Origin of the sequence: Pseudomonas sp. dw_358 (assembly GCF_018449655.1) — a bacterium.
Lineage (GTDB): Bacteria > Pseudomonadota > Gammaproteobacteria > Pseudomonadales > Pseudomonadaceae > Aquipseudomonas.
This window is the reverse complement of the sequence record NZ_JAAVUX010000001.1, coordinates 56193-113863: the sequence shown is the minus strand read 5'-3', so window position 1 is coordinate 113863 and position 57671 is coordinate 56193. Positions and strand designations below refer to the sequence as shown.

Below are 57671 nucleotides of genomic sequence, written 5' to 3'. Positions count from 1 at the left end.
GTTGCCAAGGTCAGCCATTTCCTGGCATCTCATAACGGCTGGATCACCGAGGCCAGTCATCACTCCGATGATCAGAGCGGCTGGTTCTTCATGCGCCATGAAATACGCGCCGACTCGCTACCGTTTGGCATCGAGGCCTTGCGCGAGGCCTTTGCGCCGATCGCCGACGAGTTCGCCATGGTCTGGCGCATCACCGACACCGACCTGAAAAAGCGCGTGGTATTGATGGCCAGCCGCGAGTCCCACTGCCTGGCCGACCTGCTGCACCGTTGGCACAGCGATGAGCTGGACTGTGACATCCCGTGCGTGATTTCCAACCACAATGACCTGCGCAGCATGGTCGAGTGGCATGGCATCCCTTTTTATCACGTGCCCGTGGACCCCGCCGACAAGCAACCGGCGTTTTCCGAAGTGTCGCGCCTGGTCGCCGAGCATCAGGCCGACGTGGTGGTGCTCGCGCGCTACATGCAGATCTTGCCGCCGCAACTGTGCCAGGCCTATGCGCAGAAGGTCATCAACATTCACCACAGCTTCCTGCCCTCTTTTGTCGGCGCCAAGCCCTACCATCAGGCTTCCATGCGCGGCGTAAAGCTTATTGGTGCCACCTGTCACTACGTCACCGAAGAGTTGGATGCCGGGCCTATCATCGAACAGGACGTGGTGCGTGTGACCCACAGAGACAGCATCGAAGATATGGTGCGTTTCGGCCGTGACGTCGAGAAGATGGTACTGGCCCGTGGCTTGCGCTATCACTTGGAAGACCGCGTTCTGGTGCACGGTAACAAGACTGTGGTGTTCTGACGGCCGAGGAGGGCGAGCGATGAGCGATCCGCTGGACAAGGCGACTTCCAGGCCGCCGCCCACTCTGGGGGAGGGTTGCCTCAGTCGCTATGACCCTGAGGCCATGGATGAAGAAGACGGCACCGAGTTCCCCGGTGCCGCCGAGCTGTGGCAAGAGTTGCATCCGCAGGATGAGTCCTCTGCCACAGAGGGGGAAGCATCAGATCCGGAAACTCCCCACCAACTGCTTCAGCCGGGTCGCTTGCTGCTCCAGGTCGGCACAGGCCCGCAGGGTTGACTGCAGGTTTTCCATGCCTTCCTGGTTCAGTGTATTGATCTCGCTGATGTCCATGTTGATGGCATCGACCACGGCGGTCTGTTCCTCGGTGGCGGTGGCCACCGACTGGTTCATGCCGTCGATCTCGCCAATGCGCTGGGTCACGCTGCTCAAGCGTTCGCCGGCCTGATTGGCAATGCCCATGCTGTCCTGACTGTGCCGTTGGCTTTCACCCATGGTGCTCACCGAGGCGCGCGCGCCGACCTGCAATTCTTCGATCATGCCCTGCACCTGTTGGGCCGATTCCTGAGTGCGGTGGGCGAGGTTGCGCACTTCGTCCGCCACCACCGCAAAGCCGCGACCGGCTTCACCGGCACGGGCCGCTTCGATGGCGGCGTTGAGTGCCAGCAGGTTGGTTTGCTGGGAAATGCTGGTGATCACCTCGAGGATCTGGCCGATGTTCACCGTTTTGCTGTTCAGTGTCTCGATATGCCCGCTGGACGTGCTGATCAGGTCCGACAGGCGATTCATGGCCTGGATGCTCTGATCCACCACCTGCTGGCCCTCCTCGGCCAGCTGTCGTGCGTCGCTGGCCTGTTGCGAGGCCAGCGCCGCATTGTGGGCAATTTCCTGGGCGGCCGCGCCCAATTCGTTGATGGCGGCTGCGACACTGTTGGTGCGGTTGGCCTGTTCGTCGGAGTTGATCATCGACGAATTGGAGGCGCTCACCACCCGCAAGGCCACTTCGTTGACCCGCTCGGTGGCCGAGGCTACCTCTCGGATCGACCCATGGATCCGCTCGACGAAGCGGTTGAATGCGGTGCCCAGTACGCCGAACTCGTCCTGGCTGTGAATGGTCAGCCGGCGCGTCAGGTCGCCTTCTCCTTCGGCGATGTTTTCCATGGCTCGGGTCATGGTCTGCAGGGGTTGGATCAGCACACGGATCAACATGCCCAGCAGCGCAATGATGAAGATCACCGCGACAACGGTAGCGATGATTGCCGACTTCCGGAATTCGCTGAGCATCGCATAGGCTTTGTCCTTATCTACCGAGATGCCGACGTACCAGTTCACCGAGGGCAGGCCCTTGATCTGGGCGAAAGTCACCAGTCGGGTCTTGCCGTCCGTTTCCACTTCACTGAGGCTGCTGTCCAGGCGAGGCGTATCGTGGGGGTAAAGGTCAGCAAGGGTCTTCATCACCAGTTTGCCATCAGGATGCACCAGCACCTTGCCGTCGGCGCTGACCAGGAACGCATAGCCCATGCCACCGAAGTCCAGGGAGTTGATGATCTGCACCACGCGCTCCAGCGACAAGTCGCCCCCCACCACACCCAGGGCCTGGCCCGCTTTGTCGGCAGCCGATACCACGGTGATAATCAACTTGCCGGACGCTGCGTCCACATAGGGTTCGGTCAGCGCGGGCCCCGAGGTCGCTCTGGCTGCCTGATACCATGGGCGCGTGCGGGCATCGTAGCCGGCCGGCATCTGCTCGCTGGGGCGCATGGTGAACCCGCCTTCGGCAGTGCCCAGGTAGGTATAAAGGAAGCTGGATGTCAGCGCTTTCTGTTCCAGCAATTGGGCGACATTGGACGGCTCCGGGTTCAAGCCGATGTTCTGCGCCAGGTTTTGCACCAACAGTATCCGGCCATCGAACCAACTGCTGATATTGTTGGCGGTGGTGGTGCCCATTTCATGCAGATAGTTCTCCAGATCCTGGCGGATGGCATTACGCTGGAGGTAATCGTTGTAGCTGGTGAACAGTGCGAAAGCCACGGCCACAATCAAGGCAGCGGCGATGAGAATCTTGTGACTGAAGCGCAGGGTTTTGTTCATGTGCGAGGTCCGGAGGTTTAAGGCAATTGCGAAAACGAGCTGAAAAGTCCTTTCTTCCCTGGGAGGTCGTTCGATCGGTTTTCTTGTTGTTCTGGGTTTTCTGACCAGTGCTATCGGCGGGCAGGGAAAAATCTCAAGTGCTGGAGAGATAAATGTCTGATATCAAACAGCAACCATCGCGCCTGATTGTCGGGGCGAGCACTGACGGACAACCCCTGGGTCAGGAGTTGCGCCTTGGCAACCGGCACGGTTTGATCGCCGGCGCCACGGGCACCGGCAAGACCGTGACCTTGCAGCGTCTGGCCGAAGCATTCAGTGAGGCGGGCGTGGCGGTGTTCGCGGCGGACATCAAGGGTGATCTGTGTGGTCTGGGCGCGGCGGGAGAGCCCACGGGGGCTATCGCCGAAAGAATTGCCAGCATCCCGTGGCTCGATCATCGACCTCAGGCTTGCCCCATACGCCTGTGGGACGTGCACGGGCAGTCCGGGCACCCGCTGCGCACGACCCTCAGCGAGATGGGCCCGTTATTGCTGGGCAGCTTGCTGGAATTGACCGACAGCCAGCAGGCCGCGCTCTATGCCGCCTTCAAGGTGGCTGATCGTGAAGGCCTGCTGTTGCTCGATCTCAAGGACCTCAAGGCACTGCTCAACCACCTCAAGGAAAACCCGGCGATATTGGGCGAAGACAGCGCTTTGCTGACCACCGGTTCCACCCAGGCCCTGCAACGACGACTGGCAGGGCTTGAGCAGCAGGGTGCCGAGGCTTTGTTCGGCGAGCCGGCGTTACAGTTGCAGGACCTGCTGCAACCGGCTGCCGATGGCCGTGGGGTGATCCATCTGCTGGATGCCAGCCGTCTGGTCCATGAAGCGCCCAAGGTCTATGCGACCTTCCTGTTGTGGCTGCTGGCTGAGTTGTTCGAGCAGTTGCCCGAGCGCGGCGATGCCGACAAGCCTCTGCTGGCGCTGTTCTTCGATGAGGCGCACCTGTTGTTTACCGGCACACCGAAAGCGTTGCAGGACCGCCTGGAACAGGTGGTCCGGTTGATCCGCTCCAAAGGGGTTGGCGTGTATTTTGTGACCCAGTCCCCCAGTGACTTGCCTGATGCGGTACTGGCGCAACTGGGGCTGCGGATCCAGCATGGCCTGCGGGCTTTCACCGCCAAGGAGCAGCGCTCGCTCAAGGCCGTGGCCGATGGCTTTCGGCCCAACCCGCAGTTCGATACATTGTCGGTGCTGATCGAGTTGGGCACGGGGGAAGCGCTGGTGGGGACGCTGCACAGCAACGGCACGCCCGCGATGGTGCAGCGCGTCGCGGTGGCACCTCCACAGTCGCGAATCGGACCGTTGACCGCTGGTGAACGCAGCGCACTGATTGCCCAGTCGCCCTTGGCGGGACGCTATGACCAGGCCATCGATCGCGAGTCGGCGTACGAAATGCTCACCCAGCGCAAGGCCGACCTGCCGGAACAGCCCAGGGAGGCCTCCGAGGAAAGCTTTGCCGACAAGGCCGGAGATTTTTTCAGCGGTGCGGCGGGGCAGGCCTTGAAGTCCGGGCTGCGCCAGGCCGCCAATCAGTTGGGCCGGGAGTTGGTGCGGGGATTGTTGGGCTCGTTGACGGGCAAGCGCAGGCGATAAACCTGCGCGTCACCGCCGTGTCCTGCAGGGAGGGTCATGCTCTGCAGTTATGCCAGCACTTTGCTCGCCAGCCAGAACAACCCCGCCGCCAGGCCCATCGAGACCGGCAAGGTCAGTACCCAGGCCAGCATGATGTTACGCACGGTGCCGCCCTGCAGACCGCTCTTGTTGGCAACCATGGTGCCGGCGACGCCGGAGGACAGGATGTGCGTGGTCGACACCGGCAAGGCAAAGACGTTGGCCATGGCAATGGAACCGGCCGTGACGATCTGCGCCGACATGCCTTGGGCGTAGGTCATGCCCTGCTTGCCGATTTTCTCGCCAATGGTCAGTACCACACGCTTCCAGCCGACCATGGTGCCCAGGCCCAGGGCCAGGGCCACCGCGAGAATCACCCAGAACGGCGCATATTCAGTGGTGGTGGTCAGGTCCTTGCGCAGCTTCTCCAGATCGGCTTTTTCCCTCGCATCCATCTGTGGCAGTTTGCCGACCTTGCGTGCGGTGTCATCCAGGCACAGCAGGTAGCGGCGCACTTCGATGCGTTTTTCCGGGGTCACCGAGTGGTAGTCGGAAACGCCGTCGAGGGTGCGCAGCAAGGCAGCGATGGTCGGCTCAGTCTGCTTCGGGTTGCAGCTGGACTGGGCCGGCAGGTCGCCCGGCAGGGATTTGCCCAGGGCCAGGAATTCGCCCAGCGTCGCGTTGTTGCGCTGGTAGAACTGGCTCAGGTGCAGGGTGGCGTCGCGGGTACGCTCGATCTGATAGGTGGTACTGTCCAGGTCCAGAACGAACTGGCTGGGCACGATGCCGATCAGCACCAGCATGATCAGGCCGATGCCCTTCTGGCCATCGTTGGAGCCGTGTACGAAGCTGACGGCCATGGCCGAGATGACCAGTACCAGGCGGTTCCAGAAGGGCGGGTGCTTCTTGTCGTCCAGCTTGCGCCGCTGATCCGGGGTCTTGTGCATTTTTGACAGCGGGCGCCAGCGCTTCAAGGCCAGTAGCAGTGCTGCCGCTGCCAGAAACCCGACCACGGGAGAAAAGACCAGTGACGAACCGATATCGATCGCCTTCTGCCAGTTCACGCCATCCTTCATCGGGATACCGTTGAGCAGGGCATTGGCCATGCCCACACCCAGTATCGAACCGATCAGCGTGTGGGAGCTGGAGGCCGGAATGCCGAAATACCAGGTCCCCAGGTTCCAGGTAATGGCAGCTGCCAGCAACGAAAAGACCATGGCCAGGCCGTGGCCCGTGTTGACGTTGATCAGCAGCTCGACCGGCAGAAGGTGCACGATCGCATAAGCCACGCCGACCCCTCCCAGCAGCACACCGAGAAAGTTGAACACGCCGGAAAAGAACACAGCCAGGTGCGGCGGCATGGCTTTGGTGTAAATGACTGTGGCCACCGCGTTGGCAGTGTCATGAAAGCCATTGATGAACTCGAAGGCGAGTACAAACGCCAAGGCCAGGCACAGGCTGATAATCACCCATGCATCCAGCCCGCTGAATAAATCGATCATGAAGGTTTTCTGACCCGGTCATAAGGGGGCGCGATTATGCCAGAAAACCCGGGGTAACGATGCCCTGGGCGGTCGTACGTTACATTTTTGCAACAGCGGCATGACAGATTCGATCAGCGCCACGCCCTGTCTATCATGGAGTTTGAGCAGCAGGGCCGGGTTCGATCAGGGGCTGCGAAGGCGTTTCGCGGGGCAGAAATATTTCAAACAACCGTATGAAAGTCCCGCGTCAGGCCGTCGAAAAGCGCTACTGAGCCTCGAGTTCCTTCTCCATACGTTCGAGTTCCTGCTTGAACGCCTGGTCCTGAACCGTGGCTCGCTTGCGCCAGGCTTTGCGCTCTGGCTCGGGTTGAGCGGCATAGGTCGTCACTTCACCGCCATACACATCCTTGAAGCGTTGTTCTTGACGTTCAAGTTCCGCACGCAATTCATCTTTAGTCACATTAAATACCTTGATCAACTATTGTCCGATGACTTCGTCAGGTTCTCTAAATCACGGGGCAGAACGGCGTTCTGACGCGAAAACAATCTCGAGATCAACCGGCGGCTGCAGCATCGGTCACGGGTCGTGGCAGCATCGACCTGAATCCCCGGCACGGCGTGGCGGGGGCAAAACAAACTGTCCATTGCTCGGCGAGGGCGGATATCTTCTGCGCCGGGCCGGGCGGGTATCCGAGCGCATCGGCCCGCATGACCCCTAGTTTGCTTCAAGACAAACTTGAAGTGAACTGAAATTGACTATAGCAAACGTTCCATTTTGCAATGTCCACTGCAGTTGATTTCTGCGGATGACGTCAGGTAAACGTCGAGCATTCAGCTCTTATTCAGCCTTGATTCGCCGATCACCAATAAGAGTGTGATCCAGGGCACAAGTTTCATGGTTGCCAGATGGCTGGAAAAACTCGGCGCCGAAAATCAAAACGGCCCCGCCATACAGCAAAGGCCGTGCCGGAGGCTTCGTTGGTGGGTACCTGACCAGAACCCCAAGAAGCCACATGGTGGCGGGAGAAAATGTATAAGCAACGAGCGCAGCGGTCAATTGCGATTATCGGCCAGTCGTTCGATAATCGCCCCGACTCAAGCCGAGATGTACCCAGGCCGATAGCCCGGGAAGAACAGAAAAGGATCAGGATGAACGACCAACTGCGCAATTCATTCACTTCGCTGGCTCCGCCTATCGTAGCCTCACCGGCCAAACGCATTCAGGCATTGACCGGCGATCCCGACTTCATGACCTCGCTGGCCCGCGGGCTGGCGGTGATCCAGGCGTTTCAGGAGCGCAAGCGGCATTTGACCATTGCCCAGATCAGCCACCGTACGGAGATCCCGAGGGCCGCCGTTCGTCGCTGCCTGCATACGTTGATCAAGTTGGGATACGCCACCACCGATGGGCGCACCTACTCGCTGTTGCCCAAAGTGCTCACCCTGGGGCACGCCTACCTGTCGTCCACGCCACTGGCGGTCTCGTCGCAGCCCTATCTGGACCGCATGAGCGAACAGCTTCACGAAGCGTGCAACATGGCCACGCTGGAAGATGATGACATCCTCTATATCGCCCGCTCGGCCACCACCCAGCGGCTGATTTCGGTGGATCTTTCCGTCGGCGGCCGCCTGCCTGCCTACTGCACGTCAATGGGCCGGATCCTGCTGGCAGCACTGGACGACGCCTCCCTGGACGAATACCTGGAGCGCGTCGATCTGCAGCCCAGGACCAGCCGCACCCTTGTCAGTAAAGCGGCCTTGTTGACGTGCCTGCACAAGGTCCGCGAGCAGGGCTGGTGCATCGTCGACCAGGAACTGGAGCAGGGGCTGCGTTCCATTGCGGTGCCGGTCTACGATGCTTCGGGGCAAGTGTTGGCGGCGCTCAACGTCAGCACCCACGCCGGTCGGGTCACCAGTACGGATCTGGAACAACGGATTCTGCCGATCATGCTCATCGCCAGCCGCGACCTGAGTACACAACTGTTCTCCTGAACCTGTTCGATAAACGCCCACAGATGCGTTTATCGAATTGACGCTCTGCCTGCCCCATTATTACTGTCCTCGCACCGCTCGGGCCCTGTCCGAGCACTCATAAAAAGAACAAAGCGAGTGCCTCCCTCTCATGAACCGTCCCGACATTGCCGTGGGCAATACCTTGGATGTGCAGTCCTTCATCAACTCTCAGCCGCTGTCGTCCTACCAGTGGCGGGTGGTGATCCTGTGCTTTTTGATCGTCTTGCTCGATGGTCTGGACACGGCTGCCATGGGCTTTATCGCGCCGGCGCTGTCCCAGGATTGGGGTATCGACCGCGCCAGCCTCGGCCCGGTCATGAGTGCGGCCCTGATCGGCATGGTCTTCGGTGCTTTGGGCTCCGGGCCCCTGGCGGACCGCTTTGGTCGCAAAGGGGTGCTGGTCAGCGCCGTGTGGGTATTCGGAGTGTTCAGCCTGGCTTCGGCCTACAGCAGCAACGTCAATGAATTGCTGATTCTGCGCTTTTTGACCGGTCTGGGCCTGGGTGCCGGCATGCCCAATGCCACCACGCTGCTCTCCGAATACACCCCTGAACGCAAGAAGTCGTTGCTGGTGACCAGCATGTTCTGTGGCTTCAACCTGGGCATGGCCGGTGGCGGCTTCATTTCTGCCAAGTTGATCCCGGCCTATGGCTGGCATGCCCTGCTGTTGCTGGGCGGGTTGTTGCCGCTGGTGCTGGGTGTGGTTCTGCTGCTGTGGCTGCCAGAATCGGCCCGGTACTTGGTGGTGCGCAGCCGTGGCGTGGACCGGGTGCGCAAGGCGTTGTCGCCCATCGCTCCGGCGGTGGTCGCTCAGGCCGGGGGGTTCAGTGTTCCTGAGCAGAAGACCGTCAAGGCCGGCAACGTCCTCGCGGTGATCTTCTCGGCGACCAATCGCACCGGGACGCTGCTGTTGTGGCTGACCTATTTCATGGGTCTGGTGATTGTCTACCTGCTCACCAGCTGGCTGCCGACCTTGATGCGCGAAAGCGGCGCGACCATGGAGCAAGCGGCTTTCATCGGTGCGCTGTTCCAGTTTGGCGGGGTCCTGAGTGCTATCGGCGTGGGCTGGGCGATGGACAACTTCAACCCGCACAAGGTCATCGGCACTTTCTACCTGCTGGCCGGCGTGTTTGCCTACGCCGTGGGCCAGAGCCTGGGCCACACCGCCGTGCTGGCCACTCTGGTGCTCGTAGCCGGCATGTGTGTCAACGGTGCGCAGTCGGCGATGCCCTCACTGGCGGCGCGCTTTTACCCAACGCAGGGCCGCGCCACCGGTGTCTCGTGGATGCTCGGCATCGGCCGTTTCGGTGCGATTCTCGGGGCTTGGATGGGCGCTACACTCTTGGGTCTGGGCTGGAATTTCGAACAGGTGCTGACCGCCTTGGTGATTCCGGCTGGCCTGGCCACACTCGCCGTGTTGATCAAGGGTTTCGTGAGTCACGCCGACGCCACCTGACCCTTCAAGCCACCGCGGGCAACCGCTGGTGGCTTTTTAAGGTCTGGTTCGATTACCGAACATATAGTCGATTATCGGATTGTCGCAACCAAAAGCTACGCTTAACCTGTCGCCACTTTCGGCAGCCACCGCCTCGCGTCTCGAGGCCCGCGCTGCAGTGCCGACCGCTACCGAGCCGGCCGTGGCTGTCCACGGCCGAACATCTGGAGAAGCATGATGCGTGAAGTCTTTATCTGTGACGCGATTCGTACCCCCATCGGCCGTTTTGGCGGGGGCCTGTCCACTGTCCGTGCCGATGACCTGGCAGCGGTACCCATCAAGGCGTTGATCGAGCGTAACCCGTCGGTGAACTGGAACGACGTGGATGAAGTGTTCTTTGGCTGCGCCAACCAGGCCGGGGAAGATAACCGCAACGTGGCGCGCATGGCCGCGCTCTTGGCCGGGCTGCCGGAAACCATTCCGGGCGTGACCCTCAACCGCCTCTGCGCTTCGGGCATGGACGCAGTGGGCACGGCCTTCCGCGCCATTGCCAGCGGCGAGATGGAATTGGCCATTGCCGGAGGCGTCGAGTCGATGTCCCGCGCGCCCTTCGTCATGGGCAAGGCCGATGCCGCCTACTCGCGCAACATGAAACTGGAAGATACCACCATCGGCTGGCGCTTCATCAACCCGCTGATGAAGGCGCAGTACGGCGTCGATTCCATGCCAGTAACTGGCGACAACGTGGCCGACGACTACAAGGTCTCCCGTGCCGATCAGGACGCGTTTGCCCTGCGCAGCCAGCAACGCACGGCCGCCGCCCAGGCTGCCGGCTATTTCGCCGAGGAAATCGTCCCGGTGCGTGTGGCCCACAAGAAAGGCGAAGCCGTCGTCGAACATGACGAGCACCCCCGTGCCGACACCACCCTGGAAGCATTGACCAAGCTCAAGCCGGTCAATGGCCCGGACAAGACGGTAACGGCGGGTAACGCGTCGGGCGTCAACGACGGTGCCGCCGCCCTGATCCTGGCGTCGGCCGAGGCGGTCAAGAAGTACGGCCTCAAGCCGCGCGCGCGCATCCTCGGGATGGCCAGCGGTGGCGTGGCCCCCCGGGTGATGGGCATCGGGCCGGTACCGGCGGTGCGCAAGCTGGTGGAGCGCCTGGGCTTGGCGGTCAGCGACTTCGACGTGATCGAACTCAACGAAGCCTTTGCCAGCCAAGGCCTGGCTGTCTTGCGTGAGCTGGGCGTGGCCGACGATGCGCCACAGGTCAACCCGAACGGTGGCGCCATTGCGCTGGGTCACCCACTGGGCATGAGCGGCGCGCGTCTGGTACTGACCGCTGTGCACCACTTGGAAAAGACCGGTGGCAAGAAGGGCCTGGCAACCATGTGTGTAGGGGTTGGTCAAGGTCTGGCGTTGGCGGTGGAGCGGGTTTGACGCCGAAATCGTGATTGCGGGCTTCGGACGCTCCCACCGCGCGACATGCAGGAGCGCGCCAAGCCCGCGAACGGTTCACACGAGGGCGCAAAGCTTGCAGTACAGGGTTGTTACAGGTTATGTCTGATTCGCGGCACATCTGTCCGACCCTAACGAGAATTAAAGAATGACAACAACTCATTACACCGGTGAAGAGCGGCGCAAGCGCATCTTTGCCATTGTCGGTGCTTCATCCGGGAACCTGGTCGAGTGGTTCGACTTTTATGTCTATGCCTTCTGCGCCATCTACTTCGCCCCGGCGTTCTTTCCTTCCGACAATCCGACGGTTCAACTGGTGAACACCGCCGGGGTCTTTGCCGCAGGCTTCCTGATGCGGCCCATTGGCGGCTGGTTGTTCGGTCGAGTGGCCGACAAGCACGGGCGCAAGAATTCCATGCTGATCTCCGTGCTGATGATGTGTTTCGGCTCGCTGGTGATCGCTTTTCTGCCGACCTACGCAACCATCGGTGTGTGGGCGCCGATCATTTTGTTGTTGGCTCGGTTATTTCAAGGTTTGTCGGTGGGCGGTGAATACGGCACCACTGCTACCTATATGAGTGAAGTGGCTTTGCGCGGACAGCGTGGCTTCTTTGCCTCTTTTCAGTATGTGACGCTGATCGGCGGTCAGTTGCTGGCCGTGCTCACCGTGGTCATCCTCCAGCAGTTTCTCGATGAGCCGGAACTCAAGGCCTGGGGCTGGCGCATTCCGTTCGTGGTCGGTGCCATCGCCGCGTTGATTTCGCTGCTGCTGCGCCGCACGCTGAAAGAAACCACCACCGCCGAACAACGTGCCGATAAAGACGCGGGCAGTATCGTCAGCCTCTTCAAGCACAACACCCCGGCTTTCCTCACCGTGCTGGGCTATACCGCCGGCGGCTCGTTGATCTTCTACACCTTCACGACGTACATGCAGAAGTACCTGGTGAATACGGCTGGAATGCACGCCAAGACCGCCAGCCTGATCATGACCGGTGCGCTGTTTCTGTACATGTGCATGCAACCGTTGTTCGGGATGTTGGCCGATCGCATCGGTCGGCGTAACTCGATGCTGTGGTTCGGGGCGTTGGGCACGCTGTGCACCTTTCCGATTTTGATGCTGCTCAAAAGTAACACCAGCCCGTTCCTGGCGTTTTTGCTGATCACCCTGGCCTTGGCTATTGTCAGTTTCTACACCTCCATCAGTGGTCTGGTCAAAGCCGAGATGTTCCCCCCGCAAGTGCGCGCACTGGGGGTGGGCCTGGCGTACGCCGTGGCCAATGCCCTCTTCGGCGGCACCGCCGAAGTGGTGGCCTTGTCCCTGAAAAGCGGCGGCAACGAAAACACGTTTTACTGGTACGTCACCGTGATGATGGCGGTCGCCTTCCTGTTCAGCCTGCGTTTGCCCAAACAGCCGACCTACCTGCATCACGATCATTGATTGACCCGGCCTGCGCCCTCCGGGGTGCGGGCCCTTGAGGAGTGACCATGAGCGAACGCCCGGACAACCAGTTGTTCGATGCCTATTTCACCTCGCGTGACATGCGCGAGATTTTTTCCGACCGCGGCCGCGTGCAAGGCATGCTCGATTTCGAAGCGGGGCTGGCGCGCGCCGAGTCCCGTGTCGGGGTCATCCCCAAAGAAGCGGTAGGGCCTATCGAAGCGGCCTGTGACGCCTGGCAGTACGATTTCGAACTGCTCGGCGAGGCCATCGCCAGCGCCGGCAACTCGGCCATTCCGCTGGTGAAGATGCTCGGCAAACAGATCGCCGCCAGCGATGCCGGGGCCGAGCGCCATGTGCATCTGGGCGCTACCAGTCAGGATGTCATGGACACCGGACTGGTGCTGCAATTGCGCGATGCCCTGGACCTGATCGAGGGTGATTTGCTCGCCCTGACCAACTCTTTGGCCGAACAGGCGCAAAACCATGCGCTGACCCCACTGGCTGGACGCACCTGGCTGCAACACGCAACGCCCGTGACCTTGGGCATGAAGATCGCCGGCTGGCTGGCGGCGTTGAACCGTAGCCGTCAGCGGTTGCAGGAACTCAAACCCCGCCTGCTGGTGCTGCAGTTCGGCGGGGCGTCCGGCACCTTGGCAGCGCTCGGTGACAATGCCTTGGCCGTGGCCGAAGCCTTGGCCGAAGAACTTGAGCTGGAGTTGCCCGAGCAACCCTGGCACACCCATCGTGATCGACTGGTGGAGTTCGGCGCGGTGCTGGGCCTGGTGGCGGGTACGCTGGGCAAGATTGGCCGTGACATCAGCCTGTTGATGCAGACCGAAGCCGGGGAGGTCTTTGAACCTTCGGCGCCGGGCAAGGGCGGTTCGTCCACCATGCCGCACAAACGCAACCCAGTGGGCGCTGCCGTGTTGATCGGTGCCGCGACCCGTGTGCCGGGCCTGTTGTCGACCTTGTTCTCGGCCATGCCTCAGGAGCATGAACGCAGCCTGGGCCTGTGGCATGCCGAATGGGAAACCTTGCCCGAGATCTGCTGCCTGGTGTCGGGAGCGCTGCAACAGGCCCTGCTGATTGCCCGGGGCATGGAAGTGGACAGCGAGCGCATGCTGCGCAACCTCGACCTGACCCAAGGGCTGGTGCTGGCCGAAGCGGTGAGCATTGTCCTGTCCCAGCGCCTGGGCCGCGACGCTGCGCACCACTTGCTCGAACAATGCTGCAAACGCGCGGTGGCTGAAAAGCGGCACTTGCGCGCGGTGCTCGGTGACGAGCCCAAAGTCACCGCCGAACTCTCCAGCGATGAGCTGGACCGGCTGCTGGATCCGGCGAATTACCTTGGCCAGGCGAAAGTCTGGGTTGAGCGCGCGCTGGCCGAACATTCCCGTCTGAGCGTCTAAGGAGACTGCCGTGGCTCGTGTACAACTCGCCGAGGGCGAACTGAACTATCAAATTGATGGCGCCGCTGGCAAACCGGTCCTGGTGCTGTCCAACTCGCTGGGCACCGACCTGCGCATGTGGGACACGCAGATCGAGGCCTTCACTCAGCACTTCCAGGTGTTGCGCTACGACACCCGTGGCCATGGTCAGTCTTTGGTGACACCGGGGCCCTACAGCATCGAGCAACTGGGGCGGGACGTGCTGGCCTTGCTGGACGCCTTGCAGCTGGACCGTGTGCACTTCTGCGGCTTGTCCATGGGCGGCCTGATCGGTCAGTGGCTGGGTATCCATGCTGGCCAGCGCCTGCACAAGCTGGTGGTGTGCAACACCGCCGCGAAGATCGCCGGCCCGGACGTGTGGAACCCGCGCATCGAAACCGTTCTGCGTGACGGCGCTGCGGCCATGGTCGCGCTGCGTGATGCCTCCATTGCACGTTGGTTCACCCCCGGCTTCGCCACGGCGCATCCTGATCAGGCCAAGCGCATCACCGACATGCTGGCCGCGACCTCGCCCGAAGGCTATGCCGCCAACTGCGGCGCGGTACGCGATGCCGACTTCCGTGAGCATCTGGGCATGATCAAAGCCCCGACGTTGGTCATAGCTGGCACTGAAGACGCCGTAACGCCGCCGGCCGGCGGGCACTTCATTGAGGAACATGTCAACGGTGCCGAGTATGCGCAGTTCCACGCGGCGCACCTGTCCAACGTCGAAATCGGCGCGCCGTTCAGCCAGCGCGTGATCGATTTCCTGACGGCCAATCATTGAGCCCATCCCCGAGGAATACGTTGTGGACGAAAAAGAACGCTATAACGAAGGCATGAAAGTACGCCGTGCCGTACTGGGCGAAGCCCACGTTGACCGCAGTTTGACGAACCTGACGGAGTTCAACTCCGAGTTTCAGGAGATGATCACCCGTCACGCCTGGGGCGACATCTGGACCCGCCCGGGCCTGCCACGGCACACCCGCAGCCTGATCACCATTGCCATGCTGATCGGCATGAACCGCGCCGAGGAGCTCAAGCTGCACCTGCGCGCGGCCGCCAACAACGGCGTGACCCGTGAAGAGATCAAGGAAGTGCTGATGCAGAGCGCGATCTATTGCGGGATCCCGGCGGCCAATGCCACCTTCCACCTGGCTGAATCGGTGTGGGATGAGTTGGGCGTCGAGTCGCGGGAGTAGCTGTCACTTCTGCAGGACCGGGCTGGCTCGGGAAGCCTCCCGAGCCAGCCCGGTCCTGCAAAGATTCAGTGCAAATCGGCTGCAAAAAAAAGCCCGCTTGCGCGGGCTAAAAATTCGAGAGTTGAACGGTACCGAACGATTACAGAATCGAGATCGGGTACTGAACGATGAAACGGTTTTCGTTGAAGCTGCTGTTGACCGGCGTAGCGTCGCCATAGTTGCGACGCAGGGTGGAGTTGCGCCACCGCACGCTGAGGTTCTTGAACGTGCCGCTCTGGAACACATAGGCCACTTCGGTCTCGCGACCACGGTCTTCGCCGTCGGTCTCGGTGCCCAGATGGACGTTGGTACCTTCGATGAAGCGGTTCATCAGGGTCAGGCCCGGAATGCCCCAGCCGGCGAAATCGTAGTCGTGGCGAAGCTGCCAGGACTTCTCGCCCTTGAGTTCATAACTCCAGCCGTAGCTGTCGTTCGCCAGGGTGCCGCCGCTGGTGCCGCTGATGCGCTGCCAGTTGGCGTCGCCCATGACTTTCTGCAGGCCGACGAAGAAGGTGTTGAAGCCGTACTTCAGGGAGAACAGACCGGACATGGTGCGGTTGTCCTGGTCGCCAGCACGGTCTTCACCGTCGCCGTTACCCACGAAATAGCCCAGGTTGGCGCCAGCAGTCAGGCCCCAAGGCAGAGGCTGCGAGTGCAGGACCTGGTAGTACTGCTGGTGGTAGACGTCGGTCAACTGGTCATACCAGGCGCCGAGGAGGGTGTGCTTGTCGTTGAAGGTGTACTCGACACCGGCAAAGTTGAAGTTCTTGCCGTAGACGGTCGGGCTGCCGTGTACCACTTTGTCGGCGTTGTTCAGCGACATGTGCTCCATGCTGGCATCGTTACGCTGGCTGTTGGCCTGGAACTGGCCGAGGTACAGCGTGGTGTTGTCGATGTCCTTGGAGGTGATCTGCGCACCCTTCATGGTTTGCGGCAAAGAACGACCATCGTCGATTCGCAGAATCGGCAGCACCGGTGCCCATTCACCGATCTTCAGTTCGGTCTTGGAGATCTTGGCCTTGCCGGCGACCGCCAGGCGACCGAAGTTGTCAGCGGGTTGGTTGCCGTCGTGCACAGGCAACAGTTGGGTGCCGTAGGTGCCGCCACCGCCGTCGAGTTTCTGTGCAAACAGGCCCAGCACGTCGACGCCGAAGCCGATGGTGCCTTGGGTAAAGCCTGATTTCGCATCCAGAATGAACGCCTGGGTCCATTCGGCCGCTTGGCCGCGAGTGTTGCGCTGGGTGGTTGCCGTGCCGCCGTAACGCTCGTAGTTGCGGTTAAAGTAAAAGTTACGCAGGTTGAGATTGACTTTCGCGTCTTCCAGAAACCCGCCGCTGCTGGCGCCGTCGGCGAAAGCGGGCAAGGCACTGCTGGCGATAGCGAGGGCGATCAGGGATGGCAACAGACGAGGTGCTTGTGTGGACATGGCGCGAACCTGTTTTTATTGGTTTTGGTTGGAATACGAACGCTAGCTGGCTTCAATGCTCACGGCTGGTCGTGTGGGGCGATCTTGCTTGCTTGCCACCGGTGATTCAATTCGTCGCACCTTGAAGTGGGCGATAAGCGAACACTAACCAGTCCGTTAGTTTCATCTAAACACAGTTTGTTACGTTTCCAAACCAAAACGTGAAGGAATGTTTATTTTTCAGCAGCTACGGAAGGGTTATCGGCAGGACAAAAAAAAACTCACCCGAAGGTGAGTTTTTTTTTGCAGGGCTCAGGAATCAGCCTTTTGGCGTTCCGGTCGGGCCGGCATTTTTCGCGTCGCCGGTGCGCTCATACCAGCCGCCCCCCAGTGCCTTGTACAGATTGACCTCGGCGGTCAGCTGAGCCAGGCGGTCAGTGATAGCCGATTGCTGAGCAGCAAACAGTGAGCGCTGTGCATCGAGGAAGGTCAGGTTGCTGTCGATCCCGATGCGGTAACGCCGTTCAGCCAGGCGGTAGTAATCCTGGTTGGCCTGAACGTTGTCACGCTGTGCTTGCAGCTGGTCGACATAGGTCTTGCGAGCGGTCAGGCCATCGGAGACTTCCTGGAAGGCGGTCTGGATGGCTTTCTCGTAGTTCGCAACGTTGATGTCTTTCTGGATTTTCGAGTAATCCAGGCTGGCTTTCAGGCTGCCAGCGGTGAAGATCGGCAAGGTGATACTCGGCGAGAACTCCCAGGTACCTTGACCGCTGCGGAACAGATCTCCCAGTTGCGAGCTGCCCACGCCGCCACTGGCGGTCAGTTCGATGCGCGGGAAAAAGGCTGCGCGTGCCGCACCGATACTGGCGTTGGTCGCTTTCAGGTTGTGCTCGGCTTCGAGAATATCCGGGCGCCGAGTCAACAGATCCGAAGGCAGGCCAGCCGGTACTTCGGCCAACAGGTCGCCGTCCAGCGACTGTGGCTGTCCGAGGTTCGCCGGCAATGGCGCCCCGACCAGCAACACCAGGCTGTTGACGTCTTGAGCGACCTGACGGGTGTACTTCGCCAGGCTGATCTTCGCGGTTTCAACCTGGGTACGGGCCTGGGCCAGGTCCAGCGCCGTGGACACACCGACGTCGGTGCTGCGCGAGGTCAACCGCAAGCTGTCCTCGTAGGTCTTGAGGGTGTCCTGGGTCAGCTTCAGCAGTGCCTGATCGGCCTGCCAGGTCAGGTAGGCATTGGCCACGCTGGCCACCAGGCTGATCTGGGTGGAGCGGCGCGCTTCTTCACTGGAGAAGTACACTTCCAGGGCCTGCTGGCTGAGGCTGCGAATGCGGCCGAACAGGTCGATTTCGTACGAGGCCAGGCCAGCATTGGCGGTGTACTGGCTGCTGATGCCTTCTTTTCCTGTCTGCGACAGGTCGGCTGGAACGCGCTGACGATCACCCGAGGCTTGCAGGTTGATTGTCGGAAACAGGTCTGCACGTTGAATGCGGAACTGCGCCTGATAGGCCTCGACATTCAGGGCGGCGACACGCAGGTCGCGGTTGTTCTGCAGCGATTCCTGCACCAGCTGTTGCAGTGCCGGGTCGTGGAAGAACTGGCGCCAGCCTTGTTCGGCGGCGGCCACATTGGCCGCCTGGGCCGGCGAGTACGCCGGGCCTTGCGGGTACTGCGCCGCCACGGGCGCGACGGGCTGCTTGTAGTCGGGAATCAGCGAGCAGCCGCCGAGCACGATGGCAGAGACCGCAAGGGTCAACAGTGACTTGCTCATTGGCCAGCCTCATCGTGTGTAGTGTGAGCGTGATCTGAATCGTCTTTCTTCTTGCCGCCGAACCATGACGTCACGGCCACGAAGAACATCGGGACCCAGAAGATCGCCAGGGTGGTCGCCGTCAACATGCCGCCGATCACGCCGGTACCGATGGCGTGCTGGCTGCCCGAGCCGGCGCCGGTGGAGATGGCCAGCGGGATCACGCCGAGGATGAAGGCCATGGAGGTCATCACGATCGGACGCAGACGCATGCGGCAGGCTTCCACCGCCGCTTCGACGATGCCTTTGCCCTGTTCATGCAGTTCTTTGGCGAACTCGACGATCAGAATGGCGTTTTTCGCCGCCAGACCTACCGTCACCAACAAGCCCACCTGGAAGAACACGTCGTTGGACAGACCGCGCAACATGGTGGCCGCCAGTGCACCGATCACACCCAGCGGCACCACGAGGATAACCGCGATCGGGATCGACCAGCTTTCATACAGTGCCGCCAGGCACAGGAACACCATCAGGATCGAGATCGAGTACAGCGCTGGCGTCTGGGAGCCTGACAGGCGCTCCTCGTAGGACAGGCCGGTGAACGAATAACCGATACCTGCCGGCAACTTCTTGGCCAGAGCTTCGACTTCGTCCATGGCTTGACCGGTGCTGTAGCCCGGTGCCGGGGTACCGAGGATTTCCACTGCGGCGACACCGTTGTAACGCTCAAGCTTGGGCGAGCCGTAGATCCATTTGCCGCTGGCAAAGGCGGAGAACGGCACCATGGTTCCCGAGGAGTTGCGCACATACCACTTGTTCAAGTCTTCCGGGGTCATGCGGGCGCTGGCGATGCCTTGCACGAAGACCTTCTTGACCCGACCGCGGTCGATGAAGTCGTTGACGTAGCTACTGCCCAGCGCCGTGGAAACGGTGGTGTTGATGTCGGCGATGGACAGACCCAGGGCACGGGTACGTTCGTCGTCGATCACCAGTTGGTACTGCGGCTCATCGCTGAGCCCGTTGGGCCGCACGCCCGCGAGGATCTTGCTTTGTGCCGCCATGCCAAGGAACTGGTTGCGCGCTTCCATCAGTTTCTCGTGGCCGACGCCACCCTGATCCTGCAGGAAGAAGTCGAAACCGGTGGCGTTACCCAGTTCCAGTACCGAAGGCGGAACCACGGCAAACATCATGGAGTCGCGGAAGCTGGCGAATTTCTGCTGCGCCCGCTTGGCCACGCTGAATACGCTCATGGTCGAGGCGTCACGATCGCCCCATGGCTTGAGCAGGACGAACGCCAGGCCCGAGCTCTGGCCACGACCGGCGAAGTTGAAGCCGTTGACGCTGAACACCGAACCCACGGCCTTGCCTTCGCCGTTGTCGTTGTCCAGGAAGTACTCGCGCATCTTATCCAGTTGCTGCTGCGTACGCTCGGCGGTGGAGCCGGGCGGGGTCTGCACCTGGGCAAAGATCACGCCCTGGTCTTCATCGGGCAGGAACGCGGTAGGGATCTTGGTAAACATCCAGACCATGCCGGCAACGATGCAGATGTAGACCAGGAACGCAGGTATACGGTGCGTCACGATCTTCTGCACGCCGCTCGCGTAGTGGTTCACACCGCTGTCGAAGCGACGGTTGAACCAGCCGAAGAAACCTTTCTTCGGTTGGCCGTGCTCGCCTTCCTTGATCGGCTTGATCAGGGTGGCACAGAGCGCCGGGGTGAACACCAGGGCCACGAACACCGAGAGGGCCATGGCCGACACGATGGTGATCGAGAACTGCTTGTAGATCACACCGGTGGAACCGCTGAAGAAGGCCATCGGCAGCAGTACTGCCGAGAGCACCATGGCGATACCGACGAGTGCCCCCTGGATCTGCCCCATCGACTTGCGTGTGGCCTCCTTGGGTGACATGTGCTCTTCGGCCATCACCCGCTCGACGTTCTCCACCACGACGATGGCGTCGTCCACCAATAGACCGATGGCCAGGATCATGCCGAACATGGTCAAGGTGTTGATGGTGAAGCCGGCGGCCGCGAGGATGCCGAAGGTACCCAGCAGTACGACGGGAACAGTCATGGTGGTGATGATGGTGGCCCGCAGGTTCTGCAGGAACAGGTACATCACCAGGAACACCAGGATGATCGCTTCGATCAGGGTTTCAACCACACCATGGATGGATTCCTTGACCGTTGGCGTGGTGTCGTACGGATACACGACCTTCATGCCAGGCGGAAAGAAGGGTTCCAGGGTGGCGACGGTGGCGCGGATCGCCTTGGCGGTATCCAGGGCGTTGGCGCCCGGGGCCAGCTTGATCGCCATACCGGAAGCCGGCTTGCCGTTGAACTGCGCGTCGACCGCGTAGGTCTGGCCGCCCAGCGCCACGTCGGCGACGTCGCGAATGCGCACTTGCGAACCGTCGGCGTTGACCTTGAGCAGGATGTTCTTGAATTGCTCGGCGGTCTGCAGACGGGTCTTGCCGATGATGGTGGCGTTGAGTTGCTGGCCTTTGACGGCTGGCAAACCACCCACCTGGCCGGACGACACCTGGACGTTCTGTGCCGAAATCGCATCGGTCACATCGCCCGGGTTCAGCTGATAGTTGTTCAGCTTGGCCGGGTCGAGCCAGATGCGCATCGCGTACTGCGAACCGAATACCTGGAAGTCACCCACACCGTTGGTGCGCGAGATCGGGTCCTGGATGTTCGACACGATGTAGTTGGAAAGGTCGTCCTTGGTGAAGTTGCCGTTCTCCGAGACCAGGCCGATGACCAGCAGGAAGTTTTTTACCGCCTTGGTCACGCGGATACCCTGTTGCTGCACTTCTTGCGGCAGCAGTGGGGTGGCCAGGTTGAGCTTGTTCTGCACCTGGACCTGGGCGATGTCCGGGTTGGTGCCCTGGTTGAACGTGGCGGTGATCACCATGGTGCCGTCGGAATCACTCTCCGAAGCGACGTAACGCAGGTTGTCGATGCCGTTGAGCTGCTGCTCGATGACTTGGACCACGGTGTCCTGGACCGTCTGAGCCGACGCACCTGGGTAGGTCACCTGGATGGCGATGGCCGGCGGTGCGATCGCCGGGTACTGGTTGATCGGTAGATTGAGGATCGAGAGCGCCCCCACCAGCATGATCACCAGCGCGATCACCCAAGCGAAAATGGGACGGTCGATAAAAAATTTCGACATGGTTTACTTCCCTTGGCCGCTCGTGGTGCCTGCGGCGGGCGTAGCGTTCGCTTTCTGGACGTTGGTCGCCTCGGACGGGTTGACCTGAACGCCCGGTTTGACGAACTGCAGGCCTTCAGTGATCACGCGGTCGCCGTCGCCCAGGCCCGAGTCCACCAGCCAGTCGTTACCGGCGGTTTGCGTGGCCTTGAGTTCACGCAGCTCGACCTTGTTGTCCTTGTTCACGACCAGCGCCGTCGGTTCGCCCTTGATGTCATGGGTGACGCCTTGCTGAGGCACGAGGATCGCTTTGGCGGCGACGCCGGTTTCCAGCTTGGCGTGCACGAACATACCCGGCAGCAGTTGGTGATCCGGGTTGGCGAAGCGGGCCCGCAGGGTCACGGAACCGGTGGTCTGGTCGACCGAGACTTCCTGGAATTCCAGGGTGCCTTCCTGTGCGTACTCGCTGCCGTCTTCCAGGGTCAGCTTGATCTTGGCGGCGTTGGCGCCAGCTTTCTGCAATTGACCGCTGGCCAGTTCATTGCGCAGCTTGAGCAGCTCCACGGACGATTGAGTCACGTCGACGTAGATCGGATCAAGCTGGGTTATGGTTGCCAAGGCAGTGCTCTGGCCATCGCTGACCAGGGCACCTTCGGTCACGGCGGAGCGGCTGATACGGCCCGAGATCGGCGCCATCACCTTGGTGTAGCGCACGTTGATCTGCGCGTTGCGCAGGGTCGCTTCGTTCTGCAGTTGAGTGAAGCGCGCCGTGTCGTATTCCTGGCGGCTGACGGCCTGTTCGGCGATCAACTGCTTGTAGCGGTCGGTCAGCGATTTGGCGGCTTCCAGATTGGCTTTGGCGTTGGCCTCGGTGGCCTCGTAGACCGCCGGGTCGATCTGGTAGAGCTGCTGGCCTTCCTTGACGTCACCACCTTCGGTGAACAGACGCTTGAGAATGATGCCGTTGACCTGTGGTCGCACTTCGGCCACGCGGAAGGCAGTGGTGCGCCCCGGCAGCTCTGTGGTCAAGGTGTACGACTGTGGATGGAGGGTCACGACGCCGACCTGAGGAGGTGGCGCGGCCGGAGCCGCAGCTTCTTCCTTCTTACAGCCACTGAGCAAGGTTGCCAGGGCGACGGCGGATACCAGAGCGGTAACAGCTGGCTTGAATTGCATGAAGATCCTCGGGTCAGGAGCGGGGGACGCTCAAGAATAGTGGAAAGACGGGAAAATTGATTCGACTAGATAAGTAGCTTACTAACGAATATACTTACATTCACGGCTGTTTGTAAACACCCGTTATCGTTTGCCTGCGGCCTTCACCGTCGAGGCTTGAGCCCGGAGACAGGTCAAAGAATCGCCGCTCCGTTCTACCGCTGTATTCGTGAATTGATTGAGGTGTTGACTGCCATGGTCCGTCGTACCAAAGAGGAAGCTCTGGAAACGCGCAGCCAGATACTCGAGGCCGCTGAAAATGCGTTCCACGAGCGTGGCGTGGCGCGTACGACGCTTGCCGATATCGCGACGCTGGCCGGGGTGACCCGGGGTGCAATCTATTGGCACTTCAGCAACAAGGCCGATCTGTTTCAGGCCATGCTTGATCGTCTGAACGAACCCCTGGACGCCTTGGCCCGGGCCAGCGAGAGCGAGGACGAACTCGATCCGCTGGGCTGTCTTCGCATACTGCTGGTGCATTTGTTTCAGCAGATTGCAACAGACCCGAAGATACGGCGGATCAATGAAATTTTGTTTCATAAGTGCGAGTTCACCAATGAAATGTGCGACCTGCGCCGGCAACGCCATTCGGCGGCCGTGGAGTGCAATATGCGCATAGAATTGTCGTTGAGCAATGCGATGAATCGCCAGCAGCTTCCGCACGACCTTGACCCGTACCGCGCAGCCATTGCTCTGCATGCTTATATCGATGGGGTCATTGGCCAGTGGCTGCTGATCCCTGAAACCCATGACCTCTTCCATGAGGCCGAGCGCTGCGTCGATGCAGGGCTCGATATGCTGCGCCTGAGTCCTGCACTGCGCAACTGATTGCTGTAACAGTTAGTTTCTCTGGCCGTCAATCACAGGCTGTCGGATCATGACGTTCTACCCAGTATTATCTACAGCCTCATGACAATTTAATAGTTAGCCGACTAACTATTCATTTAGGTGCGCTGATCTGTCGCAGTCTCCGGACCTGGCGAACTCGGCCGATGCTGGCTATTCCCGACCGCGCAGCAACTTGTCAGGCAACGCGATGGCCACTGCCAACCCTGCCAGCGAAATCACCGCGCTGGCCAACAACAGGTGGCGAAAGATCAAACTCAACTCGATGCGCAATGGCGCCTGTGCCGCACCGGCGCTGGTGTTCAGGCTCGACAGCAGGGCGTTGCCGCCGGTGTGATTGGACGGCAGGTTCAAGCCCTGCAGCATCGCCAGCAACAGCGCCGACAGGCAGGCGACGCCCACCGCGCCGCCCAGTGATCGGAACAGCGCCAGGGTGCTGGTGGCCACGCCGATGTCCCGGGGTTGTACCGCGTTCTGCGCGCCCACCAGCGAGGTCGGAAACTGCAACCCGCAGGCGCAGCCGATCATCAGCATGAATACCCCGCTGGCCCAGGCGTTGTCGGGCGGGCTGTAGGCCGCAGCGACAATGGCAAACGGCAGGATTGCAGCACCCGCCAGGATGATCGGCTTGTAGCGGCCGGTCTGCGACGTGCGGCGTCCGCCATAGAACGCGCCGATCGGCATGCCGATGGCCAACGGCAACAGGTGCAAGGCCGCCGAATCCGCTCCAGCGCCCGTCACGGTTTGAAACCGTAGCGGCATGATCACGCTCAGACCGATGCTCTGAAAGGCGGTGAAGAACACCGCGAGCCAACTGAGCACCGCCGCCGGAACGGTGAAGAGTTTCATCGGCAGCAAGGGTTCGCGAAAGCGCCGCTCGTGCCAGACAAACACCATCAGCGCCAGCACCGCCAAGGCGAACAGGCCGCAGACCTGCGGGTCGACCAGGTGATGGCCCTGGCCCAGCTGCGTGATGCTCAGCAGCAGGCTGCCCAGCCCGAGGATCATCAGGAGCGTGCCGAGGTAGTCGATGACCGGCGTGCGCTTGGGGATCGGCAGGCCGGCCAGCTTGATCTGGATGTAGGCACAGGAGAACAGGCCCAGCGGCAAGTTGATCCAGAACACCCAGCGCCACGACACATACTCTGTCATGACGCCGCCCAGCACCGGGCCGAGCACACTCGCCAAGGCATACATGCCGCTGAAATAACCCTGGTAGCGCCCGCGCTCGCGGGGCGGCACGATGTCGCCGATGATCGCCTGGCTGACCGAGACCATGCCGCCGGCGCCGATCCCTTGAAGAATCCGCGCCAGCACCAGTTGCTCCATGCTCTGGGCCATGCCGCAGAACAGCGAGGCCAGGGTGAACAGGCTGGTGCCGAACAGGATCATGCGGCGCCGGCCATACAGGTCGCCGAGTTTGCCGTAGACCGGGGTCGCCACGGTCATCGCCACCATGTACCCGGAAATCACCCAGGCCAGCAGCTCGACATCGTTGAACTGTGCCGAGATGGCCGGCAAGGAGACAGCCACAATGGTCTGGTCCAGCGCGCCAAGGAAGATCGCCAGCATCAGCGCGACCAGCACGCTGCGGATGGCCGGGGCAGGTTGATTGAGGTGGGTCACGGGCAGGCCTGACGTGTCATGGGGCAGCGACATTAGGTCGCAGATCGAATGACGCGCAGTTTACTTCATTAGCTAGCTATTTAGCTGCCTACTGGACAATTTCATACGGCAGGCCGACATAGTTCTCGGCAATGGTCTGCCGGCCTGCTGCTGACTCGATGAAGTAATCCAACTCTGTCTGCTGGATGCGCCGGGTGAAGTCATCGGCCTCCGGGAAGCGGTGCAACATCGACGTCATCCACCAGGAGAAGCGTTCGGCTTTCCACACTCGGCGCAGGCAGATGCTCGAGTATTTTTCCAGCAGGTCGGTACGGCCGTCGGCATAGACCTTCTGCAGAATGTCGAACAAGGTGCTGACATCGCTGGCCGCCAGGTTGAGGCCCTTGGCGCCGGTGGGCGGCACGATGTGCGCGGCATCGCCCACCAGAAACATCCGGCCGTACTGCATCGGTTCCACCACGAAGCTGCGCAGCGGGGCGATGCTTTTCTCGATGCTGGGGCCGGTGACCATGCGCGCGCCAAGGTCGGCGGGCAGGCGCGATTTGAGTTCGTCCCAGAAGCGCTGGTCGGACCAGTCCTCGACCTTTTCCTCGGCATCCACCTGCACGTAGTACCGGGTGCGCGTGGCCGAGCGCATGCTGCACAGCGCAAAGCCCCGTTCGTGGGTGGCGTATACCAGCTCTTCATTGACCGGAGGGGTATCGGCGAGAATTCCCAGCCAGCCGAAGGGGTACACCCGTTCGAAGGTTTTCAGCGACTCGGCCGGAATGGCCTGACGCGCCACGCCATGAAAACCATCGCAACCGGCAATGTAGTCGCAGTCCAGGCGCAGGGTTTCGCCGTCTTGCTCGTAGCTGAGCCAGGGGCTGTCGGTCTTCATATCGTGGGGCTGCACGTTGCTCGCGCCATACACGGTAAAGGCGCCGCAGGCCTCGCGGGCCTCCATGAGGTCGCGGGTGACTTCGGTCTGGCCGTAGATCATCACCGTCTTGCCGCCGGTCAGGCCCTGCAGGTCGATGTGCACACGACGGCCCTGCACGGCCAGCTCAAAGCCGGTGTGCACCAGCCCTTCACGGTCCATGCGCTGGTTGACGCCCGCCTTGCGCAACAAGTCGACCATGCCCTGTTCCAACACGCCCGCGCGGATGCGGCTGAGCACGTAGTCAGGGGTTTGGCGTTCGAGAATGACGTTGGATATCCCGGCTTTGTGCAGCAATTGGCCGAGCAGTAGCCCGGACGGGCCGGCACCGATGATTGCGACTTGCGTCTTCATTATTATTGTCTCACGGGTTTTATAGTTGGTATGCCTTGCATTTTTCGCTTCAAGAGCCCTGAATTGAAGGCCGTTTCAACGTATTAGCCGGTACTTTTCGCTTATTTGTGCGATTAGCGAACAGGCCCTGTCCGCGGAGAACCACTTTGACCCAGCCCGTCGCGTCCCGCATTCCAGTGTTCAAGTTATACGGCGAAGGGCTGGCCTGGCCGACGCCCGACCTGCTGCATTGCGAGACCATTCCCAAGCGCAGCCGCCTGCACCATTGGGAGATTCAGCCGCATCGGCACGCCGACCTGTATCAGTTGCTGTATGTGCACCGCGGTCAGGCTCAAATAGACATCGAAGGCCAGCGTCAACTGATCACCCGCTCGGCGGTGCAGGTGGTGCCGCCGTTGTGTGTGCATGGCTTCCATTTTTCCGAAGACATCGACGGCTATGTGCTGACACTGGCCGCGCCGCTGGTCAGTCAGTTGCAGGCACAGATGGGCCCGGCCATGGCGGTCTTCGCGCGGCCAGCCAGCTACCCGGTGAGCGCTGACCGCGCCTACCTGAACCGGCTTTTTTCGGCGATTCAGCTGGAGTACCAGAGCGACCAGCCAGCGCGGGATGTGTTGTTGCATGCCTTGGTTGGCGCCGCCTTGGTATGGGTCGGACGGCAGGTGCTCAAGGGACGGGCGGCCGGTCAGATACCCGGGCGCAGCCAGGCGTATCTAAGCCAATTCATGCAGCGCGTGGAGCGCGATTTTCGCAGCCATGGCAGCGTCGAGGTCATGGCTCATGGCATCGGTATTTCGGTCGCTCACCTGAACAGCATCTGCCGCGAGCTGGCGGGCCAGTCGGCGTTGCAGATCATTCATCAGCGCCAGTTGCTCGAAGCCAAGCGCTGTCTGATCTACACCAACATGACGGTGGCGCAGTTGGCCGAGACCCTGGGGTTTGGCGATCCGGCCTACTTCTCCAGGTTTTTCCGGCGCCTGGCCGGCGTCTCGCCCAGCGCTTTTCGCGAGGCCGGCTAGACCGTCTGGCGCAACCGAGCCAGATCGCGCAACGGCGGGGCGCCGAACAGACGGCTGTACTCGCGGCTGAACTGTGACGGGCTTTCGTAGCCCACCTGATAGCCTGCCGCCGAGGCTTCCAGCCCTTGGTTGAGCATCAGACGCCGGGCTTCCTGCAGGCGCAATTGCTTTTGATACTGCAACGGGCTCATGGACGTCACGGCCTTGAATCGGTGATGCAGGGTGGACACGCTGAGGTTGACCTCACGGGCCAGCTCATCGATGCGCAGCGGTTCGTGAAAGTGGCTGTTGAGCCACTGGATCGCCCGGCTGACCCGATGGGTCTGGCTATTGCCCACAGCGATTTCATACAGCCGATGACCCTGCTGCCCACGCAGCAGGCGATAAAGAATTTCCCGACGCACCAAGGGCGCCAGCATGGCGATGTCCTTGGGGGTGTCCAGCAGCCGCACCAGCCGTAACACCGCGTCCAGCAGCGGCCCGTCCATGGCCTCGACGTACAGCCCGCGCCCCGTCGGCCGCGCCGGCACGCCCAAGGGCCCGGCTTCGGCGATCAGCGCATTGATTTCGGCCGGATCGATGTCCAGTCGCACCGACAGGCTGGGGTCGTCCGGGCTGGCTTCCAGAATGCGCCCGCTGATGGGCATCGCCACCGAGACCACCATGAAATTCAAAGGGTCATAGATATAGCGCTCATCGCCCAGCTGCACTTGCTTGCTGCCGTGGGCGAGGATACACAGGGCTGGTTGGGCCAGTGCCGGGAAGGACTGAGTGCAGTGGTCGTAACGCACCAGATGCAAGGGGTCGATAGCAGTCTTCAGGCAGCCTTCCAGCGTGACGTGGCGGCGAATCAGATCGGCCAGCTCGACCCGCTGCAAGTCCAGCGAGGTCGATAAACGAGAGGCGGGCAAGGGGTCGAGCTGGGTCATGGTCAAGCTCCGTGCGGGATGAGCCAATCGTACGATCATGCAAGCCAGCAGGGTAGTCGGATACTGCTCCCGGCTTGCCTGATTCTGCCGGGCGGTACGAGCGGTCGCTGTTTCAGGGCAATTATTGTCAGCAGACTTGCACAAAAACACGGGTCTTCGTCCCCCATCGTTAGCCGCAGCGAGCCCGCGCTTGCAGAATCAGGCAAGCGTTCGACAGGAATCGGCTAACGAACCCGGCAGCCGCCGGTTAATCTCTGTACCTGTCGGAGAGCCTGCCTGGTTCGCGGGGAACCAGGCTTTCTTCGGCACCCGCTTCAGGAGTGCAGAACATGACTCAACACATGATGGTCAGTCATTCAGCCTTTGTCCGGGCTCGTCCCGGCTATTCGGCCGCGCTGGGCGAGCGCCTGGTCTGCCTGCTCGAACCTTCAAGACACGCCCCTGGCTGCCTGCATTTTGCCCTGCAACATAGCCACTGTGACGATAGCCTGTGGCTGATCACCGGGTTTTGGAGCAGCCAGGAAGCCATGAGCGATTACTTCGCTTCGCCGGCCATGCAGATCTTCAGCGACGTGGTGCAGGATTTGCTGGTCAGCAGCCTGGATCTGCACACCTTCGAAAACGTCAACGCCAGCCAGGCCATGTTGCAGCAGCAGCGGGCCGGTTAGAATAGGGGTCCTTCATTGAACTGGCCGGGTTGATACTGTTTATGGCACGCAAGGTTTTCGAACAATTTGAAGCCGTATCGGCGGTGGTCCCCGGTGACGGCGGCTACAGTGCCGCCATCGCCGTCAAGGCGCTGGTGGACGGCGGCGCGCCGCGCTTCCACAAGATTCTCGATGGGCAACACTTCGGCAAGGCTCACGAGGCTGATCAGGCCGCCAGCGACCGGCTGCAAGCGTTGCGCAATGTCGACAGCGACGGCGAACTGATCTGGGCCTGAAAGACGGGGCCTATTTGGGGCGGAACATCTTGAACTTGGCCTCTTCGCCCAGCTGGAAGTAATCCGCCGGGCCGCCCCCGCGCAGAATCGGCTCGGCGGCGGCGGTGTCGTAGACGCCCTCCTTGAGCAACCAGCTGGCGATGTGCACGGCCACCACTTCACCTAGCACCAGCCAGCTGGGTACCGGTTGCTGATCGGCGCGCTTGAGCTGGATGATCTGGGTGACCTTGCATTCAAATGACACCGGGCTTTCCTGGACGCGCGGCACTGCGATGATGCGCGAGGCTACCGGCGTCAGCCCACTGAGGACAAACTCGTCGACGTCGGGGCTGACGGCCGCGCAGCTCTGATTCATCGCTTCGGCCAGGGGCCGGGTGGCCAGGTTCCAGCCGAACTCGCCGGTCTTCTCGATGTTGTTCAGGCTGTCTTTGCGGCCCACGCTGGAGAAACCGATGATCGGCGGAATGTAGTTGAAACCATTAAAAAAACTGTAAGGCGCCAGGTTGAGCCGGCCCTGAACGTCCTGGGACGAAATCCAGCCAATGGGCCGCGGCCCGACGATCGCATTGAACGGGTCGTGGGCCAGGCCGTGGCCCTTGGAGGGTTCGTAGAAATGGATTTCGTCCGGCATGGAGGCAGGTCCTGGTCATGGAAAGGGCCAGTGTAGCGCTATCCTGCCGGACTGCGTCGTCCGGGGTCTTGTGCAGGATCGAGCTTGCTCGGGAACACCACCCTGCGATGTACGGGATACACCGCCTCGTTGAATTCCCGAGCAGGCTCGGTCCTGCAGCTATTGGTCGAGCCGTTACCGCACGCGAAACCGCTTCATCAAGCTGCTCACCCGCCCATTGGCCGCCAACAGATCCCGGGTATTGCTGTCACTGGCTTCACCACTGCGCAACAGCTCGTCGACCATGTGACGGATCTGCACCATGCTGCGGTTGATTTCTTCGGTCACGGCGCTTTGCTGCTCGGCGGCGGTGGCAATCTGGGTGCTGAGGTTATTGATCTGCCCCACCGAGCTGGCCATCTCGTCCAGCCCGGAGTTGACCCGTGCAGTGGCGTCGGCTGCCGACTGGCAGCTGGCCTGGGTCTGTTCCATGGCGGTCACCGAGGTGATCACCCCGCGGGTCAGGCGGCCGAGGACCTCGTTGATCTCGCTGGTGCTTGCCTGAGTGCGGGCGGCGAGGGCGCGTACCTCATCGGCGACAACGGCAAAGCCTCGCCCTTGTTCGCCCGCCCGCGCCGCCTCGATGGCTGCGTTCAGGGCCAGCAGGTTGGTCTGCCCGGCAATGGCACCGATCACGCCCAGGGTTTCGGTGATGCGCTGGGCATCCTGCTGCATGCCTTCGACCTTGGCCGTGGCGCTGGCCACTTCGTCCACCAGGGCGACCACGCTGTTGGACGCTTCACTGACGATGATCCGCGAGCGGTCGGCGTGCTCGTTGGCGCGTTGGGTGAATTCGGCGGTTTCGGCAGCATTCTGCGCGACGTTTTCCGCCGTCGAGCTCATTTCGTTGATGGCTGTCACGGTCTGGTCGGTTTCCGAGGCGTGGCGCACCAGAATCTCGCTGGTCTGCTGGGAGGTGCGTTGCAGCGCGTCCAGGCTTGAAGCCATGGCGCCGGTGGCATCGTTGACCTCGCCGATCAGATTCTGCAGGTAGCCGATGAACTTGTTCACCGAATGACCGATCGCGCCCACTTCATCCTCGGCGCGAATGATAATGCGTTTGGTCAAGTCGGCATCCCCGGCCGACAGCGCATCGATATTCAGCTTGAGTGTGCGCAGGCGCTGAGTCAGCTTGCTGATGGCGAAGACTTGCAACAGCACCAGCAGGATCACCAGCGGAATCTGCAACCAGCCCAGGGTCTTGAGCACGTCGTCGCGCTGCGCGGTCAGCAGCGACTTGGGCAGTGCGGTGGCCAGGTACCACGGCGTGCCTTCGATGCTGCGCAGGAAGAACACGCTGGTGGTGCCCGCGTTATCGAACTCCGCGCGCTGCGGGCCCTGGTCGCGGCGGGCCATGGCGGCCTGCAACTGGGCGGCGAACGGCACGCTGCCGGCGAGCTCGGAGATGTTCTTCAGCACGATCGGGCTGTTGATGTGAGTGGTGTTGCTGATGATCTTGCCGTCGCCCTCGACGATGAGCATTTCAGCGCTCAGGTCTTTCTCCTTGCGGGCTACCAGGTCATTGAAGAAACCCAGGGTCACGTCGATGGTCGAGACGCCGTAAGGCGCGCCATTCTTGAGAATGCTCATGGCGCAGTTGGTACGCGGTTCGGCGCTGGCGTCGTCCTTGTAGGCGGCGGCCCAGGCGCATTGGCCGGCCGGAGTGGCAAGGCCGCCCTTGTACCAGCTCTGGTCGTAATAGTTGGGCGCGGCGTCGCTGTTCCAAAAGGTGTTCACCGCCAGCTTGCCGGAGGCGTCGCGGTGCCAGAAGGTGCTGTACTTGTTGCGTCCAGGTGCGCGCTGGTTGGGCAGTGGCCAGATACCGCCGCCGAACACTTTCAATTCGCCGTACTGGTCCACCAGGCCTGGCAACACCACGTCGATGGCATCGCTGTCGAGCAGAGGAATGGTCTGGGTAATACTGCGTTGCTGGGCCTGTACTTTATTGAGTTCGCCCTTGATCTGGTCCGCCACTTCGCCCACGCGGTTGAGTGCGACCTGCTCTTCAGTGGCGCTTAACTTGGGCGCGACCAGTTGGCTGATGCCGACCACGGTCAGCGCCAGCAACACCAGCATGAAAAGAAGCAGGAATAGCGTATAGCGGGCCTGGATGGTTCTGAACATAAGGAGCACCTGTGCGGGGCGAGATTGTTGTTATCGAAAGCTCGATAGCGTCATCGACGGCACAGGGGCAAGCTTGAGGGTGATCCGACGGAAGGCCGTTCAGCGGCCTTCGTCGGTCAGGCCGGGTTACTGAAGGACAAAGCTCTGTTGCTTGACGTCGGCCGAATCCAGGCCGATCTGCACCAGGAACTGCCCCGGCTCGTCGGCATATTTGAGCTGGCTGTTGTAGAACTTCAAGTCATCTTCGCTGAGGGTGAAGTGCAAGGTGCGGGACTCACCGGCCTTGAGCATGACTTTCTGGAAGTTCTTCAGTTGCTTGACGGGCTGGGCCAGGGATGCGGCCACGTCACGCAGGTACAACTGCACCACGGTGGCACCGTCACGCTCGCCGGTGTTGCTCAGGGTCACGCTGGCCTCCAGCGTGCCGCCGCGCTTCATGGTGGGGCTGGAGAGGGTGATGTCCGACAATTTGAAGTCGGTGTAGCTTAGCCCGTAACCGAACGGCAGTTGCGGCCCCGGCTCTTGGTCGAAGTACTGCGAGCGGTAGTTGGGCTGCTCGCCCGGAACGAACGGGCGGCCGATGCTCAGGTAGTTGTAATACACCGGCACCTGGCCCACCGAACGTGGAAAGGTCATCGGCAGCTTGCCGGACGGATTGTAGTCACCGAACAGAACATCGGCGATGGCATGACCGCCCTCGGTGCCGGCGAACCAGGTTTCCAGCAGCGCGTCAGATTGCTGCAGCTGAGGCTCCAGGGCCAGCGGACGGCCGTTCATCAGCACCAGCACCAATGGCTTGCCAGTGGCTTTCAAGGCATCAAGCAACGCGCGCTGCGGGGCCGGGATGTCCAGGGTCGAACGGCTGGCCGACTCATGGGACATGCCCCGCGACTCGCCCACGGCGGCGACAATCACATCGGCGCTCTGCGCGACCTTCACGGCTTCAGCGATCATGTCGGCGGCCGGACGCGGATCAATCTCCACTTCCTTGCGGTCGAGTATGATGTGGTTGAGGAACGCCAGTACCCGTGGGTCATCGCTGACGTTGGCGCCTTTGGCGTAGAGGATCTTCGCCTTGTCACCCACGGCATCGCGCAGGCCCTGCAGCACGGTCACCGACTGTTCCGGGATGCCGGCAGCCGACCAGCTGCCCATCATGTCGATGGGGGCGTTGGCCAGCGGGCCGATCAGGGCGATGCTGCCTTGTTTCTTCAGCGGCAGGGTGTGGTTGTCGTTCTTCAGCAGGACCAGGGTCTTGCGTGCGACGTCGCGGGCAGCCTCGCGGTGCAGACGGCTTTCGGCATTGATATCGGCCGGATCATCCACAGCCTTGCCGATGCGCCGGTACGGGTCGGCAAACAGGCCCATGTCGTATTTGGCGCCGAGCACGTCACGCACCGCGTTGTCGATGTCGCGCTGCTGGATTTCACCGGAGGCCAGCAGCTTGGGCAGCTGCTCGCCATAGACCTTGTCGTTCATGCTCATGTCGATGCCAGCCTTGATCGCCAGCTTCGCCGCTTCGTGGCCGTCGGCGGCCACACCGTGTTTGACCAGTTCGAGAATGGCGCCGTGGTCGCTGATAGTCACGCCCTTGAAGCCCCAGTCCTTGCGCAACAGATCCTGCATCAACCATTTATTGGACGTGGCCGGCTGGCCGTTGATCGAGTTCAACGCCACCATCACGCCCCCGGCGCCGGCATCCAGGGCGGCGCGGTAGGGCGGCAGGTAATCCTGGTACATGCGCACCGGGCTCATGTCCACGGCGTTGTAGTCGCGGCCGGCCTCGACCGCGCCGTAGAGGGCGAAGTGCTTGACGGCGGCCATGACGTGGTCGGGTGCGGCCGGGTCATTGCCCTGGAAGCCATCCACCATGACCTTGGCGATGCGCGACACCAGGTAGGTGTCCTCGCCGAAGCCTTCGCTGGTACGGCCCCAGCGGGCGTCACGGGAAATGTCGACCATGGGGCCGAAGGTCATGTCGATGCTGTCGGCGGCGGCTTCCTGGGCGGCAACTTTCGCGCTCAGGCCAATGGCGTCCATGTCCCAGCTGGCCGCCAGGCCCAGGCTGATGGGGAATATGGTGCGGTGGCCGTGGATCACGTCGTAGGCGAAAAACATCGGAATCTTCAGGCGGCTGCGCAGGGCAGCGTCCTGCATCGGCCGGTTTTCGTCGCGGCTGACCGAGTTGAAGGTGCCGCCGATGTTGCCGGCGGCGATCTCCTGACGAATTTGCGGCTTGGTCATTTCCGGACCGATACTGATCAGGCGCAGTTGGCCGATCTTCTCTTGCAGGGTCATGCGCTGCATCAAATCGCGGATGAATACTTCTTTGCTTTTGAGCGGCGACGGCGGGGTTTGAGCAAAGGCCGGAAGGGCGGCCAGGCTGACCAGAACGGCGAGCGCGGAAAGTCTTTTCATTTATGGTTTTCTCTAGGCTGGCCACAGCGTTGGGGAAAACGGCCAGCCGAAGTGGGATGAGCGGGTGCTGTCAGAAAAATTACAGGGCCTCTTTTAGCCTATCCCATGAAGTGACTGCAACCGCCAGCCTGCGCGGCGTTGGTCGAAATTGGGCAAATTCCCCGAGGCTTTGCTTTAAACTGCCGGGTTTGCGGGTCTCGCCCGCTTTCAGAGGTGTTTGGTCGATGTCAGTTTCAGCTCGCCTGGTGCGTGATCCGCTTGCCGATTTTCTTGCCCTGCTCGACACCAGCCTGCAGCAAAACGCCTTTCTCAAGCTGGTGCTGGCGCGCTATGCCGGCAGTGAAGCCGAGCTGCAACGTCTGATCATCAAGCGGGTGACGGTCAAGGAGCAGGCTTGCCTGTCCTTCGTCTATCGCTACAAGACCCGTGACATCACCAAGAACCTGGGGCTGGAAGAGGCCCAGGGGCTGATCGCCACGCTGTTGCCCGAGAGCTTTCGCAACGCGCACCTGCTGACCCTGACCGACGAGCTGCAACTGGAATTCAGCAAGAAGGGCAAGCCGGTGCTGCACCGCAACGCACTGCAACAGGCCCTCGAGGCGCCAACGGCGGGTGCCCATGACCGCGAGAAAAAGCGCTACCTGGAGCTGTCCCGGCCGTTTCTGCGTGACTTGGGCGTGACCGATGCCCAGCAGCAACTGATCCCGGCCATGTCGCGCAAGTGGAGGCAGATCAACAAGTTCATCGAGGTGTTTTCCCATGCCTTCGCCAGTGCCGGACTCGCCGACGAGCAGCCGGTGCGCGTGGCGGATTTCGGCTCGGGCAAGGGCTATCTGACCTTCGCCATCCATGACTATTTGAGCAACACCTTGCAACGCCAGGCCCAGGTCACCGGCGTCGAGTTGCGGGCCGACATGGTCAGCCTGTGCAACAGCGCAGCCGCGCGCCTGGAGAACCCGGGGCTGGTTTTCGAACACGGCGACGTGCGCACGGTGGTGCCCAGCGCCATCGACGTGATGATCGCCCTGCATGCCTGCGATATTGCGACCGACTACGCCATCCACACGGGTATCCGGACGGGCGCGGCGATCATCATGTGCTCGCCGTGCTGCCACAAGCAGATCCGCCTGCAGATCCAGAGCCCGGCCTTGCTCAAGCCGATGCTGCAATATGGTTTGCACCTGGGGCAGCAGGCAGAGATGGTCACTGACAGCCTGCGCGCGTTGTACCTGGAGGCCTGTGGCTATGAGACCAAGGTGTTCGAGTTTATTTCGTTGGAGCACACCAACAAGAACAAGATGATTCTGGCGGTCAAGCGCGCTCAGCCTGAAGATCCGGCGGTGTTGCTGGGACGGATCGAGGAATTGAAGGCCTTCTACGGGATTCAGGAGCATTGCCTGGAAGTGTTGTTGCGCGGGGATGGGCTGTTGGGCTGAAGACTGGCGGGTTCCCTGTAGGGCCGAGCTGGCTCGGGAGCCCGCCCCGCGTTGCGTCAGATGTTTCGCAATGTTGATTTCCCGAGCAAGCTCGGTCCTACCTGCGTTTCTTGCCTGCCACCGCCGGCACTGGCACATTCAATTCCGGCAGCCCCAACGGATGACTGGTGGCGTCGAAAAACGCGATCTCTACGCCCAGCCCCTCGAACAGCGTCGCGTAATGGCGCTTCTGGCTGATCACCCAGGCATCGCTGAGCGGGAAAATACCGATGGCCAGATATTCGGGCCGCGCCTGGCGCAGCGCATCGATGATGTGCGCATCCTCCGCATTGAGCTTGTGCCCGAACAGGCACAGGCCGCCGACATGCCGGGCCAGTTCGCCGTGGCACCAGCTCAAATAATCGTTGTGGCGAATGCTGCGCAGCTTGTCTTCACTGGGTCCTTCGCTGACGAACAGCGGGACGTCACCCGGTGTATTGATCGCAAACCCGTCCAGCAGCGCGCTGCCGCTGGCCAGCCGTTGGCGGCTGCTGCCATCGACATTCTTCAGCAAGTGCAGGCCACCATGCAGGTAGAGCACCCGATGTGCCGCCTGGGGCGGGTGGCGCTGATCGAAGCCGTTGTCCTCATGGAACACATCGGCAAAACCCTCGGGCGCCTGCATCACTGCCCAGTGACACAACAGATCGTAGTTGCTGCTGTACACCGTTGAGTAGCGCCGCAGCTCGGTGTTGATGGCGGTCAGGGTGGCATCCGGTACGCGCTGGAAGGGGATATGCACGCTGCGAATGGCGTGGATCAGGGCTTCCTTGATGGCGTAATAGCGATTAAGAGGCGATGTCGAGCCGATCGCCAGCGCCGCATTGACCCGCACCGTGCTGTTGAGGCTGGCCAGAACTTGCTCGAAGCTCTGGGTGGTCAGCGAGCGGAACAGCGCCAGGTCTGTTTGCCCCAGTGGTTTGTTGCGCACTTTCTGCGCGCGTTCGAACAGCGAGTCGTAGGCGAAATTGCGCCATACAGCCCGGCTGGCGCCGTTGCCCATCAGCAGTCCGGTGCAGCGCTCGGTGCCCTGCAGAGTGCGCCAAGGGGCGAGGCTGGCATCCAGTCGATCAAGATCCATAGTGAGTTTCAGCTATCCGGCAATGATTCAGGCGGCGACTTTAGCATGGGACACATCGCTGTCATGCGGCGCGCCGACTATGCTGCTGGCGAACCTTGTCCACGGCCCATTCAAAGGAAGTACGCATGTCGGCACACTGGAGCAAACACCTGGGGGTCGGCGCCTTGCTGCTGGCCAGCGGTCTTGACGTTTCGCGGGCGGAAGATCCGGCCACCCTCGCTGAGCGTGCGGGCATTCCAAGGCCGGCGGTGATCGCCCATCGCGGTGCATCTTTCGACGCACCCGAGTCCACACGAGCCTCCTACCTGCTGGCCCGCGAGCTGGGTGCCGACTACCTGGAAATGGACCTGCAGCGCACCCGCGACGGGGTCTTGATCGTGTTGCATGACGATACCCTGGAGCGCACCACGGACGTGGCCCGCAAGTTTCCGGAACGCAAGGACAAGCCGGTCAGCGATTTCACCCTGGCGGAGCTCAAAACCCTCGACGCCGGCAGTTGGTTCAACGTGGCGCATCCAGACCGGGCGCGGCCGGCGTTCGACAAGCTGCACATCTTGACCCTCGATCAGGTGATCGACATCGCCGAGGGCAATCCGGCCCACCGGCCCGGGCTATATATCGAGACCAAGGTGCCTAAACAGTTTCCCGGCATCGAGCGCGACCTCAAGCACGTGCTCAAAGCCCGTGGATGGTTGCAAGGCACGCACAAGGTTGTGCTTCAGACCTTCGACAAGGACAGCCTGGTCCTGCTGAACAAGGAGATGCCTCAGGTGCCGAAGGTGCTCTTGTTGTGGGTCGGGGAGGGCAGTATCGAGCCGCAGTCCAGCGTGACCTTCGCCGAGTCCGGGGCCAGGGACAAGGCGGCGTACTACGCCAGCCAGCAACCGAGGGATCGCGCCGAATTCGAGCGCTGGCTGGACATCGCCAAGGCGGGGGGCGCCGTGGGCACGGGGCCTGGCGCCGCACTCATCCACGGCGGTGAGCAGAGCTATATGGACCTTGCCCAGCCGTGGATGAATCAGCTGACCCACGACAAGGGCCTGCTGGTGCACGTCTATGCCGCCGACGAGCCAGAGGATTTTCAGAAGCTGATGGACGCGGGCGTTGACGGGATCTTCACCAACCGCACCGCCGAACTATTGAAGTTCTACGGCCGGCCGGCACAGAGCAGTGTCGAGCAGATATTGGGCTGGCAGGGCTATTAAGGCAGCAACGGAGCGTCGGGGGCGCCCACCCTCTCGGCCTGATGCTGCAACACCAACTCGGTGCGCAACTGGCCGATGGTCTCGTTGATGAAGTCGGCATTGCGGTCCAGGGTATCCAGTGCACTGCGCACATTGCCCGCGACGTCGGCGTCGTCGGCGCGGACCTCGATCCACAGGGCCAGCTCTTCGATCGCGGCGGCCAGCGCCAGCTGGTTTTCATAGAGTTTGTCGAGCATCGCCGGCAATGAATGTTTGTCGTGCATAGGGCAGCTCCTGCAGGTTGAATCATCTTGTAAAGCTAGGGACCGCGCACCGGTGCGGTCGTTCTGATTCTCTCGACCCCGCATCGATTTCATTGATCGAGGGCTCTGGCTCAGGGCTCATGGCGGCATACCGCTCAGCGGCCAAGTAGCATTTCGGCTCAAGCTGAAACGTTTAAGGCCGATAGCGAAGGCATCACCGTTGATGTCCAAAGGCCACTCATGAACCTCCGCTCCCTGAACATTGCCTCACGCTCTCTACTCTGTTTCGGTTTCTTCGCTGTACTGGTGGCCTCCCTGGGACTGTTTTCGCTGATGCAGTCCGCCGATCTCAAGGCGTCTCGCGAGCTTCTGCAAAACAACGTCATGCCGACGATCCGCATCATCGCCCAGGTCAAAAGCGATCTGCTGAGCATCCGCCTGTACAACGGCAGTCTGCGCACCGCTCAGGATGCCCCTACCGCGGCCATGGCCCAGCAACGCATCAGCCAGGCGCGCAGTGGCCTGCAATCGGATGTCGAGCAGCTCAAGCCCTTGATCATCACCCCTAAAGGGCAGCAATTGTTCGCCAGCATCGAGCGCGATGTCGAAGCTTATCTGGCCGTGCACGCGCGTTTCATTGACGCCGCTCAAAACAAACGCGATGACGTGATCAGCAGCCTGACCTCCGCCAGCGGCGAAATGACTCAGGCTGCCGAAAAGCTCAGCGGCGATTTCAACGAGATGGGGCAACTTGCTGACCTGAAGGTGAGCAACTCGGAGATGGCCGCCAACCAGGCCTATGTGTCATCGCGCAACGTCATTATCGGCTCGGTGCTGGTGGCGCTGGTGGCCACCCTGTTGCTGGCCAGCCTGTTCACCCGCAGTCTGACGGCTCCGATTGCCAAAGCGCTGGCCGTGGCCGAGCAGATTGCCCGCAACGATTTCAGCCAGCACATCGAAGCCGCCGGTCGTGACGAGCCGGCTCGCCTGCTGGCCGCATTGGCGGTCATGCAGCAGAACCTGCGTCGCACCCTGGGCGAGCTGGGTGACTCATCGAACCAGTTGGCCTCCACCTCCGAGGAAATGAGCGCGGTCACCGAGGAGGCCCTGCGCGGCATCCAGCGCCAGAACGACGAAATCAACCAGGCCGCTACCGCCATTAACCAGATGAGCGCGGCGGTGGAAGAGGTGGCGCGCAACGCCTCCATGGCTTCCAGTGCCGCCCGTGACTCCAGCGCGTCGGCCGAGCATGGTCGTCAGCGCGTCGAGGAAACCGTTCAGGTGATCGGCCAGTTGCACAGCGCAGTGGGCGCCACCGCCAGCGAAATCGACGGGCTGGCCGTGCAGGTGCAGAGCATCAGCGGCGTGCTGGAAGTGATTCGCGGCATCGCCGACCAAACCAACCTGCTGGCCCTCAACGCGGCCATCGAGGCTGCGCGTGCGGGCGAGGCGGGCCGTGGCTTTGCCGTGGTCGCCGACGAAGTGCGGGCGCTGGCCCATCGGACCCAGCAGTCCACCGCCGAGATTGAAAAAATGATCAGCTCGATCCAGGGCGGCGCCTCCAAGGCTGTCAACGCCATGAGCACCAGCAGTGATCGTGCCCGGACCAGCCTTGAGGTGGCCGAGGCCGCCGGCGAGGCGCTGGCGCAGATCACCGCGGCCATCTTGCTGATCAATGAGCGCAACACCAACATTGCCACCGCCACCGAGCAGCAGGCCCAGGTGGCGCGCGAGGTAGACCGTAATCTCACCAGTATTCGCGATTTGTCGACCCAGACGGCAGCCGGGGCTCAACAGACCTCGGTGGCCAGTTCCGAGTTGTCGCAATTGGCGGTGGGGCTGAATCAGGTGGTCATGCGTTTTCGGGTATAAGCGTCAAACCCGGGCCTGATCATGAAACCGCTCTGGCTCGGGCTTTTGTTGTCACACATTCGGTCTACTCTGAGCCGAGCTGGAGTAGAATCGTCTGGAATGACTTCCTGCCGTAATGGCTAAATGATATAAGCGCACCCTCGAAGTGGCGCACCACAGGGCGATGGACGCCCGGCGCATTACTGACACCTTGGCAATGGAAGCGTTCAGGCACGGTCGGCAACCAAATGGCCGATTCGTGGTCAGTAGAGGCGGCGCAGACTTGCTTAATTAGGCCCGGCTCCGGGCAACCTAGCCACAGCGACACACAAGCACGAAACCGCGAGCTGGCGTCCCTGCGACCCGCCCGGTTTCACACTGATCGCCTGCGGGCGAGTTCGTGACGGCGCGCCGGAAGTCCTGAGTCGACGGACGGCAACTCGATGATGCGATTCAAGGACTGGCCCATGAAAGTTTTCGGTATCGATTTGTACACTGGCACGCTCAACGAGTTCATCAAGGAACTCGACGTGCTCAGCGCTGGCCCCTATGGCTATGTGGTGACGGCCAACGTCAACCATGTGGTGATGTTGGAGCACGATCGTCATCAAGGTTTGATCGCGGCCTATGATCAGGCGGCCTATCGCATCTGTGACAGCCGTATTCTATTGCCCTGGATGAACCGCCTGGGCGCCAATATTTCCGAAGTGATCCCCGGCAGCACCCTGACTGTGGCGATGCTCGACGTGGCCCAGCAGAACGCCTGGTCCATTACCGTCATCGGTTGTGAAGACGACGTGATGGAAAGCCTGCACGCCAAGTACCCGGCCGTGCGCTTCAACCATTACAACCCTCCCATGGGCTTCATCAAGCAGCCGGCCGAGGTGGAAAAGGCGGTGGACTTTGTTGTAGCCAACCCGGCTCGCCTGATCATTTTCTCGGTGGGCGCGCCACGTCAGGAAGAACTGGCACTCAAGGTGCTCCAGCGTGGTGGTGCGGTGGGTGTCGGGTTGTGCGCGGGCGCGTCGTTGAACTTCGTCGCCGGCAAGGTCAAGCGTGCCCCCGAGTGGGTGCAGAAGCTTTCCCTGGAGTGGGCGCACCGCATTCTTAGCGAGCCCCAGCGTTTGGCCAAGCGCTACATTGTCGACTTGTATCGCATCATTCCCATTGTCCTGCGTGAAATGTCCAGCCGCCGCCGCGGGGACCATGACCGTCAGGAGTCCTGAGGCCATGCGCGTGTGGACATTGACCCTGGCGGCCCTGGCATTGGTTGCCGTCAGCCCGGTGCAAGCGCGAGACCTGCGGCCCAAGGACTTGCAGATGTGCCAATGGGGCGCCGAGACGGCGCGCAATGCGCAGCAGTCCAAGCTCTCCGGCGTCACGTTATGGACCGCGCGCCACCGCGTGCAGGTGCGACACTATGCCCAGCCGTGGATGCACAAGATGGCGCTGGGCATCACCGACCAGACCTATCACAGCAAGAGCCGCCTGCGCCCGCTGGCAGTGAAGAAGGCGTACTACGACGGCTGCATCAAGCACGAGTTGGCGCGCCGATAAAGATGATCCCGGCGCGCCTGCGCTGAGGCGTGCCAGGGTTCGGGGGGTGATGTCCGCCTTGAACCACTTCTCCGATAACGTCTTCACCGTGCCGTCAGCCAGACGGCAGCACGCGGAAGTACGCCGCCTGATTGCGTCGTTGGCCGAGGGTCAGCTGCCGGTGCTGTGAGTCAGGCCAGTCAGGGTGTCGGCGATGCCTTTGGTCCTTTGCGCGGTGCCTTCCGTCATGCGGCTGGAGTCCTCCAGGGCAATGAGCAAGGCGCGCAGCGAACTGACGGCACTGGATTGATCGTCGATCTGTTGGGCCACCCGCTGGATCTCGCCGGACAGCAGGTCAATGTCGACGCCGATTTCAGCCGCATTCTTGCGGGTGATTTCCGCCAGCTTGCGCACTTCATCGGCCACTACGGCGAAGCCACGGCCCATTTCCCCGGCACGCGCTGCCTCGATGGCGGCGTTGAGGGCCAGCAGGTTAGTCTGACCGGCAATCTGCTGGATCACCTGGACGATGGATTGAATGCGCAGACTCGATTGCGCCAGCTCGCGGGCGCCGCCCACCGCCTCTTCTGCCTGAGTCGACAAGCTGTCCACCGTACTGCCGGCCTGAGCGGCCACGCTGTTTTGCTTGTCGATGGTACCGGCCAGATCATCCATGGACAGGTGCAGCTCGCCAGAGTAGTGCTTCAGCTGTTCGGCAATGGCTTCCTGCTGCTGGCTGGCGTGGCTGAGCACCTGGCCCAGGTCGGTCAGGCCGTTGAACACCGGCCGGATATTGTCATCCAGCCCGGTCATGTCCAGGGCGCTGGTGAAGTCATTGCCTTTAAAGGCCATGATCTGCTTGACCACCACATGGTTGAGACCGGACAGCTTCTTGATCTGCCGGCGCAGGAAGAACGCCTTGAATTCGCCATAATGGGCGATGAAATTATCGACATATTCGTCACGGAAGGCCGTGCCTTGAGGAACGTGGAAAAAGAAGATCGCGGTGAGCGTCTGGTTGAGGTTCAGGCCCAAAATTTCGCCGAAAGTGGAGAAGCCGGCCAGTGGCACATCGCCGAAGATCCCCGCCATGGCGCTCAAGTCACCGCCGTTGTTCAGGCGGCGCAGGATGCAGTCGTTGAGGATGGCGGCCACCGGCTGACCACTCTTGCCCTGCAGAAAACGCTGAAAATCGGCGCGGGTCGATTCCTTGATCGAAGTGCGCTTGACCATGACCAATTCTTCTCCGGGCGCGACGTCGCAGAACAACTGCACGATCTGCTGGCCGTGGTCGATGCGGGCGATGGAGCGCACAAACAGCTCGTCACCCACGCGGATGGCGAATGAGTAGTCGGCCAGTTGTTTGTCCAACTGCTCGGGGCCGCATTTGAAGGCGTCGCAGAGCGCACGGACCATGGTCTTGATGTTGCCGGCGCTGTCGATCACCTGGTGAATGGTGCGGTCCTCCACCGAGGCGGTCAGCACGCTGAAACTCAGGCTGGAGGGTTCGAAATTCTGGCTTTTGAACACCCCGAAGCGCACATCGGGCGGCGTCTTGATGAACACGATCTGGGCATGGTTCTGGTAGCTGCGTTGGCCGTCATGGATCAGGGTCTGCTTGAAGTCATCCTTGCCACCGGCCGAGCCGCCGACGAACAGGCACGGAAAACGGCCCGACTCGTAAAGGGCTTCCATGAAGAACGACTCTGATGCCGAGAGGCCGTCGAACACCACGTAGGCGAGGGTATCGCGGTGGTCGATGGCGGTCTTGACCTGCACCCGCTTGATATTGCCCACCAGCTTGCCGATCCGGTCGCGCATGGGCAGGCGTTTGCCACCGGCACGGATGTCCTCGCACTCCAGCGGCACCATGACCACTTCCGCCGAGGCCACCACGCTGCGGTCGAACAGTTGCAGCACCACGCGGTCCCAGCGGCTGCCGGTGGGGCAATACAGCTGGCCGGGGCTGTTGCACAGCTCGCCAGACGTGGTGCACAGGCTGATCACTGCGCCGGCGAAGCGTTGACGCAAACGTTGGGCGACCTGATCGATGTCGACGTGGGGGGAGACAAAACCCGTGATCAACACCGGGACCAGGCGCACGTCTTCCAGCTTGGCCGCCAGTTCTCCCGACGTGCACACCAGGCTGAGGGCGCCTTTGCTCGATCCGTGCTGCTTGCTGAAAAGGCTCATCGGGTTCATGGCGGGGCTCGTCGATAATGAGAGAGGCGCGCGGCTGCCGGGGGCAGATGCAGGTTATTGTTCCTGCTGTATCGACTGGGATGGGGTTGGCTGAAGGGCGTTGGTCGAGTTCGGGGAGCAGGCAATGAGGCCGCGTTGCACGGCCTCACCGGGGTGTTTCTCAGACGCGGACCAACCGCCCTGCCGGGAATAAAGCCCGCTCGGCCACCGGGCCAAAGATCAAGCCCAGGCTGCCCCACAGGGCAATCTGGATGCCCAGCGATGCGGTCCGGAATTTCCACAGCGTGACCGCCGAGAAGTTGTCCGGCACTTCGTTGATGGTGGGAAACAGCGCCGCGGCCACGATGACAATGGCCAGGTAAATCGCCACGCCGCCAATCGCACCGTTCCACAGCCCGGAGCGCGCGATGAGCTTGCGTCCCGCATTGACCGCGATTACAGCGGCCACCACTGACACCAGAATCATCAGAAAGAACAACTTGGTGCGTTGGCCAATGGTATTCGGGTCACCCACCGACGGCGGGTTCGGCGGATAGACCAGACCGGGCACCAGAAACACCGTGACGAACGCGGCCAGTGCCAGCAATGCCGCCAGCCCGCGTGGGCCGATCTTGCCGATACGCCCCAGCGAATAGGCGAACACCAGCGCGAAGAGCCCGCCCAGCGCGGTGCTGTACACCATCACACCGGTGAACAGGCCGAAAGTGCTTTGCACCTCGCGGCTCACCAGTTCCGGCTCTTCGGCATCACCGTGCATGTGGGCCATGCCTTCCTCGAAGGCAATCGCACGGTCCACCTGGGGCTCGCCAAACACTTTGGCGAAGCCGAATGCCAGGATGCCCGCGATCAGACCGACGAGCATGCCCCTGACGAGTAAACGACCAGTCATGTCAGAACCTCAGGGGATCAGTGGCAGGGGAAGCCCAGCAGGTGGCGGCCGTCGTGCACGAATTCGTGGACATACATGCCCTTGAACATCGCGGTGGCGCCTTGTTCGGCACCCACGAAATACAGCGCCAGCATCAGCAGCAGACCGCCGAAGATCGCCCAAGGCAAGACTTCGCCCAGCGGGATGGCAGGGATGGCGACATCGGTTTGAGAAGAAGCGGTATAAGCCATGATGACCTCAGGGATTACGCGTCCCGACAACGGTTGATTTGACGAAGGAAGGTCTGGCTTACGGCATGAAGCCGACTACAGTGGCGCGACCGCGGCGGTTTTTGACCGACTTCTTCCTTCGCTACAATTTTTTGGAGCGACCGCAGTGTACGCGTTCGTCCTCGGCCTTGCACCTTATGCCAGCTCGGCGCGCAACTGCCGCGCCGCAGCCACCATGTTCACCAACGCCGCTTGCGTTTCGGCCCAGCCTCGGGTCTTCAGCCCGCAGTCCGGGTTGACCCACAAACGCTCGGCCGGCACGTGTCGGGCCGCCTTGCGCAGCAGGTCGGCCATCTCGGCACTGCCCGGCACGCGAGGTGAATGTATATCGTAGACGCCCGGGCCGATGTCGTTGGGGTAATCGAACGCCTTGAACGCTTCGAGCAGCTGCATGCCCGAGCGCGAGGTCTCGATGGTGATGACGTCGGCGTCCATCGCGGCGATGGCGTCGATCACGTCGTTGAACTCGCTATAGCACATGTGGGTGTGGATCTGGGTTTCGTCCCGGACACCGGCAGCGCACAGGCGAAAGGCTTCCACTGCCCAGTCCAGATAGGCCTGCCACTGCGCCCGGCGCAAGGGTAACCCTTCACGGAAAGCCGCCTCGTCGATTTGAACGATCTGGATACCGGCCGCTTCCAGGTCCAGAACCTCGTCACGAATCGCCAGCGCCAACTGCCGAGCCTGGGTCTCGCGGGAGACGTCCTCCCGGGCGAACGACCACATCAGTAATGTCACCGGGCCGGTGAGCATGCCTTTCATGACCTTCTCGGTCTGGGTCTGCGCGTAGCGAATCCACTCCACGGTCATCGCCTGGGGTCGGCTCAGGTCGCCATAGATAATCGCCGGTTTGACGCAGCGCGAACCGTAGCTCTGCACCCAGCCGAAGCGGGTGAAGGCATAGCCGTCCAATTGCTCGGCAAAATATTCGACCATGTCGTTACGTTCGGCTTCGCCGTGGACCAATACGTCCAGTCCGAGATTTTCCTGGACCTTGATAGCCTGGCGAATCTCGTGGTGCATGGCATCGGTGTAATCACTCAGGGACAGCTTGCCTTGCTTGAAGGCCTGGCGGGCCAGACGAATCGTCGCTGTCTGCGGGAATGAGCCGATGGTAGTGGTCGGAAAGGCCGGCAACGCCAACCGCGCGCGCTGCACTTCGATGCGTTGGGTAAAGGCCGATTGGCGCTGGCTGTCGGCAGGCGATACGGCGGCCAGACGCGCTTGCACCGCGATTTTGTGAATGCGTGTCGACTGCTGGCGGCTGGCCTGAACCGAGCGACTGTCAAGCAGCGCGGCTTGAACGCGGGAATCCTGTGGCTGGGTGAGTGCCTGCGCGATCACGCGAACCTCCGCGCATTTCTGCACAGCGAAAGCCAGCCAGCTTTTCAGTTCATCATCCAACTGATCCTCACGGGCCAGGTCCACCGGGCTGTGCAGCAACGAGCAGGAGCTGCTGACCCACAGATTGTGGCCAAAACGCTGCTGCGCTTCTTGCAGGTACGCCAGCGCCTGCTCCAGATCACAGCGCCAGACATTGCGCCCGTTGACCACGCCCACCGACAGCACTTTATAGCTGGGCAGGCGATCCAGCACCGTCGCCAACTGCTCGGGTGCGCGCACCAGATCGATGTGCAAACCGTCCACCGGCAGACCGACGGCCAGACCCAGGTTGTCTTCCAGAGCGCCGAAATAGGTGGCCACCAGCTTCTTCAGTGGCGAGTACTGCAGGATGTGATACGCCCGTTCGAAGGCATTTTTCCAGTCCTGTGGCAGGTCCAGGCAGAGGATCGGCTCATCGATCTGCACCCATTCCACGCCTTGGCGCGCCAGCCGCCCGAGAATTTCCCCGTACACCGGCAACAAGCGCTCCAGCAGGTCCAGCTTGTCAAAATCACCGCCCTTGGCCTTGCCCAGCCACAGGTAGGTCAGCGGGCCGATCACGACCGGCTTGACCTTGTGGCCAAGGGCCAATGCCTCGTCGACCTCCTCGAACAGTTGTTCCCAGCTCAGCATGAAACGCTGGTCGGCTGTGAACTCGGGGACCAGATAGTGGTAGTTGGTGTCGAACCATTTAGTCAGCTCCAGGGCATGCTGCCCGCCGCCGTGCTCACCGCAGCAACCGGCGCTGGCACCTCGGGCCATGGCGAACAGGCTGTCCAGCGTCGGCAGGCCGCGCGCATCCTGAGTGCTGGCAAACCGATCTGGCACCACGCCCAACGTCAGGGACTGGGCGAGCATCTGGTCATACCAGGCAAAATCCCCCACGGGCAGCAGTTCGATCCCGGCGTCGCGCTGCATCGCCCAATGCTGCGCCCGCAACGCTCGGCCCACGGTTTCCAGGGCAGCCTGGTCGATGTCGCCTTTCCAATGGGCTTCGAGGGCTTTTTTCAGTTCACGGTCGGCACCGATGCGGGGAAAGCCGAGGGAGTGGGGCGTTGCCATGGCGAGATGTCTCCAATGCGTAAGTGGGCGCATTGTCGACAGGGAGGGGGTGATGAGACAAACTCATAATTTTTGGATTGAACGCGAGGAGTATTCATGTGAGTGGCGGCTCCCGAGCACGCTCGGCCCTGGAGAGGTTGCCTTGAACCTTCTAATCGCCCACAGCACGGCGGCCAAGCAAAGCAACAAGGAGCCTGGCAGGATAAACTTGATGGATCAGGGTGAAGCAGAATGCCGAACGGCGCGCAAAAATCTGGAGCGGGTAGAGGGAATCGAACCCTCAACTAAAGCTTGGGAAGCTTTCGTTTTGCCACTAAACTATACCCGCATTTCGCGGGTGACTTTGTACCAGAAGTCGAAGCCGAAATGAAGCGCTATTTCCACCGCGCCATTCACCGGCCCGTTGCCCTGCGGCCACGGGCCAAGGCCTCAGAACGCCAATGCAGGGTGATTTTGCGCAGGCCGGTAGCGCAGTCGCCGGTCGCCGGCGTGGGGTTGCAGGAAGTCGATCATGGCGTTGCGCGTATCCTGACAGGCGACCTTGTGTTCCATGTCGAGAAAGTGCCCGGTGTTCTGGATGCAGGCAAACTGGGCCTTTTCCACGTGGTTGGCGAAGATCCGGGCTTCCTGGTGAGTGGTGTACTCGTCCCATTCGCCATTGATAAACAGCACCGGCACGTTGACCTTGCCCGCGCCTGTCAGGGCATCGCCCAATTCGTTGGCCAGCACTTCGCTGATGTGAAAGTGCATCTGCATGTATTCATGATGTTCCAGGCTGCTCACGTGCTTGTAATTGAAGCGCTTGAACAGCGACGGCAGGTGTTTACCGATGGTGTCGTTGACCAAGTGGCCAATCTTGAACCGCTCGAAGGCGCCCAGGTATTCAGCCCCACGCTCCAGGTAGTCGCGCATGGGCGCGTTGAGCACCGGAGAGAAGGAGCTGATCACGGCCTTTTCGATGCGCTTGGGGCGGTGGGCGAGGGCGAGCATGGCGCAGGCGCCACCCCAGGAGAAGGACATGATCTGTTCGGCGTTGAAGTGGTCGATCAGCTCCAGCAGAATCAGGCCTTCCTCTTCCTTGGTCACCGAGCGCTGGTTGTGATTGTGTGCCTTGGATTTCCCGGAGTAGGGCTGGTCGTACAGCACGACATTGAATTCGGGGTGCAGGCTGCGCACGGTTTGGGCAAAGGATGCCGTGGTTGCCAGTGATCCATTGACCAGGATGATGGTTTTTTCAGCGGCCTCTGCGCGATACAACTCCGTGTAGACCCGATACTGACCCTGTATATCCAGCACAGCGATTTCTGGCCTCATGTCGTTAGACTCCTGGCAAAAAACGAGTGTTCGCGCAGTCGACGCTGCACGTTGTGTGTGACAGGTAGGCAATTGCCTGAAAGGGGCCCTTGTCGATCCGAACGATCTGTTCGACGGGTTTTGTTATAGGCGGGCAGTTCGCCAGCTCCAGCGCTTCGAGGCACCGATCACGGGCAAAGAGTACAATCCAGCGGCATAGCTGACTCACCGGTCACATGAAGACCGACGTTCTGATTCAAGCAGCCGATGGGCTGCCTCGCAAGCGACGTCGTGCAATCATTCGACGGTTTCGGCCGAGCGGTCGTGGCAGGGGTTCACACCTCAAATCTGCTGAATCTCTTCAGCTGTCAGGTGTCGGTACTGGCCGGGTGCCAGAGCCGGATCCAGGACCAGCGGGCCCATGCTTTCGCGGTGCAGGGTGAGCACCTTGTTCTGAAAGTGCCCGAACATCCGTTTCACCTGATGGTAACGCCCCTCGACGATGCTCAGCCTTGCGCTGCACCTGTCGAGAATCTCCAGGTGCGCCGGTTGGGTGGTGAGGTCTTCGAAGGCGAAATACAGACCCCGTGCGAAGGTTTCGGCATATTCCGGGCTGATCGGCTGCTCGGTGTGCACATGGTAGACCTTCGGCAGTTTGGTGATGGGCTGGGTCAGGCGCCGCGACCACTGGCCGTCGTTGGTGATAAGCATCAGCCCCGAGGTGTTGAAGTCCAGTCGGCCGGCAATGTGCAGGTCATGCTTGTCCGGCTCGTCGAGCAGGTCGAGGACCGTGGGGTGTTGCAGGTCCACTGTGGCGCTGACGCAGCCCATGGGCTTGTGCAACATGAAGTAGCGCGGCGCGCGACCGGCCTGCAGCAACTCGTCATCCAGTTCGACACGGCTGAATTCCCGGACTTCGTGCAAGGGGTCGCTGGTGACCTGTCCGTCGACTTTGATCCGTCGGGCAATGAGCAGCAGCCGCACTTGCTTGCGGTTGAAGCGGGGCAGGTTGCCGAGGAAACGGTCCAGGCGCATGGCAGGGCAGGTCGAGTCAGGAAGGGGGCGGCCATGTTACCGGTTTTGCGTCGGCAATTGATCCAGCACTTGCGCGCAGCGTGGGCACAGGCAGGCCTTGTTGCGCAGGGCTTCGGGCAAGGCCCGGAGCACCTGCGGGTCGATGCTGACGCTGTAGCACCAGCAAGCGCGGTCGGCGCTGGCCGGATCGGCCAGGGCGCAGTCGTTGCGGGCCCCGCAGGCAGGGCACAGTGATGGGGCGCAATGGTTCATGGGGGCGTGGGACCTGGCTCCAGGCAAAGGCGATTGCGTCCGCTTTCCTTGGCGCGGTACAGCGCCTGATCGGCGCGGGCGATGAGGCTTTGCAGGGTATCGCCTTCGCCCACCATCGTCATCCCGACACTGCTGGTGGCATGCAGGCTCTGGCCTTCGAAAGCGAAAGCCTGCTGTTCGGTGCGCAGGCGGATTTTCTCGGCGATCTGTTGGGCGTGCTCGCTGTCGGTGCGCAACAGCACAATGAATTCTTCGCCGCCCCAACGGCAGACGATATCGGCTTTGCGCAGGCAACTGCGCAGCACGTGGGCAAAGCCGCGCAAGACACAGTCGCCGGCCAGGTGCCCGAAGGTGTCGTTGAGCCGCTTGAAGTGGTCCAGATCGAACAGCAGCAATGCCAGCGGCTCGCGCTCGCGCTGGGCTTCGCGCATGGCCTGTACCACCAGCAGGTCGAAGCCCCGGCGGTTGGGGAGGGCAGTCAGGGTGTCGAGGGTAGCCATCTTCTCGATGTGTATCTGATAGCGCCGGACCACTCGATACAGCAGGGCCATGACCGCCAGCATCACCACCAGGCAGATGAGCAGATTCAGGTACAGCGAGGAGCGCACCTCGTTCAGGGCGATGTCTTCGCGCTTGTCGGTGTACAGGTACCAGTTGAGCTCAGGGATAAAGCGCACGTTGAGCAAATGGCCCTGGCCCTCGCTGGAGTATTCATAGCTGCCGCCGTGGGGGGTAGGGAGTCGAGACAGCAGCGGGCGGGTACTGCTCAGTTCCGCCAACGACCTGCCCGCATGGGCGCCGTCCGGGCCGCCGTCGGTGCCGGTCAGGGTCAGGCGCCCCTGGGCATCGACAAAGTAGACCTGGCTGTCGTAGCGCTGCTGATAGGTGTCCATCAATTTGACCACGGCGTTGGCGCGCAGGCCGACACCGGCCACGCCGATGAACTGATTCTGGTAGTCGTACACTTTGTAGTTGATAAAGAACGCCAGGTCGTCATGGTGGGCCTGGTCGCTGTCGAGTTCGAACTCGTAGGGCGTGGTCGACTCCTTGACCCGGTAGTACCAGCCATCGCGGGGGTCATCCGGGTGAATGATCTTGAGCACGCCGTTGGCGGTGTAGTACGTCTTGCTGGATTCGGAAACGAAGAACGCCGTGTAGGCGCCGTACGAGGTCACCACCTCCCTGAGGTAGCGGGTCAGCGGCTGCGGATCTTTCTGGCTGGCGATGGCCCAATCCCGCAGGAAGGTGTCGCGGGACATCATCGAGGAAATCAGGATCGGCCGCAGGATGTCCTTGAGCACTTCCGAATAGACCGTGTCGGAGGTCAGCGGCAGCTCGGTGTTGGCGATGGTGTTGCGGATGGAGTCTCGGGAGACGTAGTAGCTCAGCAGGGAAGTGGTCAGAAAACCGCCACCCAGCAGGGTGACCACGATGAAAATCAGGTAACGCTGGGAGACCAGCATGTTGCGAAGCGGCATGGGGTGTCCGTCACATGTTTATGGGCCTCGATCTCCGGGGCCCGCTGTGGTCAGTGCGTCAATCACTGACCTGTGACATCAGGATATGCGATTTAAATCCTCATGCCTCGTTTCCTTCAGGCACAGCACTGCCAGCAGGCTCAGAAGCGCGGCGGCCGAGACATAGCCACCGACCCAGCTCAGGCCGCCCAGGGCCACCAGCTTCTGGGCAAAAAACGGCGCTGCCGATGCGCCGACGATGCCTCCCAGGTTGTAAGCGGCCGACGCGCCGGTGTAGCGCACGCGGGTCGGGAACAGCTCTGGCAGCAGGGCGCCCATGGGGGCAAAGGTGAAGCCCATGAGGAACAGCTCCAGGCACAGAAACAAGGCTACGCCGGCGGTCGAGCCCTGGGTCAGCAGCGGTTGCATGGTAAAGCCCGAAACGATCGCGGCCACGGCGCCCAGGATCAGCACCGGCTTGCGCCCGTAACGGTCGCTGGCCCACGCCGACAGCGGAGTGGCGGCCGCCATGAATAGCACGGCAAAGCACAACAGACCGAGGAAGGTTTCCCGGCTGTAGCCCAGGGTACTGACGCCGTAGCTCAGGGAGAACACCGTGGAGATATAGAACAGCGCGTAGCACACCACCATGGACGCGGCGCCCAGCAGCATCGGCTGCCAGTACTGGGCAAAGAGCTCGACGATGGGCATCTTGACCCGTTCGTGGCGGGCGATGGCCTGGGCGAAGATCGGTGTCTCTTCCAGCTTCAAGCGCACGTAAAGGCCGATGATCACCAGCACGGCGCTGAGCACAAAGGGCAGACGCCAGCCCCAGCTGCGAAACTGGGCGTCATCCAGGCCGAGGGCCAGGCCAAGAAACAAGCCGTTGGCCACCAGAAACCCTATGGATGGGCCCAATTGAGGAAACATGCCGAACCAGGCACGCTTGCCCCTGGGAGCGTTTTCGGTGGCCAGCAGTGCCGCGCCGCCCCATTCGCCGCCCAGTCCCAGCCCTTGGCCAAAGCGCAACAGGCAAAGCAGGGCGGGCGCCCATCCGCCAATGCTGTCATAGCCGGGCAACAGGCCGATCAGGGTGGTGCAGATGCCCATCAACAGCAGCGAGGCCACCAGCGTCGATTTGCGTCCGATGCGGTCGCCGAAATGGCCGAAGAAGGCCGAGCCCAGGGGCCTGGCCAGAAAGGCGATGCCAAAGGTCAGAAAGGCCGAGAGCATCTGGGCGGTACCTGAGGTCTGCGGGAAGAAGACCGGGCCGATCACCAGCGCAGCGGCGGTGGCGTAGACATAAAAGTCGTAGAACTCGATGGCTGTGCCGATGAAGCTGGCAACGGCGACGCGGGCAGTGGAATTGGCTGGCGGCGCCTGTGTGGCGTTGGCGTCCAGGGTGTGGCGGGTCATGGCCGATCCTTGTAGGCCGCCTTGGGTTGGGGCCGATTGTTATGGTCGGGTGATTCTAGGGAGGCTGCAAACCAGCGGCAAGGATTACAAGGCCTGCGGCGGCGGCTTCACATACCAGATCAGTACGCGGCTGGCGCGGTTATCCTCGGTCTCGAGAATTTCCAGGCGGTAACGGCCGATCTTCAGGCACACCGCGCAATCGGGAATGCTTTCCAGCGCTTCGGTGACCAGGCCGTTCAGGGTCTTGGGGCCGTCGCTGGGCAGATGCCAGTTCAGGCTGCGATTGAGGTCGCGAATGGATGCTGCGCCTTCGACTACAAAGCGGCCGTCCGGCTGTGGATGGATGTGCGGGTTGGAAGCGGTCTGCTCGTCTTCGAACTCGCCGACGATCTCTTCGAGAATGTCCTCCAGCGTCACCAGTCCCAACACTTCGCCATATTCATCCACGACGACGCCGAGCCGGCGCTGTTGCTTGTGGAAATTCAGCAGCTGCACTTGCAGGGGCGTGCTTTCCGGCACGAAGTAGGCGTCGTAGCATGCATCCAGCAGGGCTTGCTTGGTCAGCTCGCCACGGGGCAGCAGGTGGCTGATCTGCCGGGTATTGAGGACTCGTTCGACCTGATTGATGTCGTTGTGAAACACCGGCAGGCGGGTGTGGCGGCTGATGATCAACTGCTCGATGATCTGCTCGATGGAATCTTCCAGGTCGATGCCGTCCACTTCGTTGCGCGGCACCAGAATGTCGTTGACCGTGATGCTGTCCAGGGCATGGATCCCCTTGAGCAACTGCGGCTTGTTGGCCCGCGCATCGTAGGCCAGCTCTTCGAGCACGTTGCGCGGCGCGGGGTCATCGGCGTGCTCGTTGACGGCCTGAGGCCTGGGCTCGAAGGGTTTGAGCATCAATCGCGCGACGCCGTCCAGCAGCCAGGCCAGTGGCCAGACCAGCTTCAGGGTCAGCGGCAGGATCGCGTTGGCCAGGCTGACGAAAGCCTGAGGCTGGCGACTGGCAGCCCGGTGTGTCAGGTATTCGGTCAAGATCAGCAACAGGACCGCAGCAATGATCGCCCCGATCCAGCTACCGAGGCTGCCCCACAGCCAGGCGCCCATGTCGACGGCAAACACTACGGCCAGGACCTGGCCGACCGTCTGGCACAGCATCACCCCTTGCACTGGAAAGTGGGTTGTCGGACGCTGACCCTTGCCTTTGCCGGGCGGCTTTTCGGCCTGGATCAGATGCGCGTGGCGGACCACGCTGAACAGGGCGGTCCACAGGATTGCCAGCAAAAGCGCACCCAGCAGGGAACCGAGGGGCAGAGTCTCCATGATTCGCGCTTCTCAGATGTGCAGGATGTATTCGCGGACCAGCTTGCTGCCGAAGTAGGCCAGCATCAGCAGGCAGAAACCAGCCAGTGTCCAGCGGATCGCCTTGTGCCCGCGCCAGCCCAACCGGTTGCGACCCCACAACAGCACGCTGAAGACAATCCAGGCCAGGCAGGCCAGCAGGGTCTTGTGCACCAGGTGTTGGGTGAACAGGTTTTCGACGAACAGCCAGCCGGAGATCAGCGACATCGACAGCAGCACCCAGCCAGCCCAGAGGAAGCCGAACAGCAGGCTTTCCATGGTTTGCAGAGGCGGGAAGTTCTTGATCAAGCCCATGGGGTGCTTGTGCTTGAGCTGATAGTTCTGCAACAGCAGGAGCAAGGACTGCACCACGGCGATGGTGAACATGCCATAGGCCAGGATCGACAGCAGGATGTGCGACAGGATCCCCGGCTCTTCATCCACCAGCGGGCTGGTGCCGGCGGGGACGAACTGTGCCACCAGCACCGTGACCAGGGCCAGCGGGAATAAAAGCAGCAGCAGGTTTTCCACCGGTATCTGCGTGCAGGCGATCAAGGTGACCACGATCACGGCGGCGGCAATCAGGCTGGCGGCGCTGATGAAGTCCAGGGTCAGCCCCAGCGGGTTGACCAGCTGGAAGTACAGCGCGCTGCCATGGGCAATGACGGCGAGCGTGCCGAGCACATACAGCAGGCGTTTGTCGGCACGGTTGCCCTGCTTGACGCGGGTGGCCTGGTAGAGGGTCGCAGCGGCGTAGAGGACAGCGGCGGCGAGGCTGGGAAGCAGACTGGGTGACAAAGCGAGCATAAGTCCTGTGACGCGAGGTCTGAAGGCGCCGAGTTTGGCATATAAAGGCTGCTCCCTGAAAGACTGTGCACGTCGCGGGGTGTGTTGCGGCACAGGCTTCGCTATAATCGGCGACCTGCCCTTGCCGCAGGCTCGCCGATCCGCGTGGGCCGGGCCGCTCCAGGCTCTCTATGAAATGCATTCGGCTCTGACGAGCCTGAAAGGATCGCGCATGTTTGAAAACCTGACAGACCGTCTTTCCCAGACGCTGCGCCATGTCACTGGCAAGGCCAAGCTGACTGAAGACAACATCAAAGACACCTTGCGCGAAGTGCGCATGGCCCTGCTCGAAGCCGACGTGGCATTGCCGGTGGTCAAGGACTTCGTCAACAAGGTCCGTGATCGCGCCGTGGGCACCGAGGTCTCGCGCAGCCTGACGCCGGGCCAGGCATTCGTGAAGATCGTCCAGGCCGAGCTGGAAGAAGTGATGGGGGTCGCCAACGAAGAACTGGTGCTCAACGTCACCCCGCCAGCCGTCATCCTGATGGCCGGCCTGCAGGGCGCGGGCAAGACCACCACCGCCGGCAAGCTGGCGCGCTTCCTTAAAGAGCGCAAGAAGAAGACCGTGATGGTGGTGTCGGCGGACGTCTATCGCCCGGCGGCCATCAAGCAGCTGGAAACCCTGGCCAACGACATCGGCGTGGTGTTCTTCCCCTCCGACATCAGCCAGAAGCCGGTGGCCATCGCCGAAGCGGCGATTCGCGAAGCCAAGCTGAAGTTCATCGACGTGGTCATCCTCGACACCGCCGGCCGTCTGCACATCGACGCCGAGATGATGGGCGAGATCCAGGCGCTGCACGCGGCGGTCAAGCCGGCCGAGACCCTGTTTGTGGTCGACGCCATGACCGGCCAGGATGCCGCCAACACCGCCAAGGCCTTTGGCGAGGCGCTGCCGCTGACCGGCGTGATCCTGACCAAGGTCGACGGCGATGCCCGTGGCGGCGCGGCACTTTCGGTACGCGCTATCACCGGCAAGCCGATCAAGTTCATCGGCATGGGCGAGAAGAGCGAAGCGCTCGAGCCCTTCCACCCCGAGCGGATCGCCTCGCGCATCCTCGGCATGGGTGACGTCCTCAGCCTGATCGAACAGGCCGAGCAGACGATGGACAAGGAAAAGGCCGACAAACTGGCCAAGAAGCTGAAGAAGGGCAAGGGCTTCGACCTCGAGGATTTCCGCGACCAGCTGCTGCAGATGAAAAACATGGGCGGCCTGGGCGGTCTGATGGACAAGCTGCCGAACATGGGCGGCGTCAATCTCGCGCAGATGGGCAATGCCCAGAACGCCGCCGAAAAGCAGTTCAAGCAGATGGAGGCCATCATCAACTCCATGACCCCGGCCGAACGCCGCGATCCAGACCTGATCAGTGGCTCGCGCAAGCGCCGCATCTCCATGGGTTCGGGCACTCAGGTGCAGGACATCGGTCGCTTGATCAAGCAGCACAAGCAGATGCAGAAGATGATGAAGAAGTTTTCCACCAAGGGCGGCATGGCCAAGATGATGCGCGGCATGGGCAGCATGATGCCCGGCGGCGGTGGCATGCCCAAACTGTAAACCCTTGTTTTACGTGGGGTCGGGCCCACCTGGCCCTGCGTGGACTCTCCGGCCATCCGGCCATTCCCCTGTGCGAGTAAAAACACTTTGCAAATGTCCGTGTATTCCCTGAGAATATGCGGCCTTTCGGGCACCCGTGTGCCCGCTGTGCATTATGATTTGCAGCACCGACTACAGGAACGATGTTCAATGCTAACCATCCGTCTTGCCCGTGGCGGCTCCAAAAAGCGCCCATTTTACCAACTGACCGTGACCGATTCGCGTAACCCGCGTGACGGCTCGCACAAAGAGCAGGTTGGTTTCTTCAACCCTGTTGCTCGTGGTCAGGAAATCCGTCTGTCCGTGAACCACGAACGCGTCAACCACTGGTTGAGCGTGGGTGCACAACCTTCTGAGCGTGTTGCTCAGTTGTTGAAGGAAGCTGCCAAGGCCGCGGCCTGAGCAATATGAACGCGACGCCAGACTCCGCCGATGACTTGATCGTCATGGGCAAGATTTTCTCGGTACACGGCGTTCGCGGCGAGGTGAAGGTCTATTCCTTTGCCGATCCGATTGAAAACCTGTTGAGCTACAAGGCCTGGACGCTCAAGCGTGACGGTGTAGTAGTCAAGCAGGTCGAGCTGGTCAGCGGCCGATCCACTCAAAAGGACCTGGTTGCCAAGCTCAAAGGCCTCGATGATCGCGATGAAGCCCGTCTTCTCGCCGGTTGCGAAATCTGCATCTCGCGAAGCCTTTTGCCCGACCTGACCGAAGACGAGTACTACTGGTACCAGCTTCAAGGTCTGAAAGTCATCGACCAGAGCGAGCAGTTGCTCGGTGTAGTCGATCACCTGTTGGAGACCGGCGCCAACGATGTAATGG

Annotated in this window: 47 protein-coding genes and 1 tRNA gene (2 of these 48 cut by a window edge); 21 read left to right on the top strand and 27 right to left on the bottom strand. The window is 61.6% G+C overall.

The genetic code is table 11. The annotated features are described in order from the left end of the window. Positions 1 to 801 carry the 3' portion of a formyltetrahydrofolate deformylase gene (gene purU, locus HB675_RS00520; RefSeq protein WP_213875133.1) on the top strand. It extends 48 nt beyond the left edge of the window, so the window shows 801 of its 849 coding nt (coding positions 49-849); the start codon falls outside the window, past its left edge; its stop codon occupies positions 799 to 801. A gap of 199 nt (positions 802 to 1000) precedes the next feature. On the opposite strand, the gene HB675_RS00515 is transcribed toward purU, so the two are convergent. Next, positions 1001 to 2890 carry a methyl-accepting chemotaxis protein gene (locus tag HB675_RS00515; protein ID WP_213875132.1) on the bottom strand — a complete coding sequence of 630 codons (1890 nt, stop codon included), beginning with the start codon at positions 2888 to 2890 and terminating at the stop codon, positions 1001 to 1003. Positions 2891 to 3042: 152 nt separating this feature from the next. On the opposite strand from HB675_RS00515, the gene HB675_RS00510 reads away from it, so the two are divergent. Next, entirely contained in the window at positions 3043 to 4524 is a 1482-nt protein-coding gene (locus tag HB675_RS00510) for a helicase HerA-like domain-containing protein (protein WP_213875131.1), read from the top strand. A 47-nt stretch (positions 4525 to 4571) separates the two neighbouring features. On the opposite strand, the gene HB675_RS00505 is transcribed toward HB675_RS00510, so the two are convergent. Together HB675_RS00505 and HB675_RS00500 are read right to left on the bottom strand one after the other, a co-directional pair. Next, positions 4572 to 6044 carry an inorganic phosphate transporter gene (locus tag HB675_RS00505; protein ID WP_213875130.1) on the bottom strand — a complete coding sequence of 491 codons (1473 nt, stop codon included), beginning with the start codon at positions 6042 to 6044 and terminating at the stop codon, positions 4572 to 4574. Between the two features lie 247 nt (positions 6045 to 6291). Beyond that, complete coding sequence (locus HB675_RS00500; RefSeq protein ID WP_213875129.1) at positions 6292 to 6486, bottom strand: hypothetical protein; 195 nt, start codon at positions 6484 to 6486, stop codon at positions 6292 to 6294. 689 nt (positions 6487 to 7175) lie between these two features. On the opposite strand from HB675_RS00500, the gene pcaR reads away from it, so the two are divergent. The 7 genes from pcaR (at position 7176) to pcaC (ending at position 15002) form a co-directional block, all read left to right on the top strand. Beyond that, complete coding sequence (pcaR, locus tag HB675_RS00495; RefSeq protein ID WP_213875128.1) at positions 7176 to 8018, top strand: IclR family transcriptional regulator; 843 nt, start codon at positions 7176 to 7178, stop codon at positions 8016 to 8018. Positions 8019 to 8148: 130 nt separating this feature from the next. Further along, positions 8149 to 9495, top strand: coding sequence for an MFS transporter (locus HB675_RS00490; RefSeq protein ID WP_213875127.1), 1347 nt, complete (start codon positions 8149 to 8151; stop codon positions 9493 to 9495). Between the two features lie 213 nt (positions 9496 to 9708). Further along, complete coding sequence (gene pcaF, locus HB675_RS00485; RefSeq protein ID WP_213875126.1) at positions 9709 to 10914, top strand: 3-oxoadipyl-CoA thiolase; 1206 nt, start codon at positions 9709 to 9711, stop codon at positions 10912 to 10914. 166 nt (positions 10915 to 11080) lie between these two features. Further along, positions 11081 to 12370, top strand: a complete 1290-nt coding sequence (locus tag HB675_RS00480) for an MFS family transporter (RefSeq protein WP_213875125.1) — start codon at positions 11081 to 11083, stop codon at positions 12368 to 12370. Positions 12371 to 12417: 47 nt separating this feature from the next. Then, a complete protein-coding gene (locus tag HB675_RS00475) occupies positions 12418 to 13782 on the top strand; it encodes a 3-carboxy-cis,cis-muconate cycloisomerase (protein ID WP_213875124.1) in 1365 nt (454 codons plus the stop codon). 10 nt (positions 13783 to 13792) lie between these two features. Next, positions 13793 to 14587, top strand: a complete 795-nt coding sequence (gene pcaD, locus HB675_RS00470; protein ID WP_213875123.1) for a 3-oxoadipate enol-lactonase — start codon at positions 13793 to 13795, stop codon at positions 14585 to 14587. Positions 14588 to 14609: 22 nt separating this feature from the next. Further along, positions 14610 to 15002, top strand: coding sequence for a 4-carboxymuconolactone decarboxylase (gene pcaC, locus HB675_RS00465; RefSeq protein ID WP_213875122.1), 393 nt, complete (start codon positions 14610 to 14612; stop codon positions 15000 to 15002). A 139-nt stretch (positions 15003 to 15141) separates the two neighbouring features. Here the strand turns inward: pcaC and HB675_RS00460 are convergent, their stop codons facing one another. The 4 genes from HB675_RS00460 to HB675_RS00445 form a co-directional block, all read right to left on the bottom strand. Beyond that, positions 15142 to 16467 carry an OprD family porin gene (locus HB675_RS00460; protein WP_213875121.1) on the bottom strand — a complete coding sequence of 442 codons (1326 nt, stop codon included), beginning with the start codon at positions 16465 to 16467 and terminating at the stop codon, positions 15142 to 15144. 298 nt (positions 16468 to 16765) lie between these two features. Continuing rightward, the gene (gene adeC, locus HB675_RS00455; protein ID WP_213875120.1) at positions 16766 to 18220 is read right to left on the bottom strand and encodes an AdeC/AdeK/OprM family multidrug efflux complex outer membrane factor; all 1455 of its coding nucleotides are present in this window, start codon (positions 18218 to 18220) and stop codon (positions 16766 to 16768) included. Further along, positions 18217 to 21381 carry an efflux RND transporter permease subunit gene (locus tag HB675_RS00450; protein ID WP_213875119.1) on the bottom strand — a complete coding sequence of 1055 codons (3165 nt, stop codon included), beginning with the start codon at positions 21379 to 21381 and terminating at the stop codon, positions 18217 to 18219. The genes adeC and HB675_RS00450 overlap by 4 nt, the downstream gene beginning before the upstream one ends. A gap of 3 nt (positions 21382 to 21384) precedes the next feature. Then, a complete protein-coding gene (locus tag HB675_RS00445) occupies positions 21385 to 22536 on the bottom strand; it encodes an efflux RND transporter periplasmic adaptor subunit (protein ID WP_213875118.1) in 1152 nt (383 codons plus the stop codon). Positions 22537 to 22770: 234 nt separating this feature from the next. Between HB675_RS00445 and HB675_RS00440 the strand changes: the two genes are divergently transcribed. Continuing rightward, positions 22771 to 23403 (top strand): TetR family transcriptional regulator, encoded by a 633-nt coding sequence (locus HB675_RS00440; protein ID WP_213875687.1) that lies wholly within the window; start codon positions 22771 to 22773, stop codon positions 23401 to 23403. 171 nt (positions 23404 to 23574) lie between these two features. Here the strand turns inward: HB675_RS00440 and HB675_RS00435 are convergent, their stop codons facing one another. Next, positions 23575 to 25047, bottom strand: a complete 1473-nt coding sequence (locus HB675_RS00435) for an MFS transporter (RefSeq protein WP_213875117.1) — start codon at positions 25045 to 25047, stop codon at positions 23575 to 23577. 88 nt (positions 25048 to 25135) lie between these two features. After that, on the bottom strand, positions 25136 to 26320 hold the full coding sequence (gene pobA / locus HB675_RS00430; protein WP_213875116.1) for a 4-hydroxybenzoate 3-monooxygenase: 1185 nt from the start codon (positions 26318 to 26320) through the stop codon (positions 25136 to 25138). Between the two features lie 146 nt (positions 26321 to 26466). Here pobA and HB675_RS00425 point away from each other — a divergent pair, with 146 nt between their 5' ends. Then, complete coding sequence (locus HB675_RS00425) at positions 26467 to 27339, top strand: helix-turn-helix domain-containing protein (RefSeq protein ID WP_213875115.1); 873 nt, start codon at positions 26467 to 26469, stop codon at positions 27337 to 27339. Here HB675_RS00425 and HB675_RS00420 read toward each other — a convergent pair. Continuing rightward, the gene (locus HB675_RS00420) at positions 27336 to 28268 is read right to left on the bottom strand and encodes an AraC family transcriptional regulator (RefSeq protein WP_213875114.1); all 933 of its coding nucleotides are present in this window, start codon (positions 28266 to 28268) and stop codon (positions 27336 to 27338) included. The two genes, HB675_RS00425 and HB675_RS00420, sit on opposite strands and share 4 nt — an antisense overlap. A 329-nt stretch (positions 28269 to 28597) precedes the next feature. On the opposite strand from HB675_RS00420, the gene HB675_RS00415 reads away from it, so the two are divergent. Together HB675_RS00415 and HB675_RS00410 are read left to right on the top strand one after the other, a co-directional pair. Continuing rightward, positions 28598 to 28936: an antibiotic biosynthesis monooxygenase family protein gene (locus HB675_RS00415; RefSeq protein WP_213875113.1), complete on the top strand. Its 339-nt coding sequence runs from the start codon at positions 28598 to 28600 to the stop codon at positions 28934 to 28936. A gap of 41 nt (positions 28937 to 28977) precedes the next feature. Then, positions 28978 to 29211 (top strand): hypothetical protein, encoded by a 234-nt coding sequence (locus tag HB675_RS00410; protein ID WP_213875112.1) that lies wholly within the window; start codon positions 28978 to 28980, stop codon positions 29209 to 29211. A 10-nt stretch (positions 29212 to 29221) separates the two neighbouring features. On the opposite strand, the gene HB675_RS00405 is transcribed toward HB675_RS00410, so the two are convergent. The 3 genes from HB675_RS00405 to bglX form a co-directional block, all read right to left on the bottom strand. Beyond that, positions 29222 to 29842, bottom strand: a complete 621-nt coding sequence (locus HB675_RS00405) for a flavin reductase family protein (RefSeq protein ID WP_213875111.1) — start codon at positions 29840 to 29842, stop codon at positions 29222 to 29224. A gap of 174 nt (positions 29843 to 30016) precedes the next feature. After that, positions 30017 to 32005, bottom strand: coding sequence for a methyl-accepting chemotaxis protein (locus HB675_RS00400; protein ID WP_213875110.1), 1989 nt, complete (start codon positions 32003 to 32005; stop codon positions 30017 to 30019). A 126-nt stretch (positions 32006 to 32131) separates the two neighbouring features. Beyond that, positions 32132 to 34423 carry a beta-glucosidase BglX gene (bglX, locus tag HB675_RS00395; protein WP_213875109.1) on the bottom strand — a complete coding sequence of 764 codons (2292 nt, stop codon included), beginning with the start codon at positions 34421 to 34423 and terminating at the stop codon, positions 32132 to 32134. A gap of 224 nt (positions 34424 to 34647) precedes the next feature. Here bglX and HB675_RS00390 point away from each other — a divergent pair, with 224 nt between their 5' ends. Beyond that, positions 34648 to 35859: an SAM-dependent methyltransferase gene (locus HB675_RS00390; RefSeq protein ID WP_213875108.1), complete on the top strand. Its 1212-nt coding sequence runs from the start codon at positions 34648 to 34650 to the stop codon at positions 35857 to 35859. Positions 35860 to 35956: 97 nt separating this feature from the next. Here HB675_RS00390 and HB675_RS00385 read toward each other — a convergent pair whose 3' ends face one another. Continuing rightward, positions 35957 to 36979, bottom strand: coding sequence for a DUF4917 family protein (locus tag HB675_RS00385; RefSeq protein WP_213875107.1), 1023 nt, complete (start codon positions 36977 to 36979; stop codon positions 35957 to 35959). Between the two features lie 125 nt (positions 36980 to 37104). On the opposite strand from HB675_RS00385, the gene HB675_RS00380 reads away from it, so the two are divergent. Then, positions 37105 to 38184: a glycerophosphodiester phosphodiesterase gene (locus HB675_RS00380; protein WP_213875106.1), complete on the top strand. Its 1080-nt coding sequence runs from the start codon at positions 37105 to 37107 to the stop codon at positions 38182 to 38184. Here the strand turns inward: HB675_RS00380 and HB675_RS00375 are convergent. After that, positions 38181 to 38447: a hypothetical protein gene (locus HB675_RS00375; RefSeq protein ID WP_256737439.1), complete on the bottom strand. Its 267-nt coding sequence runs from the start codon at positions 38445 to 38447 to the stop codon at positions 38181 to 38183. The two genes, HB675_RS00380 and HB675_RS00375, sit on opposite strands and share 4 nt — an antisense overlap. Before the next feature lie 219 nt (positions 38448 to 38666). On the opposite strand from HB675_RS00375, the gene HB675_RS00370 reads away from it, so the two are divergent. From HB675_RS00370 to HB675_RS00360, 3 genes are all read left to right on the top strand, one after another. Further along, a complete protein-coding gene (locus HB675_RS00370; protein ID WP_213875105.1) occupies positions 38667 to 40298 on the top strand; it encodes a methyl-accepting chemotaxis protein in 1632 nt (543 codons plus the stop codon). Positions 40299 to 40744: 446 nt separating this feature from the next. After that, the gene (locus HB675_RS00365) at positions 40745 to 41503 is read left to right on the top strand and encodes a WecB/TagA/CpsF family glycosyltransferase (protein ID WP_213875104.1); all 759 of its coding nucleotides are present in this window, start codon (positions 40745 to 40747) and stop codon (positions 41501 to 41503) included. Between the two features lie 4 nt (positions 41504 to 41507). Next, positions 41508 to 41834, top strand: a complete 327-nt coding sequence (locus HB675_RS00360) for a hypothetical protein (RefSeq protein ID WP_213875103.1) — start codon at positions 41508 to 41510, stop codon at positions 41832 to 41834. A gap of 150 nt (positions 41835 to 41984) precedes the next feature. Here HB675_RS00360 and HB675_RS00355 read toward each other — a convergent pair whose 3' ends face one another. From HB675_RS00355 to ccsA, 12 genes are all read right to left on the bottom strand, one after another. Next, a complete protein-coding gene (locus tag HB675_RS00355) occupies positions 41985 to 44015 on the bottom strand; it encodes a methyl-accepting chemotaxis protein (protein WP_213875102.1) in 2031 nt (676 codons plus the stop codon). Between the two features lie 160 nt (positions 44016 to 44175). After that, positions 44176 to 44904, bottom strand: coding sequence for a CbtA family protein (locus HB675_RS00350; RefSeq protein WP_213875101.1), 729 nt, complete (start codon positions 44902 to 44904; stop codon positions 44176 to 44178). Between the two features lie 17 nt (positions 44905 to 44921). Beyond that, positions 44922 to 45134 (bottom strand): CbtB-domain containing protein, encoded by a 213-nt coding sequence (locus tag HB675_RS00345; RefSeq protein ID WP_213875100.1) that lies wholly within the window; start codon positions 45132 to 45134, stop codon positions 44922 to 44924. Positions 45135 to 45308: 174 nt separating this feature from the next. Beyond that, positions 45309 to 47618: a 5-methyltetrahydropteroyltriglutamate--homocysteine S-methyltransferase gene (gene metE / locus HB675_RS00340; RefSeq protein WP_213875099.1), complete on the bottom strand. Its 2310-nt coding sequence runs from the start codon at positions 47616 to 47618 to the stop codon at positions 45309 to 45311. Positions 47619 to 47872: 254 nt separating this feature from the next. Beyond that, positions 47873 to 47946 (bottom strand) — tRNA-Gly (locus HB675_RS00335). Between the two features lie 101 nt (positions 47947 to 48047). Further along, entirely contained in the window at positions 48048 to 48932 is an 885-nt protein-coding gene (locus HB675_RS00330) for an alpha/beta fold hydrolase (RefSeq protein ID WP_213875098.1), read from the bottom strand. Between the two features lie 321 nt (positions 48933 to 49253). Then, positions 49254 to 49946, bottom strand: coding sequence for a pseudouridine synthase (locus tag HB675_RS00325; protein ID WP_213875097.1), 693 nt, complete (start codon positions 49944 to 49946; stop codon positions 49254 to 49256). Between the two features lie 36 nt (positions 49947 to 49982). After that, complete coding sequence (locus HB675_RS00320; protein WP_213875096.1) at positions 49983 to 50198, bottom strand: cysteine-rich CWC family protein; 216 nt, start codon at positions 50196 to 50198, stop codon at positions 49983 to 49985. Beyond that, a complete protein-coding gene (locus tag HB675_RS00315; RefSeq protein ID WP_213875095.1) occupies positions 50195 to 51676 on the bottom strand; it encodes a diguanylate cyclase in 1482 nt (493 codons plus the stop codon). The genes HB675_RS00320 and HB675_RS00315 overlap by 4 nt, the downstream gene beginning before the upstream one ends. Positions 51677 to 51754: 78 nt before the next feature. After that, positions 51755 to 53071 carry an MFS transporter gene (locus tag HB675_RS00310; protein ID WP_213875094.1) on the bottom strand — a complete coding sequence of 439 codons (1317 nt, stop codon included), beginning with the start codon at positions 53069 to 53071 and terminating at the stop codon, positions 51755 to 51757. A gap of 84 nt (positions 53072 to 53155) precedes the next feature. After that, positions 53156 to 54394 carry a transporter associated domain-containing protein gene (locus tag HB675_RS00305; RefSeq protein WP_213875093.1) on the bottom strand — a complete coding sequence of 413 codons (1239 nt, stop codon included), beginning with the start codon at positions 54392 to 54394 and terminating at the stop codon, positions 53156 to 53158. A 12-nt stretch (positions 54395 to 54406) separates the two neighbouring features. Beyond that, positions 54407 to 55219 (bottom strand): cytochrome c biogenesis protein CcsA, encoded by an 813-nt coding sequence (gene ccsA / locus HB675_RS00300; protein ID WP_213875092.1) that lies wholly within the window; start codon positions 55217 to 55219, stop codon positions 54407 to 54409. 211 nt (positions 55220 to 55430) lie between these two features. Between ccsA and ffh the strand changes: the two genes are divergently transcribed. The 3 genes from ffh to rimM all read left to right on the top strand — a co-directional run. After that, complete coding sequence (gene ffh / locus HB675_RS00295) at positions 55431 to 56810, top strand: signal recognition particle protein (protein ID WP_213875091.1); 1380 nt, start codon at positions 55431 to 55433, stop codon at positions 56808 to 56810. 189 nt (positions 56811 to 56999) lie between these two features. Next, entirely contained in the window at positions 57000 to 57251 is a 252-nt protein-coding gene (rpsP, locus tag HB675_RS00290; RefSeq protein ID WP_213875090.1) for a 30S ribosomal protein S16, read from the top strand. A 5-nt stretch (positions 57252 to 57256) separates the two neighbouring features. Then, a protein-coding gene (gene rimM / locus HB675_RS00285) for a ribosome maturation factor RimM (RefSeq protein ID WP_213875089.1) crosses the window boundary here: on the top strand, positions 57257 to 57671 show its 5' portion. Its footprint extends 125 nt past the window's final position; 415 of the gene's 540 nt are visible here — the first part of the coding sequence; the start codon lies at positions 57257 to 57259; the stop codon falls past the right edge of the window.

Excerpts from the sequence above, each read along its gene's own strand:
- HB675_RS00515 (WP_213875132.1), bottom strand. The coding sequence starts at position 2,890 with ATGAACAAAACCCTGCGCTTCAGTCACAAGATTCTCATCGCCGCTGCC.
- HB675_RS00510 (WP_213875131.1), top strand. The coding sequence starts at position 3,043 with ATGTCTGATATCAAACAGCAACCATCGCGCCTGATTGTCGGGGCGAGC.
- HB675_RS00505 (WP_213875130.1), bottom strand. The coding sequence starts at position 6,044 with ATGATCGATTTATTCAGCGGGCTGGATGCATGGGTGATTATCAGCCTG.
- pcaR (WP_213875128.1), top strand. The coding sequence starts at position 7,176 with ATGAACGACCAACTGCGCAATTCATTCACTTCGCTGGCTCCGCCTATC.
- HB675_RS00490 (WP_213875127.1), top strand. The coding sequence starts at position 8,149 with ATGAACCGTCCCGACATTGCCGTGGGCAATACCTTGGATGTGCAGTCC.
- pcaF (WP_213875126.1), top strand. The coding sequence starts at position 9,709 with ATGATGCGTGAAGTCTTTATCTGTGACGCGATTCGTACCCCCATCGGC.
- HB675_RS00480 (WP_213875125.1), top strand. The coding sequence starts at position 11,081 with ATGACAACAACTCATTACACCGGTGAAGAGCGGCGCAAGCGCATCTTT.
- HB675_RS00475 (WP_213875124.1), top strand. The coding sequence starts at position 12,418 with ATGAGCGAACGCCCGGACAACCAGTTGTTCGATGCCTATTTCACCTCG.
- HB675_RS00460 (WP_213875121.1), bottom strand. The coding sequence starts at position 16,467 with ATGTCCACACAAGCACCTCGTCTGTTGCCATCCCTGATCGCCCTCGCT.
- adeC (WP_213875120.1), bottom strand. The coding sequence starts at position 18,220 with ATGAGCAAGTCACTGTTGACCCTTGCGGTCTCTGCCATCGTGCTCGGC.
- HB675_RS00450 (WP_213875119.1), bottom strand. The coding sequence starts at position 21,381 with ATGTCGAAATTTTTTATCGACCGTCCCATTTTCGCTTGGGTGATCGCG.
- HB675_RS00445 (WP_213875118.1), bottom strand. The coding sequence starts at position 22,536 with ATGCAATTCAAGCCAGCTGTTACCGCTCTGGTATCCGCCGTCGCCCTG.
- HB675_RS00440 (WP_213875687.1), top strand. The coding sequence starts at position 22,771 with ATGGTCCGTCGTACCAAAGAGGAAGCTCTGGAAACGCGCAGCCAGATA.
- pobA (WP_213875116.1), bottom strand. The coding sequence starts at position 26,320 with ATGAAGACGCAAGTCGCAATCATCGGTGCCGGCCCGTCCGGGCTACTG.
- HB675_RS00420 (WP_213875114.1), bottom strand. The coding sequence starts at position 28,268 with ATGACCCAGCTCGACCCCTTGCCCGCCTCTCGTTTATCGACCTCGCTG.
- HB675_RS00415 (WP_213875113.1), top strand. The coding sequence starts at position 28,598 with ATGACTCAACACATGATGGTCAGTCATTCAGCCTTTGTCCGGGCTCGT.
- HB675_RS00410 (WP_213875112.1), top strand. The coding sequence starts at position 28,978 with ATGGCACGCAAGGTTTTCGAACAATTTGAAGCCGTATCGGCGGTGGTC.
- HB675_RS00405 (WP_213875111.1), bottom strand. The coding sequence starts at position 29,842 with ATGCCGGACGAAATCCATTTCTACGAACCCTCCAAGGGCCACGGCCTG.
- HB675_RS00400 (WP_213875110.1), bottom strand. The coding sequence starts at position 32,005 with ATGTTCAGAACCATCCAGGCCCGCTATACGCTATTCCTGCTTCTTTTC.
- bglX (WP_213875109.1), bottom strand. The coding sequence starts at position 34,423 with ATGAAAAGACTTTCCGCGCTCGCCGTTCTGGTCAGCCTGGCCGCCCTT.
- HB675_RS00390 (WP_213875108.1), top strand. The coding sequence starts at position 34,648 with ATGTCAGTTTCAGCTCGCCTGGTGCGTGATCCGCTTGCCGATTTTCTT.
- HB675_RS00385 (WP_213875107.1), bottom strand. The coding sequence starts at position 36,979 with ATGGATCTTGATCGACTGGATGCCAGCCTCGCCCCTTGGCGCACTCTG.
- HB675_RS00380 (WP_213875106.1), top strand. The coding sequence starts at position 37,105 with ATGTCGGCACACTGGAGCAAACACCTGGGGGTCGGCGCCTTGCTGCTG.
- HB675_RS00375 (WP_256737439.1), bottom strand. The coding sequence starts at position 38,447 with ATGCACGACAAACATTCATTGCCGGCGATGCTCGACAAACTCTATGAA.
- HB675_RS00370 (WP_213875105.1), top strand. The coding sequence starts at position 38,667 with ATGAACCTCCGCTCCCTGAACATTGCCTCACGCTCTCTACTCTGTTTC.
- HB675_RS00365 (WP_213875104.1), top strand. The coding sequence starts at position 40,745 with ATGAAAGTTTTCGGTATCGATTTGTACACTGGCACGCTCAACGAGTTC.
- HB675_RS00360 (WP_213875103.1), top strand. The coding sequence starts at position 41,508 with ATGCGCGTGTGGACATTGACCCTGGCGGCCCTGGCATTGGTTGCCGTC.
- HB675_RS00355 (WP_213875102.1), bottom strand. The coding sequence starts at position 44,015 with ATGAACCCGATGAGCCTTTTCAGCAAGCAGCACGGATCGAGCAAAGGC.
- HB675_RS00350 (WP_213875101.1), bottom strand. The coding sequence starts at position 44,904 with ATGACTGGTCGTTTACTCGTCAGGGGCATGCTCGTCGGTCTGATCGCG.
- HB675_RS00345 (WP_213875100.1), bottom strand. The coding sequence starts at position 45,134 with ATGGCTTATACCGCTTCTTCTCAAACCGATGTCGCCATCCCTGCCATC.
- metE (WP_213875099.1), bottom strand. The coding sequence starts at position 47,618 with ATGGCAACGCCCCACTCCCTCGGCTTTCCCCGCATCGGTGCCGACCGT.
- HB675_RS00330 (WP_213875098.1), bottom strand. The coding sequence starts at position 48,932 with ATGAGGCCAGAAATCGCTGTGCTGGATATACAGGGTCAGTATCGGGTC.
- HB675_RS00325 (WP_213875097.1), bottom strand. The coding sequence starts at position 49,946 with ATGCGCCTGGACCGTTTCCTCGGCAACCTGCCCCGCTTCAACCGCAAG.
- HB675_RS00320 (WP_213875096.1), bottom strand. The coding sequence starts at position 50,198 with ATGAACCATTGCGCCCCATCACTGTGCCCTGCCTGCGGGGCCCGCAAC.
- HB675_RS00315 (WP_213875095.1), bottom strand. The coding sequence starts at position 51,676 with ATGCCGCTTCGCAACATGCTGGTCTCCCAGCGTTACCTGATTTTCATC.
- HB675_RS00310 (WP_213875094.1), bottom strand. The coding sequence starts at position 53,071 with ATGACCCGCCACACCCTGGACGCCAACGCCACACAGGCGCCGCCAGCC.
- HB675_RS00305 (WP_213875093.1), bottom strand. The coding sequence starts at position 54,394 with ATGGAGACTCTGCCCCTCGGTTCCCTGCTGGGTGCGCTTTTGCTGGCA.
- ccsA (WP_213875092.1), bottom strand. The coding sequence starts at position 55,219 with ATGCTCGCTTTGTCACCCAGTCTGCTTCCCAGCCTCGCCGCCGCTGTC.
- ffh (WP_213875091.1), top strand. The coding sequence starts at position 55,431 with ATGTTTGAAAACCTGACAGACCGTCTTTCCCAGACGCTGCGCCATGTC.
- rpsP (WP_213875090.1), top strand. The coding sequence starts at position 57,000 with ATGCTAACCATCCGTCTTGCCCGTGGCGGCTCCAAAAAGCGCCCATTT.